Here is a 57671-nt window from a genome sequence, read left to right on the forward strand (position 1 = left end):
TTAACCCGTGTGGGGAAGCCGTAGCGAAAGCGAGTCCGAACAGGGCGTTTGAGTTGCACGCTCTAGACCCGAAGCGGAGTGATCTAGCCATGGGCAGGTTGAAGCGGAGGTAAGACTTCGTGGAGGACCGAACCCACCAGGGTTGAAAACCTGGGGGATGACCTGTGGTTAGGGGTGAAAGGCCAATCAAACTCCGTGATAGCTGGTTCTCCCCGAAATGCATTTAGGTGCAGCGTCGTGTGTTTCTTGCCGGAGGTAGAGCACTGGATAGGCGATGGGCCCTACCGGGTTACTGACCTTAGCCAAACTCCGAATGCCGGTAAGTGAGAGCGCGGCAGTGAGACTGTGGGGGATAAGCTCCATGGTCGAGAGGGAAACAGCCCAGAGCATCGACTAAGGCCCCTAAGCGTACGCTAAGTGGGAAAGGATGTGGAGTCGCAGAGACAACCAGGAGGTTGGCTTAGAAGCAGCCACCCTTGAAAGAGTGCGTAATAGCTCACTGGTCAAGTGATTCCGCGCCGACAATGTAGCGGGGCTCAAGCGTACCGCCGAAGTCGTGTCATTCATACACATAGCCCCAACGGGCGTATGGATGGGTAGGGGAGCGTCGTGTGCCGGGTGAAGCCGCAGCGGAAGCTAGTGGTGGACGGTTCACGAGTGAGAATGCAGGCATGAGTAGCGATACACACGTGAGAAACGTGTGCGCCGATTGACTAAGGGTTCCTGGGTCAAGCTGATCTGCCCAGGGTAAGTCGGGACCTAAGGCGAGGCCGACAGGCGTAGTCGATGGACAACCGGTTGATATTCCGGTACCCGCTTTGAAACGCCCAATATCGAATCCATTAATGCTAAGGCCGTGAAGCCGTTCCGGACCCTTCGGGGAAAGGAAAGTGGTGGAGCCGTCGATCCAAGGTGGTAGTAGGTAAGCGATGGGGTGACGCAGGAAGGTAGTCCAGCCCGGGCGGTGGTAGTCCCGGGGTAAGGGTGTAGGCCGTGTGATAGGCAAATCCGTCACACATTGAGGCTGAGACCTGATGCCGAGCCGATTGTGGTGAAGTGGATGATCCTATGCTGTCGAGAAAAGCCTCTAGCGAGTTTCATGGTGGCCCGTACCCTAAACCGACTCAGGTGGTCAGGTAGAGAATACCGAGGCGTTCGGGTGAACTATGGTTAAGGAACTCGGCAAAATGCCCCCGTAACTTCGGGAGAAGGGGGGCCATCACTGGTGAGGGAACTTGCTTCCTGAGCTGGGGGTGGCCGCAGAGACCAGCGAGAAGCGACTGTTTACTAAAAACACAGGTCCGTGCGAAGCCGTAAGGCGATGTATACGGACTGACGCCTGCCCGGTGCTGGAACGTTAAGGGGACCGGTTAGTCACTCTTCGGGGTGGCGAAGCTGAGAACTTAAGCGCCAGTAAACGGCGGTGGTAACTATAACCATCCTAAGGTAGCGAAATTCCTTGTCGGGTAAGTTCCGACCTGCACGAATGGCGTAACGACTTCTCGACTGTCTCAACCATAGGCCCGGTGAAATTGCACTACGAGTAAAGATGCTCGTTTCGCGCAGCAGGACGGAAAGACCCCGGGACCTTTACTACAGTTTGATATTGGTGTTCGGTTCGGCTTGTGTAGGATAGGTGGGAGACTGTGAAGCGGCCACGCCAGTGGTTGTGGAGTCGTCGTTGAAATACCACTCTGGTCGTGCTGGATGTCTAACCTGGGTCCGTGATCCGGATCAGGGACAGTGTCTGATGGGTAGTTTAACTGGGGCGGTTGCCTCCTAAAGAGTAACGGAGGCGCCCAAAGGTTCCCTCAGCCTGGTTGGCAATCAGGTGTTGAGTGTAAGTGCACAAGGGAGCTTGACTGTGAGACCGACGGGTCGAGCAGGGACGAAAGTCGGGACTAGTGATCCGGCGGTGGCTTGTGGAAGCGCCGTCGCTCAACGGATAAAAGGTACCCCGGGGATAACAGGCTGATCTTCCCCAAGAGTCCATATCGACGGGATGGTTTGGCACCTCGATGTCGGCTCGTCGCATCCTGGGGCTGGAGTCGGTCCCAAGGGTTGGGCTGTTCGCCCATTAAAGCGGTACGCGAGCTGGGTTTAGAACGTCGTGAGACAGTTCGGTCCCTATCCGCTGCGCGCGCAGGAATATTGAGAAGGGCTGTCCCTAGTACGAGAGGACCGGGACGGACGAACCTCTGGTGTGCCAGTTGTCCTGCCAAGGGCATGGCTGGTTGGCTACGTTCGGAAAGGATAACCGCTGAAAGCATCTAAGCGGGAAGCCTGCTTCGAGATGAGTATTCCCACCTCCTTGAGAGGGTAAGGCTCCCAGTAGACGACTGGGTTGATAGGCCAGATGTGGAAGCCTCGTAAGGGGTGGAGCTGACTGGTACTAATAGGCCGAGGGCTTGTCCTCAGTTGCTCGCGTCCACTGTGTTAGTTCTGAAATAACGAACAGCTGTGTCTACACCAGCATCGTTAATTTCATAGTGTTTCGGTGGTCATAGCGTTAGGGAAACGCCCGGTTACATTCCGAACCCGGAAGCTAAGCCTTTCAGCGCCGATGGTACTGCAGGGGGGACCCTGTGGGAGAGTAGGACGCCGCCGAACAAATTTTGAGAAAAGCCCCGTACCGGGATCCGGTACGGGGCTTTTCTGCGTTTACCGGCGCCATATCAGGCGCCAAATGCCGACGTTCACGCGGGCTGGAGCAGGTCCCAGCGGTTGCCGTAAAGGTCCTGGAACACCGCGACCGACCCGTACACCTCGTGGCGCGGCTCCTCCAGGAACCGGATGCCGGCCGCCGTCATCCGGGCGTGGTCGGCCGCGAAGTCCTCGGTGTAGAGGAAGAAGCCGACCCGGCCGCCGGTCTGGGCGCCGACGCTGGCGCGCTCGGCCTCGTTCTTGGCGCGGGCCAGCAGCAGCGACGCGGTGCCGGTGCCGCGCGGGCGGACCACCACCCAGCGTGAGCCGTCCCCGCGGTCGGTGTCCTCGGCCAGTTCGAAGCCGAGGGCGTCGGTGTAGAAGGCGATGGCCTCGTCGTAGTCGCGGACGACGAGCGTGATCAGGGCGATATGGGACATGGCACGAGGTTATACGTATGACTGCCAGGGTGCCAAGCCGCCACGGGAGAATGCCCGGCATGGAGATCGCTGCGGAGAGCGCTGTGCTGAATCGTCTCGTCGAGCGTGCCCGGCTGCTCGCCGTTCCCGGTCGCCGGCGCGTGCTCGGCATCGCCGGGGCGCCCGGCGCCGGGAAGTCCACGCTGGCCGGGCGGCTGGTGGAGCGGCTCGGCGGGAACGCCGTGCTCGTCCCGATGGACGGCTTCCACCTCGCCCAGGCCGAACTCGTCCGCCTCGGACGTGCTGACCGCAAGGGCGCCCCGGACACCTTCGACGCCGCCGGATACGCCGCGCTGCTCACCCGGCTGCGGACACCCGAGCCCGGCACCGTGGTGTACGCGCCGGCCTTCGACCGCTCGATCGAGGAGCCGGTCGCCGGGAGCATCCCGGTCGATCCCGCCGTCCCGCTCGTCGTCACCGAGGGGAACTACCTCCTGCACGATCAGGACGGCTGGGCACCGGTCAGGTCGCTGCTCGACGAGGTCTGGTTCCTGGAGATCGACGGCGGGGAGCGGGTGCGCAGGCTCGTCGAGCGGCACGTGCGGTACGGGAAGGCCCGCCCGTACGCGGAACGGTGGGTCAGGGAGTCCGACGAGGCCAACGCGCGCGTGGTGGCAGGTGGCCGGGACCGTGCGGATCTTGTCGTCAGTCAGATGGAGCCTGGGTAGGCTCGGCCTTCACCGGGCGTGGGAACGGCGTAGGGATCTACCGCGGGGCTACCGTGTGACCCGTGTGACGGAAGGCAGCTGACGTGGGGATATTCCGACGGGGGCCGAAGCGGGACCGGAGCGATGTGCCCCGGGACGCGGAGTTCGGCTATTTCTCGGCCGACGAGGGCTCGCGGTTCCGTGCCCAGGTGCGCGAGGCGTTCGCCGAGCAGGGCCTGGAGGTGACCCTCTACGCGGACTCCGTGAAGGACAGCGCCGGCCGCCGGTTCGGCCTCGCGAACCTCGCGGCGGTCTGTCACAACGACCGCCGTGGGCCCCGTGTGTGGCCGGAACTGGTTCGCCGTCACGTCGGAATGGTGCTGCGCACCATGGACGGCCCCTCCGCCCTCGACACCCTGCCGCCCGAGCAGATCCGCGCCCAGCTCTACCCCCGGGTGATCAGCGAGGCGGGGCTCGACCCGCAGACCTTCAGCTACGCGCGCGGTGTCGCACCGGGCCTGTACGAGATCCTCGCCCTGGATCTGCCGGAGAGCGTCATGATGCTCACCGACGAGGCGCTGGAACCCCTCGGCCACCTTCCCGACCTGCGCGCCCAGGCCCTGCGCAACCTCAAGCAGCTGCCCGTCGAGTCGCACGAGAGCGTCAAGGGCGAGGACGGCATGCGGTTCGAAGTGGTCGTCGGGGACTCTTTCTACACGGCCAGCCGGGTGCTCGCCCTGGATGCCCTGGCCCCGCAGCTCACCGGGCGCGAGCTGACGAAGGACGGCGCTCTGGTCGCCATGCCGTTCCGGCACCAGCTGGCGTTCCATGTGATCCGCGACTCCGGCATGATCCCGGCGCTCAATGCCATGGCGTCCTTCGCCGCGGCCGGCTTCGAGGACACGCCGGGTGCGATCAGCCCGTTCGTCTACTGGTGGCGCGACGGCACGCTCACGCAGCTCAGCGATCGCGAGGACGAGGGCGACGGCCTGCGGATCGTCGTCGGCGACGATTTCCAGGAGCTCCTCGAACGGCTGGTGGGCGACAGCCAGGAGGGAGCCTGACGGCCTCCGGGCCGCGGCCCCGTATTTTCGCCGTCCCGTTTCACCGTCCCGATCGCGTGCCCGGCGGTGTACGGGCAGGATGGGGCGCATGCCTATTACACCTGTTCCCGCGCCCTTCACCGCTGACGACTACCGGGCCAGGATGGCCCGCGCCGCCGAGTCCGCCGCCGACGCGGGACTCGCCGGTGTCCTCGTCGCGCCCGGACCCGACATGGTCTATCTGACCGGGTATCAGCCGACCGCGATCACCGAGCGGTTGACGATGCTGGTGCTCGCGGCCGGGCAGGAGCCGGTCCTCGTCGTACCGAAGCTGGAGGCGCCGGACGCGGAGCGCGCCGCCGGGGCCGCCGCTCTCACCCTGCGGGACTGGACCGACGGCACCGACCCGTACGCAGTGACCGCGCCCCTGCTGGACGTGGACGGCCGGTTCGGCGTGAGCGACAACGCCTGGGCGATGCATCTGCTCGGACTGCAGCAGAAGCTCCCCGGAACCTCCTACGCGGCCCTCACAGAGGCGCTGCCGATGCTGCGGGCGGTCAAGGACGCGCACGAGCTGGCGCGCCTGGAGGCGGCCGGGGCGGCGGCGGACGAGGCGTACGGAGAGATCCTCAAGGTCCGGTTCGCCGGGCGCAAGGAGACGGACGTGGCCGCCGATCTGGCCGCGCTGCTCCTGGAGTTCGGCCATTCGCAGGTGGACTTCACAGTCGTCGGGTCCGGCCCCAACGGCGCCAACCCGCACCACGAGGCGGGCGAGCGGACCATCGAGCGCGGCGACATGGTCGTCCTCGACTTCGGCGGCCTCAAGCACGGCTACGGCTCGGACACCACCCGTACCGTCCACGTCGGCGAGCCCGGCGCCGAGGAGCAGCGCGTCCACGACGTCGTACGGGAGGCCCAGCGGGCCGGGTGCGAGGCCGTGAAGCCCGGGGTGGCCTGCCAGGATGTAGACCGGGCCGCGCGCGCGGTGATCGAAGAGGCCGGATACGGCGAGTACTTCATCCACCGCACCGGCCACGGCATCGGCGTCACCACCCATGAGCCGCCCTACATGATCGAGGGGGAGGAGCAGCCGCTGGTGCCGGGCATGTGCTTCTCCGTGGAGCCGGGGATCTATCTGCCGGGCCGGTTCGGCGTACGGATCGAGGACATTGTGACGGTCACCGAGGACGGCGGGCGCAGCTTCAACAACACCGCGCGCGAGATGGCGCTCGTCGACTAGTCGACGAACCGGTGAGTCGGCCGGTCAGGTGCTCGGCGGGCCGAGGATCGCGCACGACTCGGGTGGCAGCCGGAACTCGCCGTCCGGGCGCGGTGGTTGTACCGGCTCCCAGGCGGCCAGTACCTGGCAGTTGTTGCGGCCCAGCGGGATCAGCGCGGGCTCCTTGCCGAGGTTGACCACGGTTCTGAGGTCGCCGCGCCGGAACGTGAGCCAGCGCGCCTCCTCGTCGTGGACGACCTTGACCGCGGCGATGTCCGGGTCGGTGAGGTCGGGCCGGGTGCGGCGCAGCGCGATCAGCAGGCGGTACCAGGCGAGTACGCGCGCGTGGTGCTCCCTTCCCGGCTCGTCCCAGTCCAGACAGGAGCGCGCCCGGGTGGCGGGGTCCTGCGGGTCGGGGATGTCCTCCTCGGCCCAGCCGTGCGCCGCGAACTCCCGCCGTCTGCCCGCCCGTACGGCCTCGGCGAGTTCGGGATCGGGGTGGTCGGTGAAGTACTGCCACGGCGTGCGGGCGCCCCACTCCTCGCCCATGAAGAGCATCGGCGTGTACGGGCCGGTCAGCACCAGCGCGGCGGCGCAGGCGGTCAGGCCGGGGGAGAGCGTCGCGGAGAGGCGGTCTCCCAGCGCCCTGTTGCCGATCTGGTCATGGGTCTGGGCGTAGCCCAGGAACCGGTGTGCGGGAGTCCTCGTGCGGTCGACGCGCCGTCCGTGGACGCGACCGCGGAAGGTCGAATAGGTGCCGTCGTGGAAGAAGACCCGGGTGAGGGTCTTGGCCAGGGCGGCGAGCGGGGCGCGCGCGAAGTCGGCGTAGTAGCCCTGGGACTCGCCGGTCAGCGCGGTGTGCAGGGCGTGGTGGAAGTCGTCGTTCCACTGGGCGTGCAGCCCGAGGCCGTTCTGCGCGCGCGGGGCGGTGGTGCGCGGGTCGCACCGGTCGGACTCGGCGACCAGGAAGAGCGGGCGGCCCAGCTGTACGGAGAGCACGTCGACGGCGGTGGAGAGCTCTTCGAGGAACGGCAACGCGCGCGTGTCGAACAGTGCGTGCACGGCGTCCAGGCGCAGCCCGTCGAGCCGGTAGTCGCGCAGCCAGGCGAGCGCGCTCTCCAGGAGGTACGCGCGCACCTCGTCCGACCCGGGGGCGTCCAGGTTGACGGCGGCGCCCCACGGCGTGTGGTGGGTGTCGGTGAAGTACGGGCCGAAGGCGGGGAGGATGTTGCCGGAGGGGCCGAGGTGGTTGTGGACGACGTCGAGGACGACTCCGAGGCCGTGGGCGTGCGCCGCGTCGACAAATCGTTTCAGCCCTTCGGGGCCGCCGTACGGCTCGTGCACGGCCCACGGTGCCACGCCGTCGTACCCCCAGCCGTGCCGCCCCGGGAACGGGCACACCGGCATCAGCTCGACATGCGTCACCCCCAGTTCCGCCAAATGGGCGAGGCGGGCGGCCGCGGCGTCGAAGGTGCCCGCTTCGGTGTAGGTGCCGATGTGCAGCTCGTAGAGGACCGCGCCGGACAGCCTGCGGCCTTCCCAGGGGTGCTGCCAGGGGTGGTCCTCGTGGACGACGACGGCGCTGAGGCCGTCGGGCCCGTCCGGCTGGCGGCGGGAGCGCGGGTCCGGCAGCGGGCGGCCCCCGTCCACGACGTACCCGTAGCGGTCGCCGTCCCGGGCCCCGGCCTCGGTCAGCCACCATCCGGTCCGCACCGGGTGCGGCTCCATGTCGTGGGTCGTGCCCTCCAGCTGGAGGGCGACCCGGTCCGCCCGCGGCGCCCACACCTCGAACAACATTCTTGATACCTCCCGTTGCCCGCGTACCGTCAAACCGTGCAAGCGGGCATCCATCGTCCGCGGAAGGCGGGATCAAGGTCTGGAGGTTGTGGTTACTCGCCATTAAGGTCCGGATCCATGACCCTGCCGCCGTTCCCGCACGGCTTCCTCTGGGGAGCCTCCGCCTCAGCCTTCCAGACCGAGGGGGCCGCCGCAGCCGAGGGCAAGGGCCCCTCCGGCTGGGACGCCTTCGCCGCCGAGCCCGGCCGTATCAAGGACGGCGCCGACGCCGCCCGTGGCACCGGCTTCCACGAGCGCTACCGCGAGGACGTCGCCCTGCTCGCCGGGCTCGGCGCCGGAGCCTTCCGGTTCTCCGTCAGCTGGCCGCGCGTCGTCCCGGGCGGCAGCGGCCCGGTCAACACGGCGGGGCTCGACTTCTACGACCGGCTCGTCGACGAGCTGTGCGCCCACGGCATCACCCCGGCGCCGACCCTCTACCACTGGGACACGCCGCTGGAGCTGGAGGAGGCGGGCGGCTGGCTCCAGCGTGACACCGCCTACCGGTTCGCCGACTACGCGCGCGTAGTGGCCGAAAGGCTCGCCGACCGCGTCCCCATGTGGATCACCGTCAACGAGCCGGCCGAGGTGACGCTGCTCGGCTATGCGCTCGGTGAGCACGCCCCCGGCAAGAAGCTCCTCTTCGACGCCCTTCCGGCCGCCCACCACCAGCTCCTCGCCCACGGCCTGGCCGTCGGGGCGCTGCGCGCGGCGGGCGCCCGGAACATCGGCCTGGCGGTCTCGCACACTCCCGTGTGGCCCGCGGGCGAGAGCGAGGAGGACCGTTTCGGCGCGGACCTCTACGACACCATCGGCAACTGGCTGTTCGCGGACCCCGTCCTCACCGGCCGCTACCCCGACGAGAACTTCGCCGCGCTGATGCCGGGCCCGGTCGCGGACGACCTCGCCGTCATCTCGGCCCCGCTCGACTGGTACGGGGTGAACTACTACAACCCCACGCGCGTGGGCGCGCCCGCACCCGAGGCCGTCGAGTCCTTCGCCGGGTTCGAGATGCCCGCCGAACTGCCCTTCGGCATCCGGGAGATCGAGGGGTACGAGACCACCGCGTTCGGCTGGCCGGTCGTCCCGGACGGCCTGCGCGAGATGCTCGTCCAGCTGAAGGCGCGCTACGGCGACCGCCTGCCGCCGGTGTACATCACCGAGAACGGCTGCTCCTACGACGGCATCGAGGACGCCGGTCGCATCCGCTACCTGGACGGGCATCTGCGCGCCCTGCACCGAGCCATGGCCGAAGGCGTGGATGTGCGCGGCTACTTCGTGTGGTCCCTCACCGACAACATCGAGTGGATCGAGGGCGCCGCACAGCGCTTCGGCCTGGTCCACGTCGACTACCGGACGCTGCGGCGCACCCCGAAGGACTCCTACCGGTGGTACCGGGACGTGATCCGGGCCCAGCGCGCCGTCGGCTGAGCCCGAAGAGACGTTTCAGCTGTCGCTCGGCCAGACCATGTTGATCGCGCGCTCGAAGGTCACGTACCCCGCGCGCGTGAAGGCGTTCGCCATCGGCACGTTGGCGAGGTCCGTCGAGGCGCGGATGCGCGGGACGTCCTGGGCGGCCAGGATGCGTGTGCCCTCGGCCAGGATGTCGTCGATGTAGCCGTGGCCGCGGTGGGCGGGCAGCACGCCGACGTACGCGATGATCGGGTGGTAGTTGTTGCGGGCGGGGATGACAAAGCCCACCGGGCCGCCACCGTCGGGGAGTTCGGCGATCTGCCACCACTCGCGGGGCGTCTTGAAGGTGTCGAACTCCTCCTCGTACATCAGCTCCGCCGACGCGCGCGGCGTCATCGTCAGCATCTCCGTACGGCTGTGCTCGTCGAGCGTGCCCTCCAGGACCAGCGTCATCAGCGAGAGCAGCTCCTCGCGGTCGGTCGCCGGGCGGAACACGAGCCGCGTGGACGCGGCGGGAACCGGAGTTCCCGGACGCCACTCCAGGCGCAACCGCTCGACCAGGAGCTGTGCACCGGTCTCGGCCAGGATGTTCATCCGGGTGTCGACGACCTCGCGCGCGTGGGGGTCCTCGCGCCAGTCGCCGGGCGCGTAGCGGCCGTACTCCGGGCGGGCGGCGCCGGCCGGGATCACCGCGGCCGTCGCGGTCTCCAGGAGCTTCAGTCCGACGGCATGGCGTTCGGCGGGCGGCAGCGAGTCGTCGACGTCGAAGAAGTCGAGGCTCAGCGGGACTTCGTGGTCCGGCGGCGTCCACCAGGAGAGGCGGGCCAGCACCCGGTCCCCGCGCAGTGCCACCCACATCCATGCGGGCAGACGGCGGCCGGTGGCCAGATCGTCCTCGACTTCATGGTCGAGTACGTAGGAGAGCTGCTGGAAGAGCCCGAGTTCCTCGGGCCCGGCGAGCGGACGGAAGGTGATGTCCGACGCGGATGTCGTCAAGGGGTTCCCCTCATGGGCTGTACAGGGTCGCCAGACCCTAACAATCGCGCGCGGCCGCTCAGCAAGGGGTTTTCCGCGCAGGTCAGAGGGGGCGGAGCGGAGAACCGGGGCAAAGTCCGGCCCTGCTGGACACGCCGAGGCCGTCGGCCCGACAATCTCTGTTGTGACGTCGTCCTTCCAGTTCTCCACGTATCCCGCTCCCGCCCGGCTGTCGGACGACGAGCGCGACCGTGTGCTCGACGTGCTCAGAGAGGGCGCCGCGCAGGGAAAGCTGTCCCACGACACGTTCATGCGCCGGATGGAACTTGCCCTGTCCGCACGCCGTTCCGACGAACTGGCCGCGCTCACCGCCGACCTGGACACACAGGGCCGCTGGTCGCGGGCGCTGTACGGGGCGGTGAGCCGGGTGTCCGGGTTCAGCGTGGCGATGCGCCGGGCGTGGCAGTCCGAGCGGCTGCCGAAGCTGCTGTTCCCCGTGCCCGGCCCCTACCCGCTGCGGATCGGCCGCGATCCGCACAACGGGTTGCGGCTCAGCCACGAGACGGTCTCCCGGGTGCACGCCGAGCTGAGCCACCAGTCCGGCGTGTGGGTGCTGCGCGACCTCGGCTCCACGAACGGAACGAGCGTCAACGGGCGCCGGGTGACCGGGGCGGTGGTCGTCAACGACGGCGACCAGGTGAGCTTCGGGCGGATGAGCTTCCGGCTCGCGACGCACTGACTCCCAGGGCACTGACCCACCGGGCAACGCACTCCCATGGCACTGACTCGCACCGCGCTGAACTGGGCGAACGCCCCCGTCGGGGCCGTTGTCAGTGGTGCCCCTCATCATGGCGGTATGAACGACGACCAGCGGCCCCGTGTGCGGCACGCCCGCCCCTTGGACCTGCCGCGCCTGGCCGAACTCGCGGCGGAGCACGCGGTGTACGAGAAGGCCGCGCCGCCCGCGCCCGATCTCGCGGAGCGGCTCGGAGTCCTGCTCTTCGGCCAGGAACGGCCCCGGGTGCGCTGTTTCGTCGCCGAGATACCGGGCGGCGAGGTCGTGGGATACGCGAGCTGCGCACCCGAGTTCTCCACCTGGCAGGCGCGCGAGTACCTGCACATGGACTGCCTCTACCTCCGCGACGGCCACCGGGGCCTCGGCCTGGGCGCCCTGCTGGTCGACGCGGTGGCCGCCGAGGCCAGGGAGCTCGGGATGGACCAGGTGCAGTGGCAGACACCGGTGTGGAACGAGGGGGCGCGGCGGTTCTACGACCGGATGGGCGCGACCGGCCGCGAGAAGCTGCGCTACTCGCTTCCCATCGACCGGGACCGGGTCTGCGAGTAGCTCCGCCTACGGCCGTCACTGCTGGTGGAGGCCGCGTCCCGCGAGGGTCAGGAACGTCTCGCCGACCGCTTCCGACAGGGTCGGGTGGGCGTGGATGTGGCGGGCCACATCGGACGGTTCGGCGTCCCAGCCGACGATCAGCTGGGACTCGGCGATCATCTCGGAGACATGGGGGCCCACGAGATGGACGCCGAGGACCTGCCCGTCGCGCTCGGCGACGACCTTCACCACACCGCCCTGGCCGTGCACCATCCCCTTGGCGACGGCCGTCAGGGGCATCGAGTTGACGACGACGTCGTGTCCGCGGTTGCGGGCGTCCGCCTCGGTCAGACCCACCGAGGCGGTCTGCGGAGAGGAGTACGTGACACGGGGCACCGCCGCGTAGTCGACCGGCGGTGACGCCAGACCGGCGAGGGTCTCGGCCACCAGCAGGCCCTCGGCGAACGAGGCGTGGGCCAGGCCGAGGGAAGGAGGGGGCAGCAGATCACCGACGACATGGATGCCGGGAACGGCGGTTTCGAGCCGGGCCCAGTCGGCGGGGGCCACGAACCCGCGCTCGTCCGTGGCCAGTCCGGCCGAAGCCAGGCCGAGCCCATCGGTCACCGGGGCCCGGCCCACGGCGACCAGCAGCCGCTCGGCCTCGACGGTACGGGTCTCGCCGCGCGCGGTGCGTACGGTCGCTCGTACGCCGTTGTCCAGGATCTCCGCGCTCAGGAAGCGGGCGCCGGTCTGGACGTCGATGCCGCGCTTCTTCAGGCCGCGGGTCAAGTGGCGGCTCACATCGGCGTCTTCGAGCGGCACGAGCCGGTCGGCGGCCTCTACCAGGGTGACATCGGCGCCCATCGAACGGTGGAAGGAGGCGTACTCGACCCCGATCGCGCCGCCGCCGAGGACCAGGACGGACTGCGGAAGGCCAGGGGCGAAGAGCGCGTCATCGCTCGTGACCACGCGCCGCCCGTCGGCCTCCAGGCCGGGCAGCATCCGGGGGCGGGAGCCCGTGGCGAGGACGATGCCGCGCCGGGCGGTGAACTCGCCGTGCCCCTCCACTCGTACGCTCCGGGGTCCGGTCAGCCGCGCGCTGCCCCGGACCACCGCGACCCGGGCGTGCGAGAGGTGGCCCTCCACGCCCTTGTGGTTGCGGGAGACGATGTCGTCGCGGGTGGCCACCAGGGCGGCCCAGTCCACCGAGTCGAGCGTGGCCGTCACGCCCCACCGCTCGCGCGCCTCGGCGATGCCGTCGACGAGCTCGGCCGCGTGCAGCATCGCCTTGCTCGGGATGCAGCCGCGGTGCAGGCAGGTGCCGCCGACCTTGTCGCGCTCGGCGAGGACGACCGTCAGTCCGAGGGCGGCGGCGCGCAGCGCGGTGGAGTAGCCACCGGTGCCACCGCCGATCACGATCACATCGGGCACTCGGTTCACATCTGACGTGTGGTGCAAGGGGGTTACGGAGTTCTCGGTCATGGGTCCAGCCTCCGTCCGGACCTTGCCATGAGTCCAAGGCAATGTTCTTGTGGGGCCGATGCACAATGCTTATGGGAGAACGTTCAGGAGAACGTCCATGGGGGAAATGGGGTCGGAGTGAGTCTTCGGCAGATGGAGTACTTCGTCGCGGTCGTCGAGGAGTCCTCGTTCACGCGCGCGGCCGAGCTGCTGCACGTCACCCAGCCCGCGCTCTCCCACCAGATCAAGGCGCTGGAGAAGTCCGTCGGCGGCGATCTGCTCGAACGGCTGCCGCGCGGGGTGCGGCTCACCCCCATGGGCCGCGCCTTCCTGCCCCACGCCCAGCTCGCCGTGCGCAGCGCCGCACGCGCCCAGCGGGCGGCTCGCGCCTCGGCCGGGGCGCGGGGCGGCGAACTGCACATCGCGGCCGTGCACTCGGTGGCCGTCGGGGTGCTCCCCGACGTCTTCGCCCGCTGGCGCCGTGAGCACCCGGGCGTCGGCCTCGTCCTGCACGAGTACGCCTCCACCGAGGCGCTGGAGGAGGAGCTCGAACGCGGCACGGCCGACCTCGCCGTGGGACCCCGGCCGCGCCGCTGGGACGGGCCGGTGGTCGAGGTCGGGGACGAGGAGATCGCCCTCATCGTCCCGTTCGACGACCCGCTCGCCGGGCGGTCGAGCGTGCGGCTGGAAGAGCTGGCGGACCACAACTGGGTGCGGTGTGCGATGGAGCCGTCGGTGGACGGGGTGCCGTTCCTCGACCTGGTCTGCGGCCGGGCGGGCTTCACGCCCCGCACCGCCCTGCGCACCGAGCACACCTCCACGGCGGTACGGATGGCCGCGGCCGGGGTCGGTGTCGTCGCCGCCCCGTCGCACGTGGTCCGGGGCGGGATCGGTGAGGACTGTGTGGTGCTGCCCGTCGACCCGCCGTGGAGGCGCGCCCTCGCGGTCTTCTCCCGCGTGGAGCTGACCGGTGCGGCGGCCGCCTTCGCCGAGCTGCTGCGCGGGTCCGCGCCGTACGGGGGCAGGGGCGTATCACCCGTACGGCCGAACGCCGATCGCGACTGCGAGGCGCCGGTGGTCCGCTGAGAACAACCGCGCCCACCCGGGCGCCCGACCGGGGAGGACACCTCATGCCGGTCGACCCGGGCGCACCGATACCGACGACACCACTTCCGGCAGCGCCGACGGGCGGGGGCGCAGGGAAGGGGGCTGCGGCGGCTGTGCCGGTGGGCCTCGCGCCCGACGCGGTCGGCTCTTTGGATCTCGCGTCCCGCGCGGCCGTCCCGGCAGGCTCCGGGCTCGACACGCCTGCCCCGCGCGCGGTCGCCCCCGCGCCCGGCGTGCCCGCCACGCCCTCCCTCCTCGGCCCCGAAGCGGTGAGCGACCGGTACGGCTTCTATCGCACCCTGCGCGAGTCGTACCCCCTCCTGTGGGACGACCGGCTCGGGGCGTGGCTGGTCAGCCGGTACGGGGATGTCGCGGCCGCGCTGGGCGACCCCGGGCTCGTCCGGCCCCGGCGTGGGCCGTGCTGCTGGCCCGGTGAGGTGTGGTGCGAGGGGCCCCGCCGCGAGGTGGACGACGAGGCGTTCGGGGTGCTGCGGGAGGTGTCCGAGCGGACCGCCTTCGTGCTCGCGCGGCGGCTGGCGCAGCGCGAAGTGGCCGACCTGGCCCAGGAGTTCTGCCACTGGCTGCCCGTGGGGACCGCCGCCACCGCGCTGGGGCTGTCGTGCGCGGAGCTGGCACGCGGCAGCCGGGCCGGGGGCCGGCGTGCGGGCCCGGCCGCGTCCCTGGCCGTGCTCTGCGCCGATCGGTCCGCCCTGATCGGCAAGGCCCTTGCCTCCCTTCTCGCGAACCTCCTCGATCGTCCGGATGAGTGGGCAGCCGTGCGGGACGCGCCGGGCGCCCTTACGGCCGCGTGGGCCGAGTCCCTGCGGCGGAACCCGCCCGTCCATGTCGTGCTGAGGCGGGCGCGCGGGGATATCCGCATGGCCGACGGCACGATCCCCGCGGGCGCCGCGGTCGCCCTGCTGGTCGGGGCCGCGAGCCGGGACCCCGATCGGTTCGCCGCCCCGGACCGGTTCGACCCCCGCCGGACCGCTCCGGCCCAGCTCGCTTTCGGGCCCCCGGACTGCCCGGCCGCGCGCGTGGCCGAACTCCAGGCGGAGTGCGCGGTGCGGGCGCTGTGCGAGGCCATGCCGAAGCTCCGGTGGGCCGAGGGCTTCCGGCCCACCGAGACCGGGCTGCTCACCCGGGCCCCGCGGACCCTTCTGGTACGACCCGCCTGAGCAGCGCGACCGGACGGTCGGCGAACAGATCGCGCAGCTTCACCGCCCCCCTGAACTCCCGGCTGGAGCGGCTCGATTGGTGGGACTGTCCGGAGCGGTCGGTGCTCAGGACATGGGCCCACACTCCCTCCGGCAGCGCCAGCTCCGTCGGGCCCCAGCCGCCCAACTCGGCCAGCCGTAGGGAGAGCCGGGTCACCGCTGTCACCACCTCGCCGGAACGGGAGAACGCGAGGCAGTGGTCGGCGGCCGGCCCGGTGGCGATCAGCGGCTCGTACGTACTCAACTCCCCGAACACCTCCGGAAGTTCCCGCCTCAGTCGAAGAGCCGCCACGGATACCTCGCCCTTCTCGCCCGAAGGTGAGCCCAGGCCGGTCTCCGGGAAGTCCACCGGCCGTCGGTTGTCCGGGTCGACCAGCGTCAGGCACTCCGACTCCGTGCCCTGGTACACATCCGGCACGCCCGGCATCGTCAGATGCGTCAGCGCGGCCCCCAGCACGTTGGCGCGTGTGGCCGACGCCAGGCTGCGGGAGAACTCCGCGATCCGCGCCGCGAGTGCCCCGGCGGGGCCCGACGCGGCGAAGTCGGTCAGCGCCCTCTCGTACACCGGATCCTGTTCGGTCCAGCTCGTACGCAGGCCCGCCTCGCGCGCGGCCTTGAGCAGGGCGCCGCCCAGCCGCTCCTCGGTGAGGCCGGTGCCGCCGAGGCCGACCGCCGTCTGCCAGGCCGTCCAGGCCAGCTGCGGATCGGGCGAGGGCGGCTCGGAGAGCCGGTCGAGCAGGGCCCTCCACTGCCCCGGGCACTCGGAGAGTACGGCGATCCGTGCCCGTACGTCCGCGCTGCGCTTGGTGTCGTGCGTGGACAGTACGGTCCCGGTGGCCGGCCAGTCGCGGGAGATCCGGGTGCAGTAGGAGTGGAACTCGTCCGGGGACACGGTTGGTTGCCCGGGGTCGCCGCCCACCTCGTTGGCGGACGAGAGGGCTACATGTCGATAAAATGCCGTGTCTTCCAGGGACTTGGCGCGCAAGGCCGACGATGTCTGCGCGAAACGGGCTTGGAAGGCGCGTAGTTCGAGGTCGTCGCCGTCGGCCCTCACCCCGTGACGTCCGAGCACGAGGTCCCGTACGGCGTCGACCGCCGCGGCCTCCTCCGGTACCGCGAAGGCCTCCCGCGCTCGGCGCGCCGTCTCCGGGGTCAGCACCTCCTGCCCGCCGGTCCGGTACGGGCGGTAGACCGGCATCCGGACCAGCAGTTCGCGCAGGGCGAGCCGCAGTGCCCACGGCGCGTGGTCGCGCAGCCCCGGGTCGCGGGCGCACAGCCGGGCCGCCGCGCGCGTCAGGCGGTCCACTTCGGCGGCCAGGTCGTGCGTGACCACCTCGTACGCGGCACGGCGTGCGGTCGGCTCCCAGTGCCCGCCCCGGTCGCCGTCCTGACCTGTGAACTCCTGGTAGTGGCCGAGAAGTTCCCGATGGCCGACCGGATCGGTGAAGAGGCCGTCGATCCGGCGGAGCGCGTCGTAGCCGGTCGTCCCGGCGACCGGCCACCCGGGCGGCAGCGGCTCGGTGCGGGCGAGGATCTTTTCCACCACCGTCCAGGCGCCTCCGGTCGCCGTGTTCAGGCGCCGCAGATACGTTTCGGGATCGGCCAGCCCGTCCGGGTGGTCCACCCGCAGCCCGTCCACCACCCCGTCCCGGACCAGCTCCAGCACCTTGGCGTGGGTGGCGGCGAAGACGTTCTCGTCCTCCACGCGGACACCGATGAGCTCCGAAATGGTGAAGAAGCGGCGGTAGTTGAGCTCGGTGCGGGCGAGGCGCCACCAGCCGAGCCGGTACCACTGGGCGTCCAGCAGCTCGGGCAGGGGCAGCCCCTCCGTACCGGCGCGCAAGGGGAACTCATGCGCCTCCCCGTACGCCAGTACTCCCCTTCCCCGGTTCACCGTCAGCCGGTCCAGCTCGCCCCCGAGCGGCCCGGCGAGGACCGGCAGCAGCACCTTGCCGCCGCCCGCCGCCCAGTCGATGTCGAACCATGTGGCGTACGGCGAGTCGGGACCCTCGCGCAGTACCTCCCACAGCTGCCGGTTGTGGCGCGGCGACGCCGCCATGTGGTTCGGGACGATGTCGAGCACCAGGCCGAGCCCGGCCGCCCGGGCGGTGCGGGCGAGCCGCCGCAGCCCCTCCTCGCCGCCGAGCTCTTCGCGTACGCGCGCGTGGTCGACGACGTCGTAGCCGTGCGTCGACCCCGGCACCGACTCCAGTACCGGCGACAGATGGAGATGCGACACCCCGAGCGAGGCCAGATACGGCACGGCGCGCTCGGCGGCACGGAAGGGGAAGTCCGGCTGGAGCTGCAGCCGGTAGGTCGCAGTGGGTGTCATGCGAACGTACGTACCCCGCTACGCGGCTTCTGTGCCTTCGGCCCATGCGTCCGCACCCGTCTGCCGCGTTAGCTTCGCCTGATGTCCGGAGCCCTGCACACGTATCGCAAGGTCATCGCCCTCACCGGGCCGCTGCTCCCCGTCGTCTCGTTCCTCGGACGGCTGCCGACGGCCATGTGCCAGCTGGGCAGCGTGCTGCTGGTCGCCGAGACCAGTGGCAGCCTGGCCACCGCCGGGCTCGCGGGCGGCGCGCTCGCCCTCGGCCAGACCGCCGGCGGCCCGCTCCTGGGCCGCGCCGCCGACCGTCACGGCCAGCGGCGCGTGGTGCTCGCCGCGGCGCTCGTCAACGCGGCCGCCGTCACCGCCCTCGTCCTGGCCGCGCTCGCCCACGCGGGGACCGGCCGGCTGGCCCTGCTGGGGGCGCTCGCCGGGGCCAGCGTGCCGCAGGTCGGCCCGCTGGCCCGGAGCCGGACCGTGTCCCTGGCACGGCGCGCGGGGGCGGGGGCGGACGAGCGGACCGTGGCGGCGGCGCTCTCCTTCGAAGGCACCCTCGACGAGGTGTCGTTCGTGCTCGGACCCGCCCTCGTCGGGCTCGCCGCGGCGCTCGCCCACCCGGCGGTCGCGCTGCTGGTCGCGGCAGGGCTGCTCGCCGTCTGCGGCACCGCCTTCGCCCTGCATCCGACCGCCGGGCAGGTGGTGCCCGAGGAGCGTGTCCGGGCGCCGCGCACCCGGCTGCCGGGGGCGGTGTACGCGCTGCGCGCCACCATGGTGCTCCAGGGTGCCATGTTCGGCGCCTCCCAGGCGGGCATCACCGCCCTCACCGAACGGCTGGACCGGGCGTCGCAGACCGGGCTCGTGTACGCCGCGATGGGCGTGATGAGCGCGGCGGCGGGTCTCGCCATGGTCGCCGTACCGGAAGGGCTCGCGCTACGCGCGCGTTGGCGGATCGCCACCGCCGCTCTGGTGGTGCTCTCCGTGCCGCTGCTCTTCGTCGGGTCGCTGGGAACTCTTTACGCGGCGGTGGTCGTTCTCGGTGTGGCGTACGCCCCGCATCTGATCACCCTCTTCGCGCTGACCGAACGGCTCGTCCCCGCCGCCCGGTTGGCCGAGTCCATGGCGTTCCTGACCAGCGGGATCGTCGGCGGGCAGGCGCTCGCCCTCGCGCTGTCGGGGCGGCTGGCCCAGGACCACGGGCCGGTGGCGGCCTTCGCGGTCATGGTGGTCGCGGCGGCCTTGTGCGCGGTCCTCTCGTGGTCCGTACGGGGCCTGGCGGTCCCCGCACGGACCGAGGGATCCCCGCGCCCGCTCAGGCAGGACGCCGCAGCACCGTCAGACTCCGCCCCACAAGGGTGACCCGCTCGCCCGCCGTCACCTTGGCGCCCTCGCCCGGCGGCACCCCCTCGCGGCGGCCCGTGTCGACCACCACCTGCCACTGCCTGCCGTGGTTGACCGGCACCAGGAAGTCGATGGTCTCGGCGCTCGCGTTGAACATCAGCAGGAACGAGTCGTCCGCGATGCGCTCGCCGCGCGGGCCGGGCTCCGAGATCGCGTTGCCGTTGAGGAAGACCGTCAGCGCCTTGGCGCTCGCCGCCTGCCAGTCCTGCTGGGTCATCTCTTCACCCTCAGGGGTGAACCAGGCGATGTCCGACAGCTCGTCGTGGGTGCCCTCCACCGGCCGGCCGTGGAAGAAGCGGCGGCGCCGGAACACCGGGTGGTCGCGCCTGAGCCACACCATCGTCCGGGTGAAGGCGAGCAGCGTCCCCTCCGGGTCGCTGCCCGGGTCGGGCCACTTCACCCAGCTCAGCTCGCTGTCCTGGCAGTAGGCGTTGTTGTTGCCGTGCTGGGTGCGGGCGAACTCGTCGCCGTGGCTGAGCATCGGCACGCCCTGCGACAGCATCAGGGTGGCGATGAAGTTGCGCATCTGGCGCTCGCGCAGCTCCACCACGCCGGTGTCCTCGGTGTCGCCCTCGGCGCCGCAGTTCCAGGACCGGTTGTGGCTCTCGCCGTCCCGGTTGCCTTCCTTGTTGGCGTCGTTGTGCTTCTGGTTGTACGAGACGAGGTCGTGCAGGGTGAACCCGTCGTGGCAGGTGTGGAAGTTGATGGAGGCCAGCGGCCGCCGCCCGTCGTCCTGGTAGAGGTCGGAGGAGCCGGTGAGCCGGCCGGCGAACTCCGCGAGAGTGCGCGGCTCGCCCCGCCACAGGTCCCGTACGGTGTCGCGGTACTTGCCGTTCCACTCGGTCCACATGGGTGGGAAGTTGCCCACCTGGTAGCCGCCCTCGCCGACGTCCCAGGGCTCCGCGATCAGCTTCACCTGGCTCACCACGGGGTCCTGCTGCACCAGGTCGAAGAACGACGACAGGCGGTCCACGTCGTGGAACTGCCGGGCCAGCGTCGCCGCGAGGTCGAAGCGGAATCCGTCCACGTGCATCTCGGTCACCCAGTACCGCAGTGAGTCCATGATCAGCTGGAGGACGTGCGGCGAGCGCATCAGGAGCGAGTTCCCGGTGCCGGTGGTGTCCTCGTAGTAGCGCGGGTCGTCGGCGAGCCGGTAGTACTGCGCGTTGTCGAGGCCGCGGAAGGAGAGCGTGGGGCCCAGGTGGTTGCCCTCGGCCGTGTGGTTGTAGACCACGTCGAGGATGACCTCGATCCCGGCCTCGTGCAGCGCCCGTACCGCCTGCTTGAACTCCAGGACCTGCTGCCCCCGGTCGCCCCAGGAGGCGTAGGCGTTGTGCGGGGCGAAGAATCCGATCGTGTTGTAACCCCAGTAGTTGGACATCCCCTCGTCCGCGAGCCGGTGGTCGTTGACGAACTGGTGCACCGGCATCAACTCCAGGGCGGTGACCCCCAGTTCCGTCAGATGCCCGATGACCGCGGGGTGCGCCAGGGCCGCATAGGTGCCGCGCGTCTCCGGGGGCAGCTCCGGGTGGAGCATCGTCAGGCCCTTCACATGGGCCTCGTAGAGCACCGTGCGGTGGTACTCGGTGCGCGGCGGCCGGTCGTCGCCCCAGTCGAAGTACGGGTTGACCACGACCGACGTCATGGTGTGCGGGGCCGAGTCCATGTCGTTGCGGGCGTCGGGGCGGTCGAAGTAGTAGCCGTACACCGCCTCGCCCCAGTCGATGCTTCCGCTGACAGCGCGCGCGTAGGGGTCGAGGAGCAGTTTCGCCGAGTTGCAGCGGTGCCCCTTCTGCGGCTCGTACGGGCCGTGCACGCGAAAGCCGTAGCGCTGACCCGGCATCACTCCGGGCAGATAGGCGTGGCGCACGAACGCGTCGCTCTCGCGCAGCTCCACCGCCGTCTCCGACCCGTCGTCGTGCAGGAGGCACAACTCGATCCGGCGGGCGGCCTCCGAGAAGACCGCGAAATTGGTCCCGGCGCCGTCGTACGTGGCGCCGAGTGGGTACGCCTGTCCCGGCCACACCTGCATGGGCAAGACTCTTCCACTTCTGATCCGGGTACTGAGGGGCACTTGACGCAGATCCTCCCGGAAAAGAAGTCGGTCCCCTAGGACGCCGGAGTGCTCCGGAGGGTGATCCCCACAGCGGCTACCCCCGTAGGGGGTCGGTATCCGGGGTGATCCGGACGGCCTGCGCGGGACGGATCCGGCCAGCTTCCGGGGCTGCCCGGGGTCCCGGCCCAGGTGGAACCGCTATGAATCAGCTCACTCCGCCCGAACGCGCCGCACGGAACGGATCACGTCAACACGGGAGTTGGGAAACAGCCTTTCCATCCGGCTGCACCGCCTCCTGCTCGCGGAGTACTCTTCCTTGATCGTTGGAGGGGGACCGGAAGGCGGTGCGCGGGTGAGCTCGGGAGGGCTGGAGCTGCCCCCTGGTGACACGGGTCACGAGGGGGAGTCCGGCGACATCCCGCCCGGCGCGGTGTCCGTGGCGCGTCCGGTGGAGATCGGGGCGGAACTGGACTGGGGTGCGGACGACTGGAGCGAGGTGCGCACGCGCGCGCAGCGGGCCGGCCGGGCGTACATCTGGCTGAACCTGGTGGAGCAGCGGCTGCGGGCCGTGGTGGCGGCCGTGCTGCGCCCCATCTACGAGCCGGTCCACGGCGACGACTGGGTGGTCGCGGCGGCGGGCCCGGCCGGGCAGGAGTGGGTGCAGAGGGCCGTCGCCGTACGGGAGGTCTCGCGCCGCAAGGGGTATCTGCTCGACCCCGCCGACGACAACGTCCTGAGCTTCCTCACCCTGCCGCAGCTGCGCGAGCTGATGGTGCAGCACTGGCCGTGCTTCGAGCCGTACGTGGACGACCGGCGCGACGTCGAACTCGCCCTGGACGAGCTGGAGGTCGCGCGGAACGTGGTCTCGCGCAACCGCGCGCTCAACGAGGCGGTCCTGGCCCAGGCCGAGCGCGCCTCGGCCCGGCTGCTCGGCGTGCTGGGCGGCGGCGCGGGCGCGCCCGCCGCGCACCGGCTGCCCATCGACGCCGTCGAGGACCTGGTGGGCGACCGGTACGCGGACGTGGTCTCGGTCCACTCCGACCGGGTGCGGCTGCAGCGTCAGCTTCCCGCCGAGGACCTGTTCAGCCACGCCCGCCGGCTCGACGCGATAGGCATCGGCCTCAATCTGCTGGTCCAGAACTACTCGGGGCGCCGGCTCGTGCGGCTCGCCGAGTCGGGCTGCCGCGTCCGGCTGCTCTTCCTCAACCCGGCGAGCAGCGCGGTCAAGCGGCGCGAGCGCGAACTGGGGCTGAAGAAGGGCGAGCTGAGCCGCTCGGTCGAGATGAACATCCTCCACATGCGGCGGGTGCGCGCCCGGCTGCGCGACCCCGGCGCCTTCGAGATCCAGGTGTTCGACGAGACCCCGCGCTTCACGGCGTACCTGGTCGACGGGGACGGCACCGACGGCCTCGCGGTCGTCCAGTCGTATCTGCGCCGGGCCCGGGGGATGGAGGCGCCGGTCCTGGTGCTGCGCGGGGGAGCGCGGCGGGACGTCGTGCGCCCCGACCAGGACACGGAACACGGGCTTTTCGAGACATACCGTGAGGAATTCGAGTCGGTGTGGGCCGACTCGCGGCCCGTCTCCTGACCGGCTGTCGGGTCGCCCGGGCCCCGTTGTCAGTGGTGCGTGCGAGGCTGGTCGTCACTGGGGGAGAGCACCAAAAGGGAGGGCCAAGATGGGGTGGCACCGCGAACCGCTGGTCGGATTCGACCTGGAGACGACCGGTACGGACCCGCTGGAGGCGCGGATCGTGACGGCCGCGATCGTCGGCGTCAAGGACGGAGAGGCGGTCCGGCAGCGGAACTGGCTGGCGGACCCGGGCATCCGGATCCCGGCGCAGGCCTCGGCGATCCACGGCATCAGCAACGAGCGGGCGGCGTCGGAAGGCCGCCCGGTGCGCGAGGTCGCCGACGAGATAGCGGAGACGATCACGGGCTACTGGGCGCAGGGCGTGCCGGTCGTGGCCTACAACGCGGCCTTCGACCTGACGCTCCTGGCGGCCGAACTCAGCCGTCACGGACTGCCGTCGCTCACCGACCGGCTGGGGGGCGCGGCCATGGGCCCGGTCGTCGACCCGTACACGATCGACCGTGCGGTCGACCGCTACCGCAAGGGCAAGCGGACACTGGAGGCGGTGTGCGTGGAGTACGGAGTGGTGCTCGACGGCGCCCATGAGGCGGGCGCGGACGCGCTGGCGGCGGTCCGGGTGGCCGTGGCGATAGCCGAGCGCCATCCGCAGGTCGCCCGGCTGCTTCCGGCGGATCTGCACGAGCAGCAGATCGAGTGGTACGCCGCGTGGGCGGCCGACTTCCAGCGGTTCCTGCGCAGGAAGGGCACGCTGGACGCGATAGTCGACCCGGCGTGGCCGGTACGGGAACTGGCTCCGGCCCAGGGCTGACGGCCGGTGTCCCGGAGCCGACCGCAGGCCATCGACGCCTGACGGCACGCGGCCCGGGACACCTGCCGCTTCGCGACTCGGACTCGCGGCTCAGAACGGGTACCAGCGGACCTCGGGATCCCCGTCCCGCAGTGAGGCGACCCGGCGGCGGAACTCGTCGAGCGCCTTGGGGTTGGCCGGTGCGTGCTGGGCGACCCAGGCGCAGCTGGCCGTCTCCCGGGCGCCGCGCAGCACCGCGCACCCGTCCCACTCCCGCACGTCCCACCCGTACGCCTCGGTGAACGCGTCGTACTGCTCGTCCGGCAGCCCGTACCGGTCCCGGGAGAGAGCCATGACCACCAGGTCGTGCTCCCGGAAGTCGGCGGAGAAGGTCTCCAGGTCGACCAGGACCGGGCCGTCGGGGCCGACATGGACGTTGCGCGGCAGCGCGTCGCCGTGGATGGGGCCCGGCGGGAGGTGGGGGGTGAGGGCGGCGGCCGCGTCGGCGAAGCCGTCCCGGCGGGCGCGGAGATAGGCCGCGTCGGCGGGGTCGATCGCGTCGCCGGCCAGCCGCAGCCAGCGCTCCACCCCGCCGAGCAGTTCACGGCGGGGCAGGGCGAAGGCCGGGGCGGGCAGGGCGTGGACCAGCCGCAGCAGTTCGGCCAGGTCGCGCGGGCCCGTGGGGCGGACGGCGGCGGGCAGCCGGTGCCAGAGCGTCACCGGATGGCCGGCCACCAGCCGGGGCGCGGGCTCGGCGGCCCGCACCGCCGGGACGCAGCACTCCGCGAGCCAGCCCGCGATGGCGACCTCGCGCTCGGCCCGCGCCAGGAGTTCGGGGTGGCGGGTGGCGTCGCGGCCGACCTTGATCACCAGGTCGCCGGTCGCGAAGACGGCGTTCTCACCGAGGGCGAGCAACTCGGCGGGGCCTTCGGCCAGGGGCCCGGCGGGGCTGTTCCCGGTCGCCGCGTCCGCCGCGCCCGCCTGAGCCGTGCCTGCCTCCGGCGTGCCCGTCCGCGCCGCGCCGAGTCCCGCCGCGGCCAGTACCTCGCGCGCCCGTGCCTCGTCCACTGTTCACTCCCGGTGATCGTTCCGTACCGGCCAAGTCTCGCATTCACGCAGGTCGTCTCGGAGGGGAGGCAGGTCGTCTTGACGAACCGACGGACCGTCAGCACGATGACGGGGGTCATTCGGCAATCCCGGCAAAGGGGTCGAACAATGACATTGGCCACCGCAACGGCGCGGTCGGGGAAGCGCTCCGGCAGGCGCTCCGGCAAACCCCCGGACCACGGGGCCTGGTTCCTGGTCCTGCCCGCGCTGATCCCGATCCTCGTACTGAGCGTCGGACCGCTGCTCTACGGCATCGCCCTGGCCTTCACCGATTCCCAGGCGGGCCGCACCGCGCCCACCCGGTGGACAGGGCTGCTCAACTTCAGGGACCTGCTGCACGACACCCTGTTCTGGGAGTCGTTCAGGATCGGTCTGCTCTGGGCGGTCGGGGTCACCGTGCCCCAGTTCCTGCTCGCCCTCGGACTCGCCCTGCTGCTCGACCAGAACCTCCGCTTCCGGTGGCTGGCGAGGGCGCTCGCGATCGTCCCCTGGGCGATGCCGGAGGTCGTCGTCGGCATCATGTGGCGGCTCGTCTACAACCCGGACGCGGGAATCCTCAACGAGACGATCGGCGACCTCGGGCTCGGGGACGGCCGGGACTGGCTGACCGGACTCGGCACCGCGCTGCCCGCCGTGATCGTCGTCGGCGTCTGGGCGGGTCTGCCGCAGACGACGGTGGCCCTGCTCGCCGGGCTCCAGAACACCCCGCACGAGCTGCACGAGGCCGCCGCGATAGACGGCGCGGGTGCCTGGCGCCGGTTCCGTACGGTGACCTGGCCCGCGCTCAGACCCGTGGCGCTGGCGATCACCGCCCTCAACTTCATCTGGAACTTCAACTCGTTCGCCCTGGTCTATGTACTGACCAACGGCGGCCCGGGCGGCAAGACCCGGCTGCCCATGCTCTTCGCCTACGAAGAGGCCTTCCGGTACGGCCAGTTCGGGTACGCGGCGGCGATGGGCTGTGTGATGGTCGCGGTGATCTCGGTGTTCCTCGCCTTCCACCTGGTGGCGCGGCTCGGCGGAGGTGAGGACGGATGACGTCCCGTACCAGTTCGACCCGTTCAACCAGTTCGACCCGTTCGACCGGTTCAACCGGCTCATGGGGGCGCGCCGGGCAGTATCTGGCGCTCCTGGGCTATCTCGTCTTCCTGGCGTTCCCGTTCCTGTGGCTGATCTCCACGGCCTTCAAGCCCGCGCGCGAACTGGGCTCGCTGCACCCGACGTGGATCCCCAGGCACCCCACCCTCGACAACTTCCGGCAGGCCTTCGACGAACAGCCGCTGCTGCGCGCGGGGCTCAACAGCCTGGTCGCGGCGGCCTCGGCCGCGCTGATCGCCGTGGTCGTGGCGACCCCGATGGCGTACGTGATGGCGCGCCGACGGGGCAGGCTGGCGACGGCGGCGACCGGCTGGGTGGTGGTCAGCCAGGCCTTCCCCTTCGTCCTGCTGATCATTCCGCTCTTCCTGGTCCTGAAGAGCCTCCACCTCATCAACTCGGTCGCGGGGCTGGTCATGGTGTACGTGGTGTGGTCGCTGCCGTTCGCGCTGTGGATGCTCGTCGGGTACGTCCGGGCCGTTCCCCTGGAGTTGGAGGAGGCGGCGGCCGTCGACGGGGCGGGGCGGCTGCGCACGCTGGTCTCGGTCACCGCGCCGCTGCTCGCCCCCGGCATCGTGGCCACCGGGCTCTTCGCCTTCATCACCGCGTGGAACGAATTCTTCTTCGCGCTCGTTCTCCTCAAAACACCGGAGAAGCAGACCCTGCCGGTCGTCCTCACCCACTTCCTCGGCGCGGAGGGGGCCGCCGACCTCGGCCCGCTCGCGGCGGCCGCCTTCCTCGCCACCCTGCCGTCGCTGGCCGTCTTCGCCGTCATCCAGCGGCGGATCACCAGCGGGATGCTCGCCGGGGCGGTGAAGAGCTGATGCGCGCACGCCTGTTGATCCTGGCCGGGGCCGTGCTGGCCCTGCTGCTCTCCACCCTCACCGGCTGCTCGGACGGCGACTCGGGCACCGGCGGAAAGGTCAGGCTCCGCTTCCAGTCGCTGGCCTGGCAGAAGGAGTCGGTGGCGGCCACCAAGGCGCTGGTGAAGGAGTGGAACGCGGCACATCCCGAGATCCAGGTCCAGTACGTACAGGGCAGTTGGGACACCGTCCACGACCAGTTGCTCACCGCGTTCGAGGGCGGCGAGGCGCCGGACGTCATCCATGACGCGTCCGACGACCTTGCGGACTTCGCCTACGGCGGCTACCTCGCCGATCTGCGCACCCTGCTGCCCTCCGGACTCAAGGCGGACATCCCCGCACGGAGCTGGGAGACGGCGACGTTCGGGAAGGGGGTGTACGGAGTGCCGTTCCTGCAGGAGCCAAGGGTCCTGATCGCCAATTCCAAGATCCTCAAGTCCTCCGGGGTGCGGATCCCCACTCCCGAACAGCCCTGGACCTGGGAGGAGTTCCGGGAGGTGGCGAAGAAGCTGAGCGGCAAGGGGCGGTACGGGATCGCCTGGCCGCTCAAGGAGCCCGTGTCGATCACGCTGAACCTGGGGCTCTCCACCGGCGGCCGGCTGTTCCACCGGGAGGCGGACGGAAAGGTGAGGGTGGCGTTCGAGGAGGCCGACGCGGCCGTCCCCTCGGTCGTCCACGATCAGGTCAACGTGGACGGGAGTGCCGCGCGGACCACGCTCGGCATGGGCGGATCCGACACCCTGCCGGGCTTCTTCGGCGGCAGGTACGCGATGGCCGCGCTGGGCTTCTCGTACCGTCAGCAGATCGTCCAGCAGGCGCCCAAGGGGTTCGAGTGGACCGTGCTCCCTGCCCCGGCCGGGAGCGAAGGGCTCGCGCAAGGGGTCAGCCCGCAGACCCTCTCGGTGGCCGAGGACAGCCCGCACAAGGAGGAGGCGGCCGAGTTCGTCGGCTTCCTGCTGCGGCCGCGCAACATGGTCCGGCTCGCGCAGGGCGACTGGATGCTGCCGACGGGGACCGCCGCGCTGAAGGATCCGGCCCTGCACACCGCACGGTACGGCTGGGCGACCGGCGCCGCGCTCGCGGGGGCACTGCGCTCGGCACCCGCGCAGTCGGTGCGGGGATACCCGGAGTGGAAGGACAAGGTCGCGACCCCCGCGCTCCAGGAGTACTACAGCGGTGCGATCGACCTCGGGCAACTGCGAAAACGCCTGGTCAAGGACGGGAATCTGGTGCTGGCCCGCTATCAGCGCTGATCCAGGGCCAAAGGGTCGCTCCAGGGCTCCGGGTCACTCGAAGGGAGCAGTGAAACAGCGTGCCCGGGCCTCACCACGGGGACCCGCCTCAACCCGTCAGGGCTCCAACAGGCAGGGGCCCGAGGGGAATTGCTCCCCGGGCCCCTGCTCGTAACGCCTCACGCACGTCGCTCGGAACGTCCGCGAGGGGTCAGACCCGGACCACCCGGTCCCGGTCCTCGTCGCCGTGGTGGGCGGTGACCGGCGGCGCGGCGGCCGACTCGTCGTGGGTGAGGTCCGGCAGCCAGCGCAGCCACTTCGGCAGGTACCAGTTGCGCTCGCCCAGCAGAGCCATGACCGCCGGGAGCAGCACGCCCCGGATGACCGTGGCGTCGATCAGGACGGCGGTGGCGAGCCCGACGCCCATCTGCTTCATCGACTGCATCGACAGCGTGCCGAAGATCGCGAACACCGCCACCATGATGACCGCCGCGCTCGTCACCACACCGGCCGTGGTCACCACGCCGTGCTGGATGGCGTCGCGGGTCGTCCGGCCCTGGAGGCGGGCCTCCCGGATCCGGGAGACCACGAACACGTGGTAGTCCATCGACAGACCGAACAGGATCACGAACAGGAAGAGCGGCAGCCAGGAGACGATCGCGCCGACGCCCTCGGCGCCGACCAGCGAGGCGCCCCAGCCGTGCTGGAAGACGGCGGTCAGGATGCCGTAGGCCGCGCCCACCGAGAGGAGGTTGAGCACGATCGAGGTGATGGCGATCGTCAGCGAGCGGAAGCAGAGCAGCATCAGCAGGAAGGCGAAGACCACCACGAAGGCGAAGACCGGGGTGACCGCGCCGACGATCTTGGCGTTGAAGTCCTTGGACCCGGCGACCTGACCGGTGATCGGCGCCTCCAGGCCGCGCACCTTGCCCAGGGTCTCGGGCCGTATGTGGTCACGGAGCAGGTCGAGGCTCTTCTCCGCCTTCTTCTGGTCGGAGCCGCCGATCAGCGGGACGTCGACGAACGCCACGTTCTCCGCGCTGTGCAGGGTGATCTTGATGGGGCCGTCCGAGGCGCCCCGGCTGACCGCCTGCGTACGGAAGTCCGCGATGGCCTGCTTGACCTCCGGCGCGTTGATGTCGGTGGCCTTGATGACGACGTTGGCCGGGCTGGCGCCGCCGGGGAAGGTCTCGTTGACGCGGTCGTAGGTGCCGACGATGGGCAGCGAGTCACCGAACTCCTGGTCGAGGGTCAGGTTCTGGGTGTGCATGCCGATCGCCGGCAGGGTTATCGCGATCAGCGCGCCCGCCGCCATCACCAGGGCGGCCTTCGGGCGGCGCAGCACCGCGCCGAGGATGGCGCGCCAGACGCGGCTCTCGCCATTGTTGTTGCGCTTGCCGCGCTTGATGCGGTTCAGGAACGGCAGCCGGCCCTTCTCGACGCGCTCGCCGAGCAGCGAGAGGAGCGCGGGGAGCACGGTCACCGAGCCGACCATGGCCACCGCGACCACCATCAGCGAGGCCAGACCCATCGCCTCGAACTCCGCGAGCCCGGTGAAGAGCATGCCCGCCATCGCGACGCAGACGGTGACGCCGGAGACGATGATGGCCCGGCCGCTGGTCGCGGCGGCGATGCGCAGGGCCGTCTGGGCGTCGCGCCCGGCCTCCCGTTCCTCGCGCTCGCGGCGCAGATAGAAGAGGCAGTAGTCGACGCCGACGGCCAGACCGACCAGGAGCATCACGGAGTTGGCGGTGTCGCTCATCGCCTGGAGGTGGCTGACGATGGCCATCAGGCCCATGGTGGCGATGATCGCCGTGAGCGCGAGCGCCACCGGCAGCAGGGCGGCGACCAGGGCGCCGAACGCGATGAGCAGAATGCCGAGGGCGACGGGCACCGCCGAGTACTCGGCCTTCTTGAAGTCGTCGCCGAAGGCGTCCTTGAACGTCTTGCCCATGCTGGCGCTGCCGATCTCCTCGATCCGCAGCCCCTTGTGCTCGCCCTGCACCTTCTTCACCGCGTCGAGCACCGGTGTGATGCGGTCGGGCGCCGTGTCGGCGTCGCCGAGCACGTCGAACTGGATCAGCGCGCTGCGACCGTCCTTGGAGAGCGTCTTCGCGGTGTACGGAGAGGTCACCTTGGTGACCTGGCCGGTGGAGTCGACCGCCTTGATCACGGCGTCCACGGCGGCGTGGAACGAGGGGTCGGTGGCCTTCGTCGAGCCGTCGAGGGCCTGGATGAAGACGGTCTCGCCGGCCGGCTCCTTCAGCCCCGCGTCCTCGATGATCTGCTGCGCCTGGCCGACCTCGCCGGGCAGCTGGTTGTCCTTGACGTTGATGCGCCCGGCCGCCGAGCCGATGCCCATGGCCAGAACCACGAAGAGCACCCAGATCACCACCGCCGCCCAGCGGTGACGGGCGCTCCACCCGCCGGCTCGCGCGGCGACGCCGCGCACTCTTGTGACCCCGTTGACCATGGCGAGACGCCCCCTGGTGAGTGGTGGCAGCCCGGCGCCGCCATCCGAGTACGACGCTAGGGGCAGGATTCAGCCGTCTCGTCGTACTCCCTGGTGAACCGGTCCTCCGGTATCTACTCCCAGCGATGTGGGGGCATCCCCTACAAGTCGGATTCAAGCCCCTTACACGTAAAGCTGATTGAGGGGGAAGGTCCGCTTGCGTGTCGCCACGGGGTGTCCACCAACCCTGCACATAGCCCGAGTTGACCTGCGCTGGCCTGTTCTTTGTTACGAAAGCTTGTTGTGTAAGTCACAGCTGCGTGGAGCCCTTGATCTGCGCTCGTCAATCGGCAAGGGTTTTGAACCAGCCCCGGAAGGTTTCCATCCGGTAGGCCAACCCCCCACAAATTCTGACGAGGAGACTCCTCTTCATGGCAACTCACAAGCGCAAAAGCCGCCTCAAGCTCACTGCCGCGATAACCGCCGTGGCGGCCGCGGCCGGAGTCACCGTCATGACCACCCAGATGGCAGGCGCGGCCGCGCCTGCCGAGGGCACGGTGTACGGGCTCGACGCCAAGGGCGCGATCGACGGCAGCTACATCGTCCTCCTGGACGAGAAGGCCTCCCAGGACGCCAAGCGCAAGCTCGCCGACCAGTACGGCGGCACGCTCCAGCGCGACTACGCCTCGACGGTCAACGGGTTCTCGGCGAGCGGGCTTTCGCAGTCCGAGGCCAAGCGGCTCGCCGCCGACCCGGCGGTCGGCAAGGTCGTCCAGAACAAGAAGTTCCACATCACCGCCGACCAGGCCAACCCGCCGTCGTGGGGGCTCGACCGGATCGACCAGGCCGAGACCGCCGGGGACAGCAAGTACACCTACCCGGACACCGCGGGCGAGGGCGTCACCGCGTACGTCATCGACACCGGCGTCCGCATCAGCCACAAGGACCTCGGCGGCCGGGCCTCCTTCGGCTTCGACGCGGTCGACAACGACAACACCGCCGACGACGGCAACGGCCACGGCACGCACGTCGCCGGAACCATCGCCGGAACCGCGCACGGCGTCGCCAAGAAGGCGAAGATCGTCGCCGTCCGCGTCCTCGACAACGAGGGCTCGGGCACCACCGAGCAGGTTGTCGCGGGCATCGACTGGGTCACCAAGAACCACCAGGGCCCGTCGGTGGCCAACATGAGCCTGGGCGGCGGCGCCGACCCCGCGCTCGACACGGCCGTGCAGAAGGCCATCGCCGCCGGTGTGACCTTCGGTGTGGCGGCGGGCAACGAGTCCACCGACGCGGGCCAGGGCTCGCCCTCCCGGGTCAAGGAGGCGATCACCGTGGCCTCCTCCACCAAGGACGACAAGCAGTCGGACTTCTCCAACTTCGGCGCGGTGGTGGACCTCTATGCCCCCGGCTCGGACATCACCTCCGACTGGAACACGGACGACAACGCCACCAAGACGATCTCGGGTACGTCCATGGCGACCCCGCACGTCGTCGGCGCCGCCGCCGTCTACCTCGCGGGCCACAAGGACGCCACCCCGGCCCAGGTCTCGGAGGCGCTGACCGGCGGAGCCACCGCCGACAAGATCTCCAACCCCGGCGCGGGCACCCCGAACAAGCTGCTAAAGGTCGTCGAGTAACCGTCCCCAGGCAGTCGTGAACGACGGCTCCCGTGCCATCCCCCACGAGGCACGGGGGCCGTCCTATTGTGTGGACATGACGACGATGTACGCCGCCCTGCTGCGCGGGATCAATGTGGGCGGCAACAAGAAGGTCCCGATGGCCGAGCTCAGAGCACTGCTCACCGAGCTCGGCCACGGCTCCGTACGCACCTATCTGAACAGCGGCAACGCCGTCTTCAGCAGTGACTCCCACGACCCGGACGCGCTCGCCGCCGATCTGGAGCGGGCCATCGAGAAGCACTTCGGCTTCCGTGTCGTCTGCATGGTGCGCACCGGCGCCTATCTGAAGGCCGTCGTGGACGCCTGCCCCTTCCCGGCCGACGAGCTGGAGGGCAAGCAGCTGCACGCCACGTTCTTCTCCGGCCCCGCCGACCCCGAGCGCTTCGCGGGCATCGACACCAAGGCGTTCCTGCCCGACGCGTTCCGCCTCGGCGACCGGGTTCTCTATCTCTACGCACCCGACGGCATCGGCCGCTCCAAGCTCGCCGAAGCGCTCGCGAAGCCCGCCCTGCTCAAGGGCGTCGAGGCGACGGCCCGGAACTGGAACACGGTCAAGGCGCTGGTGGAGATGACCGGAGCCTGAGCGTGCGCCCGGGGCCGGGCCGCTGCCCGAAGTGGCCCACCCGACCGGTGTGCGAATGGCCCGGACTCCGGTGCCAATCCACCGCTACCTTCGCCCTATGGACACCAACGAGCCCACCGGCACCACCACCGTCGACTTCTACTTCGACCCCGCCTGCCCGTTCGCCTGGATCACCTCGCGCTGGATGCTGGAGGTCGAGCGGCACCGGAACATCGACCTGCGGTTCCGGGTGATGAGCCTGTATCTGCACAACACCGGCAATGAACTGCCCGAGTGGTACCGGGAGTTGGTCGACAAGTCGATCCGTCCGGTGCGGGTGGCCGTCGCGGCCGCGCAAGGCCACGGGGACGGGGTGCTGCGCGACCTCTACACCGCGTACGGCACCCGGATACACGAGCAGAAGAACGAGGACTTCGACGAGGTCATCGCCCAGGCGCTGGCCGAGCTCGGCCTTCCGGCGGCGCTCGCGGACGCCGCGCACGACCCCGCGTACGACGAGGCGGTGCGGCGCAGCCACGACGCGGGCAAGGACCCGGAGGCGGACGCCTATGTCGGCACGCCGACGATGCACCTCGACGGGACCGTCTACTTCGGCCCGGTGCTCAGATCCATCCCGCGCGGCGAGGAGGCGGCCCGCCTCTTCGACAGCGTGCGCGTGATCGCCTCGCACCCCGACTTCTTCGAGCTGAAGCGGACCCGGACCGGCGGTCTCCGTTTCGACTGAGTCAGCCAAGTGATCCGATGACTGGCGGGAGTCGAGTGCTCGCGTGGAGAAAATTCGGCTCATGCGTTGACCGTGACGTGTCAGTGCTCCTATGTTTCCCTGGACCCCAGGGGAGGCAGCATGCCCGCGCTCCGGAGCACGCCCGCACGAGCCGTACTGACCGGTGTGCTCGCCGCCCTGGTCCTGAGCGGCCCCGGTCCGGTGCAGGCGGCCGGGGCCGGGTCCCGCGCGGCGCCGCGCACCGCCGACGTCTACGTCTCCCCCTCCGGCCTGGACGCCGCCGACGGCACGGCGGGCCACCCCGTGCGCACCCTGACCCGCGCCCGCGACCTGGCGCGCGCGAAGGCCGCGCACTACGGCGCCGCCCGCTACTCCGGCGACATCACCGTGCACCTCGCCTCCGGTACGTACCGGACGACCGGGCCGCTCGTCCTCGACGGGCGCGACTCCGGCCCGGCCGGGCACCGGATCGTGTGGCAGGGCGCCGGGGCCGGCTCGACCCTGATCAGCGGCGGGCGAAGGGTCGAGGGCTGGCGGCCGGTGGCCGGGCGCCCCGGGCTCTGGTCCGCCCCAGCGCCCCAAGGGCTCACCGACACCCGGCAGTTGTACGTGGACGGGGTGCGCGCCCAGCGCGCCCGTGGCGAGGTCCCGGTCGGCCTGACCGTGACGGCGACCGGCTACACCGCCACCGCCGACACCCTCGCGCGCTGGCGCCGCCCCTCCGACGCCGAGTTCGTCTACACCAGCGGCGAGTCGCTGTGGAACGTCGAACGCAACGGCCTCGGCCAGTGGACCGAGCCGCGCTGCCGCATCGCCTCGGCGCGGGGCACCGCGATCACCATGGCCCAGCCCTGCTGGGACAACTCCAACAAGCGCGTGGAGTTCCCCGACCGGCCCGGCCGCACCGTGAGCATGGTCGGCCCGGGCCGTCTCACCAACAGCGGCAGGGCCTCGTACGTGGAGAACGCCTACGAACTCCTCGACCGGCCCGGCGAGTGGTACCTCGACCGCGCCGCGCACACCGTGTACTACCTGCCGCGCACGGGCGAGGACCTGAGCCGCGCCGACGTGGAGGCGGCCGCCGCCGAGAAGCTCGTCGACGGGCGCGGCACCAAGGCCGCGCCCCTGCACGACATCGCCTTCCAGGGCCTCCAGTTCGGCTACGCCACCTGGCTGACGCCGTCCGGGCCCGAGGGGTTCTCGGAGATCCAGGCCGGTTACACCATCACGGGGCCAAAGGGCTGGGCGACGCAGGGCCTCTGCGGCTTCGTCGACGGCGGCACCTGCCCCTTCGCCTCCTGGACGAAGATGCCGGGCAACGTGTCCTTCGCGTACGGGCAGCGGATCGGCATCAGCGACAGCGTCTTCGCGCACCTGGGCGCGGCCGGGCTCGACCTCGGCGCCGGGACCACGGACTCCTTCGTGCGCGGCAGCGTCTTCACCGACATCTCCGGGAACGGCTTGGAGATCGGCGGCGTGGACGGCCAACCACCGGCCGTCGGCGTCGAAGTGACGAACAATCATCTCTATGCCCTGCCGCGCGAGTACCACGGCGGCGTCGGCATCCTCGACGGCTACACCCAGCACACCACCATCGCCCACAACCAGCTCGACCACCTCGGCTACAGCGCGATCTCCCTGGGCTGGGGCGGCTGGCCCGACAAGATCGGCTCACCCGCGACCCCCAACCCGAGCCATGGCAACACCGTGCGCGACAACCTGGTCTTCGACTACATGCAGCTGCTCGACGACGGCGGAGGCATCTACACCCAGGGCCTGACCGGCACCTCGATGGCCGACGGCGAGAAGGTCACCGGCAACGTCATCCACGACCAGTGGGGCCTGGGCAAGAGCGTCTACACCGACAACGGGTGTACGTACGAGACCGTGCGGGGCAATGTGTTGTACGGGGCCGCGTACGCCAACGTCGCCAGTCGCCACACCGACTACCGCGACGAGCTCGGCAACAACGACCCGACGCTGATCGCGGGCAACTGGTGGGAGGAGGGCGCCGCCGACAGCTCCAACAAGGGCCTGGTGACCAGCGGGAACCACCTCATGGCCGGACTGTCCGACGTTCCCCCGGAGGTCGTCGCCAACGCCGGGATCGAGCCCGCGTACGGAAGTGTGCTCACGCGTACGGCGGGGGTGGTCTCCGTGCCGGAGGCGCCCGCCCGGGTGGGGACGAGCACGGCGGGGACCGACGGGCTGTACGTCACGTTCAACCCGAGCTATGTCGAGGGTGGTTCGCCGGTCACGGGGTATACGGCGTATGCCCTGCGCCCCGACGGTACGGAAGCGGCTCGGGCGAGTGTGGACGCGGCTGACTTCAAGCGCCTCGCCGTGGTGCGGATCGGGCAACTCAAGGCGGGGGAGGGGCCGTTCCGGGTGGTCGTGACCGCGCGGAACGCGTACGGCGAGAGCGTGCCCTCGCTCGCGTCGGCGCCGCTCGCGCCGAGGGCGGCGTCTGTGCTGGCCGCGGCGCCCACCGGCGCGAAGCTGCGCACCGCCGCCCACGCGGCCACGGTCGTCTGGACGCCGCCCACGGCCACGGGTGACGCCGAGGTGATCGGATATAGGATCACCGTTTCCGACGGCCGGGTGGTGCCCGTCGGCGGGCGGGACGCGCTGGTGACCCGGCCGTCGGGGAAGGGGATGTTCCGGGTGGTGGGCTCTCTGAAGCCCGCGACGTCGTACACCTTCACGATCGCCGCCGTCACGGCGGCGGGCATCGGGTCGGCGGCGACCGTGACGGCCACGACACCTGCGGTGTAGGCGGAGTGGTCGTTTGCCTGCGGACCGTGCGTGGCTGGCCGCGCAGTTCCCCGCGCCCCTGGGTAGTACGGGGCGCGGCCCCCGTCAGTCGCGCACCCCGCCCCACTCGGCCCAGCACGCCGCCCGGCGTACCAGCCGCCCCCGTCACCGTTCCCCCCTCCACTCCCCGTCCCGCTCCGCCCACCGCACCGCCGGTCTTACGGCCAGCCCCGCCGCCGCGAACAAGGCTGCCAGGCAGGCCCAGCCCGCGAAGCCGTGGCCCACCGCCGTGACCGTGACCAGGGCCGGGCCGGCCATCATCGCGACCGCGCTGCCCGAGCTGTACACGCCCTGGTAGACGCCCTGCGCCCGGGAGTCGGCGAGCTCGTAGCCCAGGGTCCAGCCGCCGGCCGAGGACAGGACCTCGGCGAGCACCTGGATCACCGCGCCGGCGGCCAGGACCGCCACCGCCCACAGCGGGGAGAGCCCGGCGGACAGCGCGAAGATCACGCACGCCGCCGCGAGCAGCAGCCCCGCGCGGCCCATCGCCCGTACCGCGCCCGGGACGTCCGAGGCACGTCGGGTGGCGCGCACCTGGAGCATCGCCACCAGCACACAGTTGACGATCATCACCAGCGCCACCGACCAGCGCGGGGCCTCGGTGTTCTCCACGATCCACAGTGGCATGCCCACTTCGAGCAGGCTGAACTGGAGGACGGACACCGCGTTGAGGACGGTCACCGCCAGATAGGGCAGGTCCCGCATCGCCCGCCAGCGGCTGTCCGCCGGGGTGTCCACCGTGCCGTCGGCGCCGCGCGCGGCGGTGGCGGCGGCGTTGAGCGGCAGGCTCCGGATGAGCACGGCGGGCACCATGTACGTGGCCGCGTTGACGAGGATCAGGGCGAGATAGGCGGTGCGGGTGTCGGCCTGGAGGGCCACCGCGCCGATCGCGCCGCCCACGCCCATCGCCACATTGGTGACCATCCGCAGATAGCCGCGCGCCTCGACCCGGGTCGCGGCGGGCAGCACGTCCGCGAAGAGCGCGCCCTTCACGCCCCAGCTCGCCTGGTTGAGCGCGGCGAAGCAGACGGCCGCCACCAGGAAGCCCGCATAGCCGTCGACCAGTGAGTACGAGGCCATCGTGACGCCGCAGCCCAGCCATAGCGCGGCGATCACCCGGCGGCTTCCCCAGCGGTCGGACGCCCGCCCGGCGGGGATGCCCGCCGCCACCCCGAACAGCCCGGCCACCGTGAGCCCGAACCCGACGTGGGTCGCGCCGATGCCGCAGACGCGGGTGAAGTACAGCACGCTGACCGGGAAGAAGAGGCCGTTGCCGAAGGAATTGAGGGACGTCATCACGGCGAGGCGGCGCAGCACCGGGTCGACGGGGAGGAGGCCGGCTCTGGTGGCGGGTGGGGTGGGGGTCTGCGTGGTGGCGGTCATGCCGTCACCCAACCCGGTGTGTACACGCCAAGGGCAATCATTTAGTGTCCGGCTAAAGCATGGGAACCACGGGGGACGGCGGGGGCCGGGTGTGATCGAGTTCAGGTTCGGCGTCGGCGATCTCGCGAGTACGTCGTTCGCGTACTCGCCGTTCCAGGAGGCGGTGTTCTCGCTGTGGGGCTGGTGGGACCCGTCGCGCTTTCCCCATCAGCGGCCCTGGCTGCGCCGGTTGCGCCCGCTCTACGAGCGCCAGGACACCGAGCTGCTCGCCGCGCTGGTCGCCCCGCACGGCTTCATCCCGGACTTCCTCACGCCCAGGCCGCGGAAGGTGCGGTCCACGTTCGCCGAGCAGCTGGCGCGGCTGCGGGCCACGCCGCTGGAGGTGATCGGGCCGGATGTGCTGCGCACCTTCGGCGGCGCGGAGCTGCCGCCGCCGCTCCGGGACGGGCTCGCCGACCCGGCCGCCTTCCTGGAGCGCGTCGCCGTCGCGCTCGACCGCTACTGGCACGAGTGCCTCGCCCCCGACTGGTGGCCGAGGGCCCGCGCGGTCCTGGAGGCCGATCTCGCCCGGCAGTCGAGGGTGCTGGCCGAGCAGGGCGCGGCCGTTCTCTTCCCGGCCCTGGACAAACGGCTCACCTGGCACGGCGACCGGGTGCGGCTCAGGCACCCGGTGCCGGACACCTGGCCCGCGGCCGACATCCAGGTCGCGGGCCGGGGCATGGTCCTGATGCCGACGACGTTCGCACGCGGAGCCATCTCCACCGTCGACCCGGGCCTGCCGCCGGTCCTCAACTACCCGGCGCACGGCAGGGGAACGCTCAGCGAGATGCCGCCGCCGGTCAACGACCGCGCCCTGGTCCGCCTCCTCGGCCCGGCCCGCGCCCGGCTGCTGACCCTGCTCGCGGAACCCGCCACCACCACCGAGCTCGCCCGGCGCCTGGAGATCACCCCGGGCGCGGTGAGCCAGCACCTGTCGGTGCTCTACGACGCGGGGCTGCTGTATCGGTCCCGGCGGGGCCGGAGCGTCCAGTACGCCCGCACCTCGCTCGGCGAGGACCTGCTCAGGCGGTGAGCGCGGCCGGTCCCGCCGCCCGCGCCGACGCCTCCTCGTACCGTACGAGCAGCAGCCGGGCCAGCTCCGGGGCCGCGCCCAGCACATCGGCCAGCACGTCGGCGTCGTGCGCGCCCCGGGCGATCCGGTCCGGCAGGAAGCCGGGGGCGATGACGTACGGGGCGACGGCGACCCGGCGCACACCGGATTCCCGCAACTCCCGTACCGCATCTTCCGTATGGGGTAGAGCAGCGGAGGCGAACGCAGGTCGCACGGCGCACCAACCGGTGTGCCGCAGCTCCCGCGCTACATCTGCGATCACTGCGATCGCCTCCGGGTCCGTGGAGCCCGCCGAGGCCAGGACGACCCCGGTCGAGCGCTTGTCGGCAGGGGTGAGCCCCGCCTCGTACAGGGCCTCCTGGAGCCGTCGCTCCACCGTCGAGAGCAGCAGCGGCGACGGGCCGAGGACGTCGGCGAGGCGGATGTCCAGCTGCGGCGGCGCCTGGGCGAGCACCGCCGGGATGTCGGCCTTGGCGTGGAAGGCCCGGGTCAGCAGCAGCGGCAGCGCCACCACCTCCCCTACACCTTCGAATGCCAGGCGCTCAAGCACCCGCGGTACGGCCGGGGCGTTGAAGTCCAGGAAGGCGGTCTCCACACGCAGCCCCGGCCTCAGCGACCGTACGCGCCGTACCAGGGCGTGCACGGTCGCCGCGTGCCGCGGATCGCGGCTGCCGTGGGCGATGACGAGGAGGACCGGTCCGTACATCGGGGCTCAGCTCTTCACCAGCAGACCGCGGCTGCGCAGCACATAGCGCTCCAGCGGGCTGAAGATGAGCAGGTCGATCGCGATGCCGACGATCAGGATCAGGAAGATGGCGAGGAAGACGCCCGGCATGTCGGAGTTGTTGCGGCCGTTCTCCAGCAACTGGCCGAGCCCCAGGCCCAGATCGGGCGAGGACGCGATGATCTCGGCGGCCATCAGCGAACGCCAGGAGAACGCCCAGCCCTGCTTCAGACCCGCCAGATAGCCGGGCAGGGCGGCGGGCATCACGATGTGCCAGGTGCCGCGCAGGCCGGTGGCGCCCAGGGTGCGGCCCGCGCGCAGGAACAGCGGCGGGACCTGGTCGACGCCGGAGACGAGGCCGTTGGCGATCGAGGGCACCGCGCCCAGCAGGATCACCGCGTACATCATCGAGTTGTTCAGGCCGAGCCAGATCACCGCCGGGGGCACCCAGGCCACCGACGGCAGCGACTGGAGGCCGGACAGGATCGGCCCGATGGCGGCGCGGATGAACTTCACCCGGGCCACGATCAGCCCCAGCGGCGTCCCGATCGCCAGCGCCAGCAGGAAGCCGAGAAGGCCGCGCGAGACGCTGGTCCAGACGATGTCGAGCAGGGTGCCCTGGAGCCAGAGCTCCTTGAGGCCCGACCAGACCGAGGACGGCGAGGGCAGCTTGGTGTCGTCGGCGACCTTCGCCCACACCAGGCCCTGCCAGACCACCAGGACCAGCGCGATCGCCGACAGGGGCGGCAGGATCTTCTGGACCAGGGTCTCGCGGAACGGGGCGCGCCCGCTCTGCACCGTCTCCAGCGCGTCGAGGCCCGCCTCCAGACCGGCCAGGTCGTGGGTGTGCTTGTCGGCCTTGACGGTCTTGGCGGCCTCGTCGGCCGCCGACGTCTCAGTGCTGGCCATGGCGGCGGATCTCCCCACGCAGTTGTTCGGTGATCTCTACGGAGAGCTCCGCGACGTCGGAGTCCTCGATGCGGCGCGGCTGCGGGATGTCCACGGTCCACTGGTGTGCCACCCGGCCCGGCCGGGAGGAGAGCAGCACCACGCGCTGGGCGAGCCGGACGGCCTCGCGCACGTTGTGCGTGACGAACAGGACGGACAGGTTCGTCTCGCGCCAGATGCGGGTCAGCTCGTCGTGCAGGACGTCCCGGGTGATGGCGTCGAGCGCCGCGAACGGCTCGTCCATCAGCAGCAGTTGGCTGTCCTGTGCGATCGCGCGGGCCATCGCCACGCGCTGGCGCATACCGCCGGACAGCTCGTGCACCCGCTTGCCGTACGCGCCGGTCAGCCGCACCAGTTCGAGCAGCTCCTCGGCGCGGCCGCGGCGCTCGGCCTTGGGCACGCCGCGCAGCCGCAGCGCGAGCTCGATGTTCTTGCCCGCGGTCAGCCACGGGAACAGCGCGTGCTCCTGGAACATCAGCGCGGGCCGCCCGCCGGGCGTCTCGATCGTCCCGGCGGTCGGCTTGTCGAGCCCCGCCACCAGGTTCAGAAGCGTCGACTTGCCGCACCCGGAGGCTCCCAGGAGGGTGACGAACTCGCCCGGCGCGACATCGAGGGTGATGTCGTCGAGCACGAGCTGGGGGCCGGCGCGACCCGCGAACGACTTCGACACGTGCCCGATCCGGGCGGCGTACTCCACCGTCGTACGGTCCGCGGCCTCGGCGACTGCAAGGGCCATGGTCGTCACCTCCTGGGAACTGGTACGGGTACGGGGTTACTTGACGCCGAAGCCGGCGTCGGCGACCGCGGGCTTGTCCAGGGCCTTGAGGACCTTGTTGAGCGGGGCCAGGTCGTAGATGCCGTCCAGGTCGGGCTTCTTCAGCAGACCGGCCTTGACCGCGTGGTCGGCCTCGATGCCAAGGGTGGCGGCCAGCGGGTCGTCGGTGGTCTTGATCGACTGCCACGCCGGGTCCAGGACGTTCGCCGGCAGCGCCTTGCCGCTGAGCGACTTCAGCGCGGCGTTCGCGGACGCCTTGGCCTTGTCCGGGTTGGCCTTGATCCAGTCGTTGGTCTTCACCGAGCCGCGCAGCACCGCCTCGACGACGTCGGGGTGCGCCTTGAGGAACTTCTGCGACACGATGATGTTCGTGATCACGAACTCCTTGTCGGCCCACAGGTCGGCCTCGTCGAGGAGGACCTTCGCGCCCTGCGAGACCAGCTTGGACGCGGTCGGCTCCGGCACCCAGGCGCCGTCGACGGAGCCCGACTTGTAGGCGTCCGGGGTGATCTTGTTGTCCGTACGGACCACGGAGACGTCGCCCTTGCCGCTCTGGGCGTCGACCTTCCAGCCCCGCTCGGCGATCCAGTTGAGGAAGGCCACGTCCTGGGTGTTGCCGAGCTGCGGGGTGGCGATCTTCTTGCCCTTGACGTCGTCCAGGGACTTGATCTTGTCCGGATTGACCACCAGCTTCACGCCGCCCGACGCGGAGCCCCCGATGATGCGCAGGTTCTGGCCCTTGGACTTGGTGTAGCCGTTGATCGAGGGGGAGGGGCCGATCCAGCCGATGTCGATGGACCCGGCGTTCAGGGCCTCGATCTCGGAGGGGCCCGCGTTGAAGGTGGAGGTCTTCACCTGGGTGCCGCCCAGTTCCTTCTGGAACAGGCCCTCCTGGACGCCGACCAGCGCGGTGGCGTGGGTGAGGTTCGGGAAGTAGCCGATCTTCACGCTGTCCGCCGACAGCTTCTTGGCGTCGGAGGCGACACCGGCCTTCTGGCTGTCGTCGGACTTGTCCTTCTCCGACCCGTAGCTGCAGGCGGCCAGGACGAGCAGGGGGAGGGACGCGGCGACGGCGAGGCCGCGGCGGAGAGCGGTGCGGTTGGCAGGCACGGGAGGGGTTCCTCTCGTTGGCCCGGCGGTCAACTCCCCCTGGGGACGGGGAAGATGGCCGGGAAGTCGGCAGGTCTTCGTCTGTGCGGATGGAGCGGGTCGTGCGGGTCGAGCCGCGGGGCGCGCGAGCGGTGCGCGTACGTCATCGCGCACATCGGCCCACTCCGCCCTGCCCGCTGCCGAGGGCGCCGCTGCCGACGCGGCCGCCCTCCTTCGCGAACGTGGAGTAGAAGTCGTGGCCGGTCATGGTCAGAAGTCCCATCCGTCGTAGTCGACGTCGGCCTTGACCGGCTCGGGCGACGCGAACGACTCGCCGACCATGCCCGCGGTGAGCGTGGTGCCGTCGGCCGGGTCGATCAGGATGAAGGCACCGGTGCGGCGGGAGTCGGCGTACGAGTCGAGCGGCAGCGGCTCGGCGGTACGGATCTTGACGCGGCCGATGTCGTTGGCGGCCAGCTGCCCCGGGTGCGGGTGCAGCGACAGGTCGTCGAGGGTCAGCCGGGACGGGATGTCCTTGACGATCGCCTTGACCGTACGGGTGCCGTGCTTGAGCAGCACGCGGTGGCCCACGGCGAGCGGCTGGTCGGCCACATGGCAGACCGTCGCCTCCACGTCCTGCGTGGTCGCGGGCGCGTCCCCGCTCGGCACGATCAGATCGCCGCGCGAGATGTCGACGTCGTCGTCGAGGAGCAGCGTCACGGACTGCGGCGTCCAGGCCACGTTCACCGACTCGCCGAGCAGGTCGATCCCGGAGATCTTCGAGGTGCGGCCCGAGGGCAGCACGGTCACGCTCTCGCCGACGCGGAAGGTGCCCGCGGCGATCTGGCCCGCGTAGCCCCGGTAGTCGGGGTGCTCGGCGGTCTGCGGGCGGATCACGTACTGCACGGGCAGCCGGGCGTGGCAGCCGGTGAGGTCGTGGCTGACCGGAACCGTCTCCAGGTGCTCCAGGACGGTCGGGCCGCCGTACCAGTCCATGTGGGCGGACGGCTCCACCACGTTGTCGCCGGCCAGCGCCGAGATCGGGATCGCGGTGATCTCCGGCACGCCCAGCTCGCCGGCGTACGTGGTGAACTCCTCGGCGATCGCCGCGAAGACCTTCTCCTCGTAACCGACCAGGTCCATCTTGTTGACCGCGAGCACCACGTGCGGCACCCGCAGCAGGGCGGCGACCGCGGCGTGCCGGCGGGTCTGCTCGACCACGCCGTTGCGGGCGTCGACCAGGACCAGGGCGAGGTCGGCGGTGGAGGCGCCGGTCACCATGTTGCGGGTGTACTGCACGTGCCCGGGGGTGTCGGCCAGGATGAACCGGCGCCGGGGGGTGGCGAAGTAGCGGTAGGCGACGTCGATGGTGATGCCCTGCTCGCGCTCGGCCCGCAGGCCGTCGGTGAGCAGTGCCAGGTCCGGGGCGTCCTGGCCGCGCTTGGCGGAGGCGGCCTCGACAGCCTCCAGCTGGTCGGTGAGGACCGACTTGGAGTCGTGGAGGAGGCGGCCCACCAGGGTGGACTTGCCGTCGTCGACGGACCCGGCGGTCGCGAAGCGCAGCAGGGTGGTCGCGGAGAGGTCCGCGAACTGCACAGCATTGTCAACGGGTGTGGACATTCTAGAAGTACCCCTCGCGCTTGCGGTCTTCCATCGCGGCCTCGGACATCTTGTCGTCGGCGCGCGTCGCGCCCCGCTCGGTGAGCCGGGAGGCGGCGATCTCGGCGATCACGGCGTCCAGCGTCGTCGCGTCGGAGTCGACGGCGCCGGTGCAGGACATGTCGCCGACCGTTCGGTAGCGGATCAGCCGGGTCTCGACGCTCTCGTCCTGCTTGGGGCCGCCCCAGTCGCCCGCGGTCAGCCACATGCCGGCCCGCCGGAACACCTCGCGCTCGTGCGCGAAGTAGATCTGCGGCAGCTCGATCTGCTCGCGGGCGATGTACTGCCACACGTCCAGCTCGGTCCAGTTGGAGAGCGGGAAGACCCGCACGTGCTCGCCCGGCGCGTGCCGGCCGTTGTAGAGCTGCCACAGCTCGGGGCGCTGGCGGCGCGGGTCCCACTGCGAGAACTCGTCGCGCAGCGAGAACACCCGCTCCTTGGCCCGGGCCTTCTCCTCGTCGCGCCGCCCGCCGCCGAACACAGCGTCGAAGCGGTGCTCCCGGATCGCCTCGGTCAGCGGCACGGTCTGCAGCGGGTTGCGGGTGCCGTCCGGGCGCTCCTTGAGGACACCGCGGTCGATGTACTCCTGCACGGAGGCGACGTGCAGCCGCAGCCCGTGCTCCTCGACCGCGCGGTCCCGGTACTCAAGCACCTCGGGGAAGTTGTGCCCGGTGTCGACGTGCAGCAGCGTGAAGGGGACCGCCGCGGGGGCGAACGCCTTCAGCGCCAGGTGCAGCATGACGATCGAGTCCTTGCCGCCGGAGAAGAGGATCACCGGCCGCTCGAACTCGCCCGCCACCTCGCGGAAGATGTGCACCGCCTCGGACTCCAGGGCGTCGAGGTGGGTCAGCGCGTACGGGCTGTCGGTGCCCTCGGTCAGGGCGGCAGCGGTCGTCGTCATGCGAGACCCCTCTCGGTGAGCAGTGCGTGGAGGGCGGACGCGGACTCCCGCACGGTCTGCTGGTGCGACTCGATCCGCAGGTCGGGCGATTCGGGGGCCTCGTAGGGGTCGTCGACCCCGGTGAGCCCGCTGATCTCGCCGGCCGCCTGCTTGGCGTACAGGCCCTTCACATCGCGTTCGGAGCAGACCTCCACGGGAGTGGCGACGTGCACCTCCAGATAGGCGGTGCCCTCGGACTGGTGGCGCTTGCGGACCGCGGCACGGCTGTCGGCGTACGGGGCGATCACCGGCACCAGCGCCTTGACGCCGTTGGAGGCGAGCAGTTCGGCGACGAAGCCGATCCGCTGCACATTGGTGTGCCGGTCCTCGCGGCTGAAGCCGAGCCCGGCCGAGAGGAACTCGCGGATCTCGTCGCCGTCGAGCACCTCGGCCCGGTGGCCCTCCTCGCGCAGCCGGTCCGCCAGCTCGTACGCGATGGTGGTCTTGCCCGCGCTGGGCAGCCCGGTGAGCCAGATGGTGGCTCCGGTGGTGGCCCCGCTCACTTGGTTCTCCTGGGTGTTGGTCATCAGCCGTGCAGCCCGCACTCGGTCTTGTTGCGCCCGGCCCAGCGGCCGGCCCGCGCGTCCTCGCCCTCCGCCACGCGGCGGGTGCAGGGCGCGCAGCCGATGGACGGATAGCCGTCCATGAGCAGCAGGTTGGTGATCACGCCGTGCTCCGCGACGTACGCGTCCACGTCGTCCTGCGTCCAGCGGGCGATCGGGGAGACCTTGACCTTCTGCCGCTTCTCGTCCCAGCCGACCACCGGGGTGTTCGCCCGGGTCGGGGACTCGTCGCGGCGCAGGCCGGTCGCCCACGCGGAGTACGCGGTCAGGCCCTCCTGGAGCGGCTTGACCTTGCGCAGCGCGCAGCACAGGTCCGGGTCGCGGTCGTGCAGCTTCGGGCCGTACTGGGCGTCCTGCTCGGCCACGGTCTGACGCGGTGTCAGCGTGATGACGTTGACGTCCAGCACGGCGGCCACCGCGTCCCGGGTGCCGATGGTCTCGGGGAAGTGGTAGCCGGTGTCCAGGAACACCACGTCGACGCCCTTGCGGGCGCGGGACGCCAGATGGGCGACCACCGCGTCCTCCATGGAGGACGTCACGCAGAACCGCTCGCCGAAGGTGTCCACCGCCCACTGGAGGATCTCCAGGGCGGAGGCGTCCTCCAGGTCGCGCCCGGCCTGCTCGGCCAGTGCCTTCAACTCCGCGCCCGTGCGCTGCTCCTGAGTCGTCGTCATATCTGCTCGTCCCCTCCGGTGTCGGCCCGCTGAAGCCCCCGGGACAGCAGCCCGAGGAACTTCAGCTGGAATGCGCGGCTGCACGCCGCGCATTCCCAGGCCCCGTGGCCCTCCTCGGACGGACGGAGGTCCTCGTCCCCGCAGTACGGGCAGTAGAAGGGCGCCGCTCGCTCGCTCACGACAGGGCCTCCTCGCCGGCGCGAGCGGTCCACGTGGCGAACCGCTCGCCGCTCTCGCGCTCCGCCTCGAAGCGCTTGAGGACCCGCTCGATGTAGTCGGGCAGTTCGGCCGAAGTGACCTTCAGGCCGCGGACCTTGCGGCCGAAACCCGCCTCCAGGCCAAGTGCGCCGCCCAGGTGCACCTGGTAGCCCTCGACCTGCTCGCCCTCGTCGTTCAGGACCAGCTGCCCCTTGAGACCGATGTCCGCGACCTGGATACGGGCGCAGGCGTTCGGGCAGCCGTTGATGTTGATGGTGAGCGGCTCGTCGAAGTCCGGGATGCGGCGCTCCAGTTCGTCGATGAGCGCGGCGCCGCGCGCCTTCGTCTCGACGATCGCCAGCTTGCAGTACTCGATGCCGGTGCAGGCCATGGTGCCGCGGCGGAACGGGGACGGCGCGACCTTCAGGTCCAGCGCCTCCAACCCCGCCACCAGCGACTCGACCTGCTCCTCGGCCACGTCGAGCACGATCATCTTCTGCTCGGCGGTGGTGCGAAGGCGGCCGGAGCCGTGTGCCTCGGCGAGCTCAGCGATCTTGGTGAGGGTGGTGCCGTCGACGCGGCCGACGCGGGGCGCGAAGCCGACGTAGAAGCGGCCGTCCTGCTGCTTGTGGACGCCGAGGTGGTCGCGCCAGACCGCGGGCGGCTGCTGGGGCGCGGGCCCGTCGGTCAGCTTGCGCTTGAGGTACTCGTCCTCCAGGACCTGGCGGAACTTCTCCGGGCCCCAGTCGGCCACCAGGAACTTCAGCCGGGCACGGGTGCGCAGTCGCCGGTAGCCGTAGTCGCGGAAGATGCCGATGACACCGCCGAACACGTCCGGCACCTCCTCCAGCGGCACCCAGGCGCCGAGGCGCACCCCCAGCTTGGGGTTGGTGGAGAGCCCGCCGCCGACCCACAGGTCGAAGCCGGGCCCGTGCTCGGGGTGCTCGACGCCGACGAACGCGATGTCGTTGATCTCGTGCGCCACGTCGAGCAGCGGCGAGCCGGAGATCGCGGACTTGAACTTGCGCGGCAGGTTGGAGAACTCGGGGTTGCCGATGAACCGGCGCTGGATCTCGTCGATCGCGGACGAGCCGTCGATGATCTCGTTCTCGGCGATGCCGGCGACCGGCGAGCCGAGGATGACGCGCGGGGTGTCGCCGCACGCCTCGGTGGTCGACAGGCCGACGGCTTCGAGCCGCCGCCAGATCTCCGGCACGTCCTCGATCCGGATCCAGTGGTACTGGATGTTCTGCCGGTCGGTGAGGTCGGCGGTCCCGCGCGCGAACTCCTGCGAGATCTCACCGACCACCCGCAGCTGCTCGGTGGTCAGCCGCCCGCCGTCGATCCGTACGCGCAGCATGAAGTACGAGTCGTCGAGCTCCTCCGGCTCCAGGATCGCGGTCTTGCCGCCGTCGATCCCGGGCTTGCGCTGGGTGTACAGACCCCACCAGCGCATGCGTCCGCGCAGGTCGTTGGGGTCGATGGAGTCGAATCCGCGCTTGGAGTAAATCGTCTCAATACGTGTCCGCACATTGAGACCGTCGTCGTCCTTCTTGAACTGCTCGTTCCCGTTGAGCGGCGTGAAGTGACCGACGGCCCACTGACCTTCACCACGGTGGCGCCCCGGCTTGCGACGGGGGGTGGTGGAGGCGGGCTTGTCTGGGGTGGCGGCCATGGAGATACGTCCTTCGGGACTGCAGGAGGGCGGCTCTGACCTGCACACTCGCGCTGAGGGCGCGGCGGTGCGCAAGTACGGTGAAGAAGCTGGGGTCGGCGGTGCTGGGGTCTCTCAGCGGGCCGGACAGATGGCGCTGGACATACGGCCCAGGTCGACGTGTCGTCGACTCACCAAGGCAATTCCAGTTCCGGACATGACGGAAGCGTGTCACGCGTGTCTTGGGCCAGTCCACCACTATCCAAAATGTGGACAACAATGTCCCGAATCCTGAGACGGTGTGCTGTGGGTCACCTCGGCCATCCACCGGACGCGGGACCGGCGCCGCTCCTATCCTGCCTTGTGCCGGGGAGGCGCCGGGGGGTCAGGGGGCACGCTCGTGTGGAGTCAGATGCAGGCATGGGTGCCGGCCGTCGCGGCCTTCGCCGCCGGGGTCCTGGTCCTCAAACTGAAGGACTGGTTCAAGTCACTCGTCGACAAGGTCGCGGCCCTGCTCTACGACCGGCTCGCGGGCAGCGCACTGCTCGCCCGCACGGCGCTGCGCCGCTACATCGTCCGCGTCCACGAGCGCCACGAACGCTTCTCCGTCTCGTTCCAGATCGACGCTCCGCAGGCCATGGACATGTCGTCGGTGTACGTCCCGCTGCGCACCGCGTCCGGCTTCGGCGCGGGTGCGGAGCAGAGCGAGGCGGCGGCGTCGCTCCACGAGGCCCGCCGGGCCGTGGTCCTCGGCGTACCCGGCGCGGGCAAGACGATGCTCCTGCGCCACACCGTCCTCGCCTGGTGCCGCGAGCGCTACCGCCCGGACGGGCCGCCGCGCCGCGCCTGGTACGGACGCCGCCGCCCGCCCAAGGCGGAACCGGGGGAGCTCGTCGACGTACCGGTCCTGCTGAAGCTGCACGAGGTGAACCTGGAGAAGGGGGATCTCCGTGACCACATCGTGAAACACTTCGCGGACCATGACTTCCCGGGCGCCGGGAAGTGGACCGACCGGGCGCTCGCGGAGGGCCGCCTCGCCGTGTACTTCGACGGCTTGGACGAGGTCCCGACGGACCGGCGGAAAGAGGTCGCGGACGCGATCGGCCAGTTCATGCGCACCCAGGCGAAGTGCCGGACGGTGGTGACCTGCCGGATCGCGGTCTACCGGGGCGAGTTCAACGAGGACGCCGACCGCACCCTGCGGGTCCAGGAGTTCGACGAGCGCCTGGTGCGCCGCTTCCTGCACGGCTGGCCCTGGCCGGAACACCTGCCGCCCGACACGGTCGACCAACTGCTGGGCGCACTGCGCGACACCCCGCAGCTGATGCCGCTGGCCCGCAACCCGCTGCTCCTGACGATGATCGCGTACCTGTACAGCAATGTGTACGCGGGCACGGACCAGGTGCTTCCGCACACCCGCGCCGACTTCTACAAGCAGGTCACGGACAGCCTGCTCGGCGACCGCCAGCGCGACGCGCGGTTCTCGCACCCGGTGAAGAAGGCGGTCCTCCAGGCCCTCGCGCTCGCGGCCCAGGACGTCCCCTCGGACGTTCACGACCGGCTGGCGCTTCCGGAGCGGGAGGTTCTGTCGTGTGTACGGGCCGCGCTGGAGGAGCAGGGCCGCCCCGTGGACCGCGCGCAAGAAGTCCTGGAGGAGATCGTCGAGCGGAGCGGGCTGCTGCTCGCGGTGGACAGCGGGGAGCGCTACCAGTTCGCGCACCTCACGCTCCAGGAGTACTTGGCCGCGACCCGCCTCGCGGCCGACCCCTCGGGCTTGCTCGCCCGCTACCGCCGCGACCCCGCGACCTGGCGGGAGACGGTACGGCTGTGGTGCGGGGCGGAGACGCGGGACTGTACGGGGGTGGTGCGGGAGGTGTTCGGGCTCGACCCCTTGCTGGCGTTTCAGTGTCTGGCGGATGCGCCGGTGGTGGATGACGCTCTGGCCGACGAGATCGTCGGGACGTTCCGGTACCGGCTGGGCCGGGAGATGGGCGCAAGCCGCTCCCTGGTGATCGCCGCGTTCGGAGTGGTGGCGGCGGACCGGCGGGCCCGGGGGGCGGCCGTGTTCGACCTGCTCTCGGTGTTCGCCGCCGACGGCGGGAGCCCCGGGCGCCAGGCGGCGGCGCTGGCCGCACTCGCCGCCACGAATCTGCCGAGGGCGGCGGAGCGGCTCGCGGAACTGCTGCCCACGGTCCCGGGGGCCGGACCGGCGCTCGTGGGGATGGGTGACCTGGCGGTGCCGGCGCTGAGGCGGGCCGTGCTGAACGGGGAGCCGGCGGCGGCACGGTTGCTGTGGGAGATCCGGACCCCGCGTGCGGCCGTCGCGTTGGCGGCGTTCCTGCCGGAGGCGGTCGGCTACGGGGGGTGGGGGGTGGAGCATGCGTACTTGATCGCGGATCTGCTGCGGGACCCGGACATCGAGTGTGCTCTGCGGGCGCTTCCTCAGCGAGCCTTCGACGACGGCTTCCTGTGGGTGTGGAGGCCCTTCGCCGCCGGGGACGGCGACCCCCTCGTCGAGCGGGTGAGCCGGATCGTGAGGGTGATCACGGCCGAGTGGGCGTCCCCGCCCCCGGGAGTGGAGGCGGACCCGCGCATTCTCGCTGCGCTGGCCCTGGTGGGCTGGGGGCCGCCCGTCTCTCTCGCCGCCTCGGTGACCGACGACGCGCTGGCGGCCGAGCTGGGACGCCGAGCCGGCGCCGTCGTCACGTCGGCCGACATGGCATCGGCCCTGGAGGCCGGCAGGCCGGTGACGCTGGGGGAGCGGTACCTGCGGCTGGCGGGACTTCCCGCACGTCAGGTGCTCATGCTCGCCCTGCTCCCGGCCCGCCTGCGGGCCTCGGCCGCAGCGGTGCTCTGCAGGCAGAGTGCGATCACCGTAGATGCCTGGGAACGGGTCAACGAACCGGTCGAGTACCCGGACTACCACCTGATGGGCGGTTGGCATAGCCGGGCTCTGCTCGCGATCTGCTTCGCGGCGTCCGGTGTTGCGGCGTTCCGCGCGGCGGATGCGGCGGTCGGCTGGCACCCCTGGGGGCCCGGGTGGCTGGGCTGGGTGGTGATGTTCGCGATCGTCGGCGGGTGGGGGATGTTCCTGGCGGATTCGGAGATCAGCGAGGCCGTCTTCACCACCGCGCTGGTCGTGCTGGTGCCCGCGGTCTGCGTGTACGGCATCGTGGCGGCGCACGACTGGTGGGGGACGGCCACCGCGTGGGGTGTCTGGGCGGCCGTGGTGGGTGCCTGTGTGGCGCTCGGCGCGCGAGCGGACGCCCTCGACCGCCGCGCCGAGGCCTCCCGCACCCCCCTCCGCCGCTTCGTCCAGAACCACCTGAACCCGTAACTCACGCCCCCGGCCAAGCCCCCGGCGCCGCCACCTCCGCCTGCTCCTCCACCTTCGTGTCGAACAGCCGGAACCCCCGCCGCAAGTAGTTGTCCATCGCGTGCTCCCCGTCCAGCGAGCACGTGTGCAGCCACACCCGCTTCGTCGCCGGGCGGTCCGGCCAGCGCTCCGCCAGGTCCCACGCGCGGGCGATGCCGTACGACAGGAGGTGGCCGCCGATGCGGTGGCCCCGGAACGCGGGGATCAGGCCGAAGTAGACGATCTCCACCGCGCCCTCGTCCTGCGCGTCGAGCTCGACGTAACCGGCCGGGGTGCCGTTCTCGTACGCGACCCACGTCTCCACGCCCGGCTTGGCCAGGAACTCCTGCCACTGCGCGTACGACCACGACAGGCGGTCGATCCAGCGGATGTCGCCGCCCACCGCCGTGTAGAGGAAGCGGCTGAACTCGGGCGAGGGCACCGCCGCCCGGACGATCCGGACGTCCCCGGCGGGCTCGGCGGCGGGGCGCAGATCGCCCGGGGAGGTCTGTTCGAGGGACCATGTGGTGACGTCGATGTTCATGTCGTCACAGAATCACGGGGTGGTCGCGGAGCCCAAGCCGGGGCCGGGAAACCCCCGCTCAGTGCGGGTGGTGGCGGGCGCCGAGGACCGCCGGGGCCGTCGAGTGGGGGAGCAGGTCCGCCGGGTGGGCCGGCTGGATCACCTCCACCTCCACGTCCTCCGCGAACCGGTACGGCCGGTGGGCGAGCACCTCGGCCAGATGGCGCCGCAGCCGGGACATCTCAGCCCGTACCGTCACCGTACGCGTGGGGTCCTCGAAGATGTCGTGGGCCAGCTGCGCGGCCGTGCGCCCGGCGCGGTGCAGGGCCAGTACGTAGAGGAGCTCGGCGTGGCGCGGGCTCAGCTCCTGCGCCCAGCTGCCCGCGTCCCCCGAGACCGTCACCGACGAGCGGCGCGGGCGGCTCAGATCCAGCACCACCCGCCGCGGTATCGCGTCCGCCCGCCGCACGTCGTCGCCCACCGCCCGCACCAGCCAGCCGCCCGGCAGCGGCTCGACCGCGCACATGCCGAGCGAGGGCAGCCAGACGCGGCCCGCCCGGAACGACTTCGGCAGCGGCAGCCGGTCCACCGGCGGCATGCCCGTCACCGCGGCCGTCCAGCCGTTGGTGTCCACGGCGAGCGCCCGGCCGCCGACCCGGCACAGCACGGGAGCCGCCACCGTCCGCAGCCGCTCCACGGCGGCGAGGTGGCGGGTGCGCAGCTCGGCCTCGGCGAGGCGCGAGACGGAGGTGACGAACGCGAGGGTCGCCGGGTGCATCGTCGACAGCGGGCCGCTCACGTCCACCACGCCGAGCAGCCGCCCGTCGCGCGGGTCGACGACCGGCGCGCCCGCACACGTCCAGGTGTGGTGGGCGGAGACGAAGTGCTCGGCCGAGTACACCTGCATCGGGCGGCCGGTGATCAGCGGGGTGCCCACCCCGTTGGTCCCCACCACGCCCTCGCTCCAGTCGGCCCCGACCTCGAACCCCAGCGCGTCGGCGTTCCTGAGGACGGAGGCGTGGCCCTCGCGCCACAGCAGTTTTCCGTCGGCGTCGGCGACGACCATGATGTGCCGCGCGGCGTCCGCGACCGACACCAGCGCCTCCCGCAGCACCGGCAGCACCTCCTTGAGGGGGGAGGAGTGGCGGCGCCGCTCCACCTCCGCCAGCGGCAGCAGCCCGGCGTGGCCGGAGCCGTCCGGATCCACCCCGTGGTCCAGCACCCGGCGCCAGGACGCGTCGATCTCCGCGCGCGGGGCGGGCTTGGAGGGCAGGCCGGCGAGTGCGGCCGCCCGCATGCCCTTCAGCAGCCGGGTGGCTTCCCGTACGTCCATCGCGGCCAGCCGGGCCGGGTCGAGGGGCGTGGTGTCCTGCATGGGGGTCCTCCTGCCGGCACCGGCGTCCCGAGGGGGAGTTGAACACGGGTGCCACGAATTCATCGTGCCCGCCCGGGCGTTCGCGCGCGGCGATATGCCGCACATGGTTGCAACCCTTTGCAACTCTCGCGAAGGGTCGTGCGTGTGTACGAAGGTGGTGGAACACCGGATGTCCGGTCGTCATGGCCCGCAAGGGCGCATGAGTGCGGGGGTGGTGCCGTGTCGGCGCAGCACCACCCCCGACGGACGTTCCGGTCCGGTGTACGGCCGCCCCACGGACGGCCGTAGCCGACGCGGAAGCGCCGACCAGGACCGTCCGGACGTAACGTCCACGACCGTCCGGCTCAGGCCTGCGCCCGCGCCCGCTCCACGACCGCGCCCAGGTCGAGCGTGTGCGGCAGCGTCCCGAAGGCCGTGCCCCAGTCGCCGCCGAGCCGGGACGCGCAGAACGCGTCCGCGACCTCCGACGGCGCCCAGCGCACCAGCAGCGACCCCTGGAGCACCAGTGCCATCCGCTCCACAAGGCGGCGCGCCCGGGCCTCGATGCCGTCCAGGTCCGCCAGCTCCGTCAGCAGGTTCTTGATCGCCCCGTCGAGGCGGTGGTCCGCGCCGCGCGCGCGGCCGACCTCCTGGAGGAAAGCGTCCAGGGCGTGCGGCTCGCGCTGCAGCGCCCGCAGTACGTCCAGCGCCTGGACGTTGCCCGAGCCCTCCCAGATCGAGTTCAGTGGCGACTCGCGCAACAGCCGGGGCAGCCCGGACTCCTCCACGTACCCGTTGCCGCCCAGACATTCGAGGGCCTCGGCGACGACCGGCGTACAGCGCTTGGTCACCCAGTACTTGGCGGCCGGCACCGCGAGCCGCAGCAGCGCCCGCTCCTCCTCGCTGCTGGAGTCGTTCGCCGCCGCGAGCCGCAGCGCCAGCGTGGTCGCCGCCTCCGACTCCAGGGCCAGATCCGCCAGCACGTTCTTCATCAGCGGCTTCTCGATCAGCACCCCGCCGAACGCGCTGCGGTACGCCGCGTGGTGGATCGCCTGCGCCACGCCCTGCCGCATCAGCGCCGCCGAGCCGACCACGCAGTCGAGCCGGGTCGCCGCCACCATCTCGATGATGGTGCGCACCCCGCGCCCCTCGTCCCCGACCCGGCGCGCCCACGTCTCGTCGAACTCGACCTCGCTGGACGCGTTCGACTTGTTGCCCAGCTTGTCCTTGAGCCGCTGGATCCGGAACGTGTTGCGCGTCTCGTCCTCCAGGACCCTGGGCACCAGGAAGCACGTCAGCCCGCCCGGCGCCTGCGCGAGCACCAGGAACCCGTCGCACATCGGCGCCGAGCAGAACCACTTGTGCCCGGTCAGCAGATACTCACCGGCGTCACCGAGCGGCCTCGCCCGGGTGGTGTTGGCCCGGACGTCACTGCCGCCCTGCTTCTCCGTCATGCCCATCCCGAAGAGCACCCCGGCCTTCCCGGCGGCCGGCCGCAGCCCCTCCTCGTACACGTGCGAGGTGAGCCGGGGCTCCCATACGGCGGCCAGCGCCGGATCGGTCCGCAGCGCGGGCACGGCCGCGTGCGTCATCGACAGCGGGCACCCGTGGCCCGCCTCGGCCTGCGTCCACACCAGGAACCCGGCGGCGCGCCGCACATGGCCGCCCGGCCGCCCCCAGGCGTCCGTCAGCCCCGCCCCGACGGCGTGGCCGAGCAGGCGGTGCCAGCTCGGGTGGAAGTCGACCTCGTCGATGCGGTTGCCGTACCGGTCGTGGGTGCGGAGCTTGGGCGGGTTCTCGTTCGCCAGCACGCCCCACTCCTGCGCCTGGGCGGAACCGGCGGTGCGCCCGAGGGCGCTGAGCTCGTCCCGCGCCTCCTCGACGAGATCGGGCGCCAGATGCCGTTCCACCCCCTCGGCAAGAGCGCGGTCGGACGAGAAGACGTCGTATCCCACCAGGGGCGGAGCCTGGTTGGTCACTGTGTGGGTGGTGGCTGCCATGCCGATACGGTAAGGAGGTGCAGCCAGCAAATGAAACACCCGAGCGGCCATCGGGCCGACTCCACCGGGCCCCGAGCAGACTCCACCGGGCCCGCGTCCTCTACCGCAACGTATCGAAGCGGAAGATGGCCTGGCTGCTCCTGAAGGACACCGTCAACTCGTGCATCGAGTACCGCATCCTCGGGCTCGCGGCCGAAGCGGCCTTCTTCACCCTGCTCTCGCTGCCTCCGCTGCTGCTCAGCCTTATCGCGCTGCTCGGTTACGTGGACGGCTGGACCAACACGGACACCGTCGCCACCATCAACAAGAACATCATCAACGCCGCCCAGTCGGTCCTCTCCGACCGGGGCGTCCACGATTTCGCCGAGCCGCTCCTGGCGGACGTCACCAAGGGGAAACGGCCGGAAATCGTCTCCCTCGGCTTCGCCTTCGCGCTCTGGTCGGGCTCCCGGGCCGTCAACGTCTTCATCGACACCATCACCGTGATGTACGGGCTCGACGGCCACCGGGGCATCGTGCGCACCCGGATGCTCTCGCTGCTGCTCTACATCGTGGCCCTGCTCATCGGCGCGGTGGTGCTGCCGCTCGCGGTGGTCGGCCCGGACCGGGTGGTCGAGCTGATCCCGTGGGGAACGGATCTGATCAGCGTCCTGTACTGGCCCGTGATGATCCTCCTTTCGGTGGCATTTCTGACCACCCTGTTCCACGTCTCGGTGCCGGTCCGCTCCCCGTGGATCGAGGACGTGCCGGGCGCCCTGGTCGCCCTGGCGATGTGGGTGCTCGGGTCGTTCCTGCTGCGGATCTACCTCACCAACACCGTCGAGGGCCCCACGATCTACGGCTCGCTGGCCGCGCCCGTCGCCGTGCTGCTGTGGATCGGGGTCTCGGCCTTCGCGGTCCTGGTGGGCGCGGCCGTCAACGCGGCGATCGACCGGGTGTGGCCGTCGGTCGCCACGGCCGCCGCCCGCGCCGCCAACGAGCGGGTCAAGACGGCCCAGGCCGCCGAGATCGTGGCCCGCGCCGCCCAGGCCCGGGCCACCTACCAGCCCGACCCGGACGACCCCGATCCCTCCGACCCCGGGATGCCGTCGGAGTACCCGGAGCGGTGGTCGCGCTTCCTGCCGCCGGACGACGTGAAGTCCCGACTGCACGGCCGCGACAAGCCTTAGCCGTCCGCCAGCGCGTCGGTGATCGCCCCCAGCGACGTGGTCACCAGCGTCGCCCCGGCCGCCCTCAGGTCCGCCGCCGAGCCCGCCCCGTCGGCGATCCCGACGTACGGGACGCCGAGCCGGGCGGCGGCCGCCGCGGCGCCGGGCATGCGCCCGACCACCAGCGCGTCGGCGATGCTGCCCACGGCCTGGAGAATGGCGTCCTCGCCCATCTGGGTCCGCGCCCGGATGTCCACGGCCACGTCCCCGAGGGCCCGCCGCACCGCGCCCTCCGTACCGCCGGTGACCACGACGACCCGCCGCCCGGAGTCGGTGAGCGCCTGGATCGCCTCGTGGGCGTGGGGGCGGGAGAGGGTGCCGTCGTGGTCGATGAGGACGGTGCGGGTGGGGGCGAGGAGGGTGCGGAGGGGGGTGAGGGAGGGGAGGAGGGTGACGCGGGCGAGGAAGTCCGGGCTGTGCGGCGCCAGGACCACGGGCTTGGTCAGCCGTGCGTCCACCCGGATCTGCGCCAGGTCGAGCTGGGCGAGTCCGTGCTCGCGCACCAGAGGGCCGAGTTCGTCGCTCAGCCGGCGCCGGATCTCGTCCACCGCGACGGGGCTGTCCCGCGACCACCAAGCGACGTCCGTCCTGGCGGTGAAGGCCAGACCGTCGACTGCGCTGGGGAGCGGAAACTCGAAGGTGGTGCCGCGACCCGACGGTGGTTCGATCCGCCGGAACCAGACGATGTGTCCGGCCTCCTCGAACCGCTCGTACTCCTCGGCGCTGCGGGCATCGAGCATCCGATGGAGCTCGTCCGGTACACACAAGTCGACCGTGCCGACGCGAGCCGCGTCCGTCGGAGTCGGCGGAATGCCGATGACGAACCTGGCCCGGCCGTACTCGCTGTCCAGATGCACCAGGACGCGCAGCCGCACGGATGCGAGTTCGTCCCACGGCACGCCCCGGATCACGCCCTTGGACAACTCCTCGACGATCCGCTCCAGCACGGCGAGCGGTGCGCCCTCGGGGCGTATCAGAAGGTGAGTGGAGGTGCCGTAGGGCTCCGACACCTCCGGTGCGACGCCGAACACCGCCTCGACGGCGGTGAGCAGTGAGGCGGGTACGGGTTGCAGGGCGCTTTTCGGCAGGACCTCGACGACCACCATCGGGTGCGGCACCCTGCTCCGCAGGATGTCCCGCCGCTCCGTCACCGTCCGCAGCAGCTCCGCCAGCTCGCCCCGGTGCAGCTCCGCCCAGTGGCCCGGCATCCCCTCCAGCGGCTCGCCCGCCCACAGGCCGAGCGCGGTCTCGTACCGCTCCAGGGCCAGGTCGCGGTCGCCGGAGGACTCGGCCGTCTCCGCCTGGAAGACGAGCTGTTCGGCGTTGAGGAGGTCGACGTCGGCGCTCTTGAGGGTCAGCCGGTACGTCTCGTCGGCCGTGCCCTCGACCGGGTGGCCCAGGCGCCTGAGGCGGCCCGCGACGCCGTGGACGTCGTCCCG

45 protein-coding genes and 2 rRNA genes (2 of these 47 running past the window's edge) are annotated in these 57671 nt (G+C 71.0%); 23 read left to right on the forward strand and 24 right to left on the reverse strand.

Annotated elements, in window-relative coordinates; genetic code table 11:
* Together OG965_RS30750 and rrf are read left to right on the forward strand one after the other, a co-directional pair.
* Positions 1–2416: ribosomal RNA gene (locus tag OG965_RS30750) — 23S ribosomal RNA — on the forward strand; it begins 708 nt to the left of the window's first position.
* Between the two features lie 77 nt (positions 2417–2493).
* A 5S ribosomal RNA gene (rrf, locus tag OG965_RS30755) occupies positions 2494–2610 on the forward strand.
* Between the two features lie 86 nt (positions 2611–2696).
* On the opposite strand, the gene OG965_RS30760 is transcribed toward rrf, so the two are convergent.
* Positions 2697–3083: a VOC family protein gene (locus tag OG965_RS30760; RefSeq protein WP_371655293.1), complete on the reverse strand. Its 387-nt coding sequence runs from the start codon at positions 3081–3083 to the stop codon at positions 2697–2699.
* A 59-nt stretch (positions 3084–3142) separates the two neighbouring features.
* Between OG965_RS30760 and OG965_RS30765 the strand changes: the two genes are divergently transcribed.
* The 3 genes from OG965_RS30765 (at position 3143) to OG965_RS30775 (ending at position 6052) form a co-directional block, all read left to right on the forward strand.
* Complete coding sequence (locus tag OG965_RS30765) at positions 3143–3790, forward strand: nucleoside/nucleotide kinase family protein (protein WP_371655294.1); 648 nt, start codon at positions 3143–3145, stop codon at positions 3788–3790.
* Between the two features lie 83 nt (positions 3791–3873).
* A complete protein-coding gene (locus tag OG965_RS30770; protein WP_371655295.1) occupies positions 3874–4833 on the forward strand; it encodes a hypothetical protein in 960 nt (319 codons plus the stop codon).
* 88 nt (positions 4834–4921) lie between these two features.
* Entirely contained in the window at positions 4922–6052 is a 1131-nt protein-coding gene (locus tag OG965_RS30775) for a M24 family metallopeptidase (RefSeq protein WP_371655296.1), read from the forward strand.
* A 24-nt stretch (positions 6053–6076) separates the two neighbouring features.
* Here OG965_RS30775 and treZ read toward each other — a convergent pair whose 3' ends face one another.
* A complete protein-coding gene (gene treZ / locus OG965_RS30780; RefSeq protein WP_371655297.1) occupies positions 6077–7828 on the reverse strand; it encodes a malto-oligosyltrehalose trehalohydrolase in 1752 nt (583 codons plus the stop codon).
* Between the two features lie 117 nt (positions 7829–7945).
* On the opposite strand from treZ, the gene OG965_RS30785 reads away from it, so the two are divergent.
* Positions 7946–9295: a GH1 family beta-glucosidase gene (locus OG965_RS30785; protein WP_371655298.1), complete on the forward strand. Its 1350-nt coding sequence runs from the start codon at positions 7946–7948 to the stop codon at positions 9293–9295.
* A gap of 15 nt (positions 9296–9310) precedes the next feature.
* Here the strand turns inward: OG965_RS30785 and OG965_RS30790 are convergent, their stop codons facing one another.
* Positions 9311–10273 (reverse strand): GNAT family N-acetyltransferase, encoded by a 963-nt coding sequence (locus OG965_RS30790; RefSeq protein ID WP_371655299.1) that lies wholly within the window; start codon positions 10271–10273, stop codon positions 9311–9313.
* A 163-nt stretch (positions 10274–10436) separates the two neighbouring features.
* Here OG965_RS30790 and OG965_RS30795 point away from each other — a divergent pair, with 163 nt between their 5' ends.
* Positions 10437–10991: an FHA domain-containing protein gene (locus OG965_RS30795; RefSeq protein WP_371655300.1), complete on the forward strand. Its 555-nt coding sequence runs from the start codon at positions 10437–10439 to the stop codon at positions 10989–10991.
* Positions 10992–11108: 117 nt separating this feature from the next.
* Positions 11109–11597 (forward strand): N-acetyltransferase family protein, encoded by a 489-nt coding sequence (locus OG965_RS30800; protein ID WP_371655301.1) that lies wholly within the window; start codon positions 11109–11111, stop codon positions 11595–11597.
* A gap of 15 nt (positions 11598–11612) precedes the next feature.
* Here the strand turns inward: OG965_RS30800 and lpdA are convergent, their stop codons facing one another.
* Complete coding sequence (gene lpdA / locus OG965_RS30805) at positions 11613–13058, reverse strand: dihydrolipoyl dehydrogenase (RefSeq protein ID WP_371655302.1); 1446 nt, start codon at positions 13056–13058, stop codon at positions 11613–11615.
* Positions 13059–13190: 132 nt separating this feature from the next.
* Between lpdA and OG965_RS30810 the strand changes: the two genes are divergently transcribed.
* On the forward strand, positions 13191–14123 hold the full coding sequence (locus tag OG965_RS30810; protein ID WP_371655303.1) for a LysR substrate-binding domain-containing protein: 933 nt from the start codon (positions 13191–13193) through the stop codon (positions 14121–14123).
* Between the two features lie 134 nt (positions 14124–14257).
* A complete protein-coding gene (locus OG965_RS30815) occupies positions 14258–15322 on the forward strand; it encodes a cytochrome P450 (RefSeq protein WP_371655304.1) in 1065 nt (354 codons plus the stop codon).
* Here the strand turns inward: OG965_RS30815 and treY are convergent.
* Positions 15282–17693: a malto-oligosyltrehalose synthase gene (treY, locus tag OG965_RS30820; protein WP_371655305.1), complete on the reverse strand. Its 2412-nt coding sequence runs from the start codon at positions 17691–17693 to the stop codon at positions 15282–15284. The two genes, OG965_RS30815 and treY, sit on opposite strands and share 41 nt — an antisense overlap.
* 81 nt (positions 17694–17774) lie before the next feature.
* On the opposite strand from treY, the gene OG965_RS30825 reads away from it, so the two are divergent.
* Positions 17775–19046 (forward strand): MFS transporter, encoded by a 1272-nt coding sequence (locus OG965_RS30825; protein WP_371655306.1) that lies wholly within the window; start codon positions 17775–17777, stop codon positions 19044–19046.
* On the opposite strand, the gene glgX is transcribed toward OG965_RS30825, so the two are convergent.
* The gene (gene glgX / locus OG965_RS30830; protein ID WP_371655307.1) at positions 19000–21120 is read right to left on the reverse strand and encodes a glycogen debranching protein GlgX; all 2121 of its coding nucleotides are present in this window, start codon (positions 21118–21120) and stop codon (positions 19000–19002) included. The two genes, OG965_RS30825 and glgX, sit on opposite strands and share 47 nt — an antisense overlap.
* Positions 21121–21496: 376 nt before the next feature.
* Here glgX and OG965_RS30835 point away from each other — a divergent pair, with 376 nt between their 5' ends.
* Positions 21497–22732 (forward strand): SAV2148 family HEPN domain-containing protein, encoded by a 1236-nt coding sequence (locus OG965_RS30835; RefSeq protein WP_371655308.1) that lies wholly within the window; start codon positions 21497–21499, stop codon positions 22730–22732.
* Between the two features lie 88 nt (positions 22733–22820).
* Positions 22821–23543, forward strand: coding sequence for a 3'-5' exonuclease (locus OG965_RS30840; RefSeq protein ID WP_371655309.1), 723 nt, complete (start codon positions 22821–22823; stop codon positions 23541–23543).
* A gap of 90 nt (positions 23544–23633) precedes the next feature.
* Here OG965_RS30840 and OG965_RS30845 read toward each other — a convergent pair whose 3' ends face one another.
* On the reverse strand, positions 23634–24458 hold the full coding sequence (locus OG965_RS30845; protein ID WP_371657109.1) for a phosphotransferase enzyme family protein: 825 nt from the start codon (positions 24456–24458) through the stop codon (positions 23634–23636).
* Between the two features lie 279 nt (positions 24459–24737).
* Between OG965_RS30845 and OG965_RS30850 the strand changes: the two genes are divergently transcribed.
* The 3 genes from OG965_RS30850 to OG965_RS30860 are packed head-to-tail and all read left to right on the forward strand — an operon-like array spanning position 24738 to position 27840.
* Positions 24738–25667: a carbohydrate ABC transporter permease gene (locus OG965_RS30850; RefSeq protein ID WP_371655310.1), complete on the forward strand. Its 930-nt coding sequence runs from the start codon at positions 24738–24740 to the stop codon at positions 25665–25667.
* Entirely contained in the window at positions 25664–26548 is an 885-nt protein-coding gene (locus OG965_RS30855) for a carbohydrate ABC transporter permease (protein WP_371655311.1), read from the forward strand. The genes OG965_RS30850 and OG965_RS30855 overlap by 4 nt, the downstream gene beginning before the upstream one ends.
* Positions 26548–27840, forward strand: a complete 1293-nt coding sequence (locus OG965_RS30860) for an ABC transporter substrate-binding protein (RefSeq protein ID WP_371655312.1) — start codon at positions 26548–26550, stop codon at positions 27838–27840. The genes OG965_RS30855 and OG965_RS30860 overlap by 1 nt, the downstream gene beginning before the upstream one ends.
* A gap of 190 nt (positions 27841–28030) precedes the next feature.
* On the opposite strand, the gene OG965_RS30865 is transcribed toward OG965_RS30860, so the two are convergent.
* A complete protein-coding gene (locus OG965_RS30865; RefSeq protein WP_371655313.1) occupies positions 28031–30292 on the reverse strand; it encodes an MMPL family transporter in 2262 nt (753 codons plus the stop codon).
* Positions 30293–30702: 410 nt separating this feature from the next.
* On the opposite strand from OG965_RS30865, the gene OG965_RS30870 reads away from it, so the two are divergent.
* The 4 genes from OG965_RS30870 (at position 30703) to OG965_RS30885 (ending at position 36035) form a co-directional block, all read left to right on the forward strand.
* Positions 30703–31911 (forward strand): S8 family peptidase, encoded by a 1209-nt coding sequence (locus tag OG965_RS30870; RefSeq protein WP_371655314.1) that lies wholly within the window; start codon positions 30703–30705, stop codon positions 31909–31911.
* 76 nt (positions 31912–31987) lie between these two features.
* A complete protein-coding gene (locus OG965_RS30875) occupies positions 31988–32536 on the forward strand; it encodes a DUF1697 domain-containing protein (protein ID WP_371655315.1) in 549 nt (182 codons plus the stop codon).
* Positions 32537–32633: 97 nt separating this feature from the next.
* Positions 32634–33260 (forward strand): DsbA family protein, encoded by a 627-nt coding sequence (locus OG965_RS30880; RefSeq protein ID WP_371655316.1) that lies wholly within the window; start codon positions 32634–32636, stop codon positions 33258–33260.
* Positions 33261–33380: 120 nt separating this feature from the next.
* Positions 33381–36035 (forward strand): fibronectin type III domain-containing protein, encoded by a 2655-nt coding sequence (locus tag OG965_RS30885; protein ID WP_371655317.1) that lies wholly within the window; start codon positions 33381–33383, stop codon positions 36033–36035.
* A gap of 144 nt (positions 36036–36179) precedes the next feature.
* Here OG965_RS30885 and OG965_RS30890 read toward each other — a convergent pair whose 3' ends face one another.
* Complete coding sequence (locus OG965_RS30890) at positions 36180–37457, reverse strand: MFS transporter (RefSeq protein WP_371655318.1); 1278 nt, start codon at positions 37455–37457, stop codon at positions 36180–36182.
* A 91-nt stretch (positions 37458–37548) separates the two neighbouring features.
* Between OG965_RS30890 and OG965_RS30895 the strand changes: the two genes are divergently transcribed.
* The gene (locus OG965_RS30895) at positions 37549–38529 is read left to right on the forward strand and encodes a helix-turn-helix domain-containing protein (protein ID WP_371655319.1); all 981 of its coding nucleotides are present in this window, start codon (positions 37549–37551) and stop codon (positions 38527–38529) included.
* Here OG965_RS30895 and OG965_RS30900 read toward each other — a convergent pair.
* From OG965_RS30900 to OG965_RS30950, 11 genes are all read right to left on the reverse strand, one after another.
* Complete coding sequence (locus OG965_RS30900) at positions 38519–39274, reverse strand: sirohydrochlorin chelatase (protein ID WP_371655320.1); 756 nt, start codon at positions 39272–39274, stop codon at positions 38519–38521. The genes OG965_RS30895 and OG965_RS30900 overlap by 11 nt on opposite strands.
* Positions 39275–39280: 6 nt before the next feature.
* Positions 39281–40201, reverse strand: a complete 921-nt coding sequence (locus OG965_RS30905; RefSeq protein ID WP_371655321.1) for an ABC transporter permease — start codon at positions 40199–40201, stop codon at positions 39281–39283.
* A complete protein-coding gene (locus tag OG965_RS30910; RefSeq protein WP_371655322.1) occupies positions 40188–40976 on the reverse strand; it encodes an ABC transporter ATP-binding protein in 789 nt (262 codons plus the stop codon). The genes OG965_RS30905 and OG965_RS30910 overlap by 14 nt, the downstream gene beginning before the upstream one ends.
* Before the next feature lie 36 nt (positions 40977–41012).
* Entirely contained in the window at positions 41013–42125 is a 1113-nt protein-coding gene (locus OG965_RS30915) for an aliphatic sulfonate ABC transporter substrate-binding protein (protein ID WP_371655323.1), read from the reverse strand.
* Positions 42126–42374: 249 nt separating this feature from the next.
* Complete coding sequence (locus tag OG965_RS30920; protein ID WP_371655324.1) at positions 42375–43724, reverse strand: sulfate adenylyltransferase subunit 1; 1350 nt, start codon at positions 43722–43724, stop codon at positions 42375–42377.
* Position 43725: 1 nt separating this feature from the next.
* A complete protein-coding gene (gene cysD / locus OG965_RS30925) occupies positions 43726–44664 on the reverse strand; it encodes a sulfate adenylyltransferase subunit CysD (RefSeq protein ID WP_371655325.1) in 939 nt (312 codons plus the stop codon).
* The gene (gene cysC / locus OG965_RS30930) at positions 44661–45230 is read right to left on the reverse strand and encodes an adenylyl-sulfate kinase (protein ID WP_371655326.1); all 570 of its coding nucleotides are present in this window, start codon (positions 45228–45230) and stop codon (positions 44661–44663) included. Before cysC ends, cysD begins: the two co-directional genes overlap by 4 nt.
* The gene (locus tag OG965_RS30935; RefSeq protein WP_371655327.1) at positions 45230–45940 is read right to left on the reverse strand and encodes a phosphoadenylyl-sulfate reductase; all 711 of its coding nucleotides are present in this window, start codon (positions 45938–45940) and stop codon (positions 45230–45232) included. Before OG965_RS30935 ends, cysC begins: the two co-directional genes overlap by 1 nt.
* The gene (locus tag OG965_RS30940) at positions 45937–46119 is read right to left on the reverse strand and encodes a hypothetical protein (RefSeq protein ID WP_371655328.1); all 183 of its coding nucleotides are present in this window, start codon (positions 46117–46119) and stop codon (positions 45937–45939) included. The genes OG965_RS30935 and OG965_RS30940 overlap by 4 nt, the downstream gene beginning before the upstream one ends.
* Positions 46116–47813, reverse strand: coding sequence for a nitrite/sulfite reductase (locus OG965_RS30945; protein WP_371655329.1), 1698 nt, complete (start codon positions 47811–47813; stop codon positions 46116–46118). Before OG965_RS30945 ends, OG965_RS30940 begins: the two co-directional genes overlap by 4 nt.
* Positions 47814–47927: 114 nt before the next feature.
* Positions 47928–48011: a putative leader peptide gene (locus OG965_RS30950; protein WP_310591794.1), complete on the reverse strand. Its 84-nt coding sequence runs from the start codon at positions 48009–48011 to the stop codon at positions 47928–47930.
* Positions 48012–48204: 193 nt separating this feature from the next.
* Here OG965_RS30950 and OG965_RS30955 point away from each other — a divergent pair, with 193 nt between their 5' ends.
* Positions 48205–51129 carry an NACHT domain-containing NTPase gene (locus tag OG965_RS30955; protein ID WP_371655330.1) on the forward strand — a complete coding sequence of 975 codons (2925 nt, stop codon included), beginning with the start codon at positions 48205–48207 and terminating at the stop codon, positions 51127–51129.
* A 1-nt stretch (position 51130) separates the two neighbouring features.
* Here the strand turns inward: OG965_RS30955 and OG965_RS30960 are convergent, their stop codons facing one another.
* The 3 genes from OG965_RS30960 to OG965_RS30970 form a co-directional block, all read right to left on the reverse strand.
* Positions 51131–51691 carry a GNAT family N-acetyltransferase gene (locus OG965_RS30960; RefSeq protein ID WP_371655331.1) on the reverse strand — a complete coding sequence of 187 codons (561 nt, stop codon included), beginning with the start codon at positions 51689–51691 and terminating at the stop codon, positions 51131–51133.
* A 58-nt stretch (positions 51692–51749) separates the two neighbouring features.
* Positions 51750–53045, reverse strand: a complete 1296-nt coding sequence (locus tag OG965_RS30965; RefSeq protein ID WP_371655332.1) for a GAF domain-containing protein — start codon at positions 53043–53045, stop codon at positions 51750–51752.
* A gap of 344 nt (positions 53046–53389) precedes the next feature.
* The gene (locus tag OG965_RS30970) at positions 53390–55024 is read right to left on the reverse strand and encodes an acyl-CoA dehydrogenase family protein (RefSeq protein WP_371655333.1); all 1635 of its coding nucleotides are present in this window, start codon (positions 55022–55024) and stop codon (positions 53390–53392) included.
* 17 nt (positions 55025–55041) lie between these two features.
* On the opposite strand from OG965_RS30970, the gene OG965_RS30975 reads away from it, so the two are divergent.
* Positions 55042–56193 (forward strand): YihY/virulence factor BrkB family protein, encoded by a 1152-nt coding sequence (locus tag OG965_RS30975; protein ID WP_371655334.1) that lies wholly within the window; start codon positions 55042–55044, stop codon positions 56191–56193.
* Here OG965_RS30975 and OG965_RS30980 read toward each other — a convergent pair.
* A protein-coding gene (locus OG965_RS30980) for an SAV_2336 N-terminal domain-related protein (RefSeq protein WP_371655335.1) crosses the window boundary here: on the reverse strand, positions 56190–57671 show its 3' portion. The gene runs 2427 nt beyond the window's last position; 1482 of the gene's 3909 nt are visible here — the last part of the coding sequence; the start codon falls outside the window, past its right edge; it ends in the stop codon at positions 56190–56192. The two genes, OG965_RS30975 and OG965_RS30980, sit on opposite strands and share 4 nt — an antisense overlap.

The sequence above is a fragment of the Streptomyces sp. NBC_00224 genome, assembly GCF_041435195.1.
Lineage (GTDB): Bacteria > Actinomycetota > Actinomycetes > Streptomycetales > Streptomycetaceae > Streptomyces.

What these genes read in the sequence shown, in the direction of transcription:
- OG965_RS30760 (WP_371655293.1), bottom strand. Translation starts at nt 3,083, where the DNA reads ATGTCCCATATCGCCCTGATCACGCTCGTCGTCCGCGACTACGACGAG.
- OG965_RS30765 (WP_371655294.1), top strand. Translation starts at nt 3,143, where the DNA reads ATGGAGATCGCTGCGGAGAGCGCTGTGCTGAATCGTCTCGTCGAGCGT.
- OG965_RS30775 (WP_371655296.1), top strand. Translation starts at nt 4,922, where the DNA reads ATGCCTATTACACCTGTTCCCGCGCCCTTCACCGCTGACGACTACCGG.
- treZ (WP_371655297.1), bottom strand. Translation starts at nt 7,828, where the DNA reads ATGTTGTTCGAGGTGTGGGCGCCGCGGGCGGACCGGGTCGCCCTCCAG.
- OG965_RS30785 (WP_371655298.1), top strand. Translation starts at nt 7,946, where the DNA reads ATGACCCTGCCGCCGTTCCCGCACGGCTTCCTCTGGGGAGCCTCCGCC.
- OG965_RS30800 (WP_371655301.1), top strand. Translation starts at nt 11,109, where the DNA reads ATGAACGACGACCAGCGGCCCCGTGTGCGGCACGCCCGCCCCTTGGAC.
- lpdA (WP_371655302.1), bottom strand. Translation starts at nt 13,058, where the DNA reads ATGACCGAGAACTCCGTAACCCCCTTGCACCACACGTCAGATGTGAAC.
- OG965_RS30810 (WP_371655303.1), top strand. Translation starts at nt 13,191, where the DNA reads ATGGAGTACTTCGTCGCGGTCGTCGAGGAGTCCTCGTTCACGCGCGCG.
- treY (WP_371655305.1), bottom strand. Translation starts at nt 17,693, where the DNA reads ATGACACCCACTGCGACCTACCGGCTGCAGCTCCAGCCGGACTTCCCC.
- OG965_RS30825 (WP_371655306.1), top strand. Translation starts at nt 17,775, where the DNA reads ATGTCCGGAGCCCTGCACACGTATCGCAAGGTCATCGCCCTCACCGGG.
- glgX (WP_371655307.1), bottom strand. Translation starts at nt 21,120, where the DNA reads ATGCAGGTGTGGCCGGGACAGGCGTACCCACTCGGCGCCACGTACGAC.
- OG965_RS30840 (WP_371655309.1), top strand. Translation starts at nt 22,821, where the DNA reads ATGGGGTGGCACCGCGAACCGCTGGTCGGATTCGACCTGGAGACGACC.
- OG965_RS30850 (WP_371655310.1), top strand. Translation starts at nt 24,738, where the DNA reads ATGACATTGGCCACCGCAACGGCGCGGTCGGGGAAGCGCTCCGGCAGG.
- OG965_RS30855 (WP_371655311.1), top strand. Translation starts at nt 25,664, where the DNA reads ATGACGTCCCGTACCAGTTCGACCCGTTCAACCAGTTCGACCCGTTCG.
- OG965_RS30860 (WP_371655312.1), top strand. Translation starts at nt 26,548, where the DNA reads ATGCGCGCACGCCTGTTGATCCTGGCCGGGGCCGTGCTGGCCCTGCTG.
- OG965_RS30865 (WP_371655313.1), bottom strand. Translation starts at nt 30,292, where the DNA reads ATGGTCAACGGGGTCACAAGAGTGCGCGGCGTCGCCGCGCGAGCCGGC.
- OG965_RS30870 (WP_371655314.1), top strand. Translation starts at nt 30,703, where the DNA reads ATGGCAACTCACAAGCGCAAAAGCCGCCTCAAGCTCACTGCCGCGATA.
- OG965_RS30875 (WP_371655315.1), top strand. Translation starts at nt 31,988, where the DNA reads ATGACGACGATGTACGCCGCCCTGCTGCGCGGGATCAATGTGGGCGGC.
- OG965_RS30880 (WP_371655316.1), top strand. Translation starts at nt 32,634, where the DNA reads ATGGACACCAACGAGCCCACCGGCACCACCACCGTCGACTTCTACTTC.
- OG965_RS30885 (WP_371655317.1), top strand. Translation starts at nt 33,381, where the DNA reads ATGCCCGCGCTCCGGAGCACGCCCGCACGAGCCGTACTGACCGGTGTG.
- OG965_RS30890 (WP_371655318.1), bottom strand. Translation starts at nt 37,457, where the DNA reads ATGACCGCCACCACGCAGACCCCCACCCCACCCGCCACCAGAGCCGGC.
- OG965_RS30900 (WP_371655320.1), bottom strand. Translation starts at nt 39,274, where the DNA reads ATGTACGGACCGGTCCTCCTCGTCATCGCCCACGGCAGCCGCGATCCG.
- OG965_RS30905 (WP_371655321.1), bottom strand. Translation starts at nt 40,201, where the DNA reads ATGGCCAGCACTGAGACGTCGGCGGCCGACGAGGCCGCCAAGACCGTC.
- OG965_RS30910 (WP_371655322.1), bottom strand. Translation starts at nt 40,976, where the DNA reads ATGGCCCTTGCAGTCGCCGAGGCCGCGGACCGTACGACGGTGGAGTAC.
- OG965_RS30920 (WP_371655324.1), bottom strand. Translation starts at nt 43,724, where the DNA reads ATGTCCACACCCGTTGACAATGCTGTGCAGTTCGCGGACCTCTCCGCG.
- cysD (WP_371655325.1), bottom strand. Translation starts at nt 44,664, where the DNA reads ATGACGACGACCGCTGCCGCCCTGACCGAGGGCACCGACAGCCCGTAC.
- cysC (WP_371655326.1), bottom strand. Translation starts at nt 45,230, where the DNA reads ATGACCAACACCCAGGAGAACCAAGTGAGCGGGGCCACCACCGGAGCC.
- OG965_RS30935 (WP_371655327.1), bottom strand. Translation starts at nt 45,940, where the DNA reads ATGACGACGACTCAGGAGCAGCGCACGGGCGCGGAGTTGAAGGCACTG.
- OG965_RS30945 (WP_371655329.1), bottom strand. Translation starts at nt 47,813, where the DNA reads ATGGCCGCCACCCCAGACAAGCCCGCCTCCACCACCCCCCGTCGCAAG.
- OG965_RS30950 (WP_310591794.1), bottom strand. Translation starts at nt 48,011, where the DNA reads ATGTCCGGAACTGGAATTGCCTTGGTGAGTCGACGACACGTCGACCTG.
- OG965_RS30955 (WP_371655330.1), top strand. Translation starts at nt 48,205, where the DNA reads ATGCAGGCATGGGTGCCGGCCGTCGCGGCCTTCGCCGCCGGGGTCCTG.
- OG965_RS30960 (WP_371655331.1), bottom strand. Translation starts at nt 51,691, where the DNA reads ATGAACATCGACGTCACCACATGGTCCCTCGAACAGACCTCCCCGGGC.
- OG965_RS30965 (WP_371655332.1), bottom strand. Translation starts at nt 53,045, where the DNA reads ATGCAGGACACCACGCCCCTCGACCCGGCCCGGCTGGCCGCGATGGAC.
- OG965_RS30970 (WP_371655333.1), bottom strand. Translation starts at nt 55,024, where the DNA reads ATGGCAGCCACCACCCACACAGTGACCAACCAGGCTCCGCCCCTGGTG.